Here is a 57,671-nt window from a genome sequence, read left to right as displayed (position 1 = left end):
TAGTGCTGGCAGACGGCATAGGCCACACTTTCGGCCTGCACCTCGCGGGTGCGGCTGTCGGGGCGGTCGGCCTGCTCTATGGCCGGGGCTTCCGGGTCGATGGCGTGGAGCTTGGAATGGGCGATCTCATGGATGGCCGTCTTTAGGGTCTGTAATTCGCTCATGCCCTCCTGAATGGCGATCCGCTTTTCCGTCAGGTGGTAGTAGCCGTGGGAACCGCCCGGAATGTCCTCAAAACCAATGGGAACCGGGGAGGTCTGTTCCAGCGCCTTGAAAAATTCCCCGTAGCGTTCCACGCTGCCGGTCAGTTCTTCCACGCCGATAGAGGGCAGCGGTTCCCCCTCGGTCTGGCTCACATCAAAGACGGAAACGATCTTAAAGGCCGGAACCTGTATTTCCTGTACTTCGGTAACAGGCTTTCCGTCCTTTCCCATCACCGGCCTGCCCTGTGCGTCCAGCTTTTGCACTTCCTTTTTTGCCTTGAACGGGGCCGGGGCCAGTATCTTGATGGCCTTTTCGCCTTTCTTTACATTACGGTGAAAATCGTCCCGCCACTTGTTGTAGCCCGCCACAAGCTGTCCGCCCTGCATGGCGATCAGGAGGGTGTTGTTGAAGCTGTAACTGTGGAACTTCGCCATAGAGGTGAGATAGGCTTTGTAGCGTTCACTCTCGAAAAGCTCCTGTATGCCGGTTTCCAGCCGGTCGGTGATCTCTTTCATGCGCTCGGCGCTGTTCTGGCCGTTTAAGAGAATGGGGGTGACAGGCTGCGGGGCCTTTGTAGGCGCTGCCGCCTCCGGCTGTACCTTGCTTTCCTCCCGCAGAATTTCCGGCGCAGGATAGGCCATCACCCGGTATTGTTCCGGCACCGGCTGGCCCTCATGGACGCGCTGCCATTCGTCGCTGGTTCGCAGGATATAGCCGTAATCGGTAAAGGTTCCCTGTTCCTCGCTGGCGATAAAGCTCCCCAGCCGTTCCGTGTCAATGGCCGGTTTCCACGGGTCGGGAACGACAAACAGCCCGGAATCATTCAGATAATATTCCCCCAGACTGCGGCTGTCCTTGGCGTTGATTAAGACAAAACAATCGGTGTTTTCAGCGTAGTCTAAAAGCTGCCCGATGGTTTGCATTTTTGCCGGGGACTGCATGGCGGCGTTCAGCTCCGCCAGCTCCACGGCGTCCAGCCTTTGAAGCTGGACGGCAAGGAAGTTCAGTTCGTCCACGCTGGCGGCCTTTATCAAATCCTCCGGCAGTTCCAGCGGTTTTCCCTCCGGGGCAGAAAAGCCGCCAATGAACAAGTCCTGCTGGTTGTCGGCGGTGATGTGGATTTCCTTTAGGGCTTCCTGTACCTGTTCGGCGGTAGTCGGCAGGGAAAGCCAGTAGCCATGCGGCCCGCCGGTCTGCGCCTCGGCGCGGTTATCAAGAAAAATAGAAAATACTTCGTTCACGGGTTCCCTCCTTTCCGGGGTGGCTACGGTCTGCTGCGGCTGTGCGGTTTCTTCCTGCGCGGGAAGCTCTGCGGCTTTTGCCGGTTCCTCCCCCTCAATGGTGTAGCCGGGGAGCAGGCAGCCGTTGACCTTAAAGCAGTCGGCGTATTCCTTGGGGATGGCCGGGGAAATTTCGGTAAAGTAATGGTCGTGGGCTTTGATCCGGCCATTCAGGTACTTGTCCAGTTCTTCCCGGCTGGAAAAGACTTTTCGTTCCTGTCCGGTGATCTTTTCCGTCGGGTTGCCGTGGGGTGCGTTGGTATAAAGGCCCCAGCGGAGCGTCCACGAGTAGGGAACGGATTTTTGGGCGGCGCTGTCATACCGGGTATTCTCGGAAATGGAATAATCCATCTGGTAAACCATGTTGCTGCGGATATGGCGGTATTCGTCCGGGACCTCCCACTGGTTTGCAGTGTGGGTGACGGGAAGCGTCCGGGCATATTCAAGGGCTTTGTCCAGAAGCAGGGTTCTTCCGGCCTGTTCCTCCCATGCGGCGGCCTGTTCTTTCAGGCGGTCAAACACTTCCTGTTCTGCGGCGGCGCTTTCCGCCCGCAGGGAAAGAAGCTCCGCAAGGGGCAGCTTTACCGCTTCGGAAAGATCGGCCTTGCCGCTTTCAAAGTAAATCCGGCGCTCGATCCGCATGGTGCTGGCCGGTTCTAAATCGTCGTGGTCGTAGGAGCTGTAAGACATTTTGGGTTCACATCCTTTCTGAAAAATGGCATAAGAAAAGCAGGAAACCTTTGAAAAATTTCCTGCTGGGTGGGCCGATAATAAGCGGCTGATATTCAATTTTGAAAGTTTGGGTTAGATTGATTGAAGCTGGGGACAGTCTAACAAATTAAAGCTTTCTACTTCTTCAACATCAATAACTTTGATGCCTCGTTCTTTTAATGCCTTTGCAAACAATCCCATTCCAGAAATCAATTTTCCGGTAAAGCTACCATCATATATTTGATTTACTCCGCAGGTAGGACTTCTGGATTGTAGTATAGCTAACTCAATATCTTCATGTTGAATTTTGGATAATGCCATTGATACTGCTCGTTTATATTCCAAATCAACATCATTTCCATTTTCGTCTGTTACTACACCATTCACAATCTCTGCACAAGGTCTGGGAGTAGCCATACCTGCTAATTGCTCTGGACAAATGCAAATAATTTCTTTATCTTTTAAGTAGTTGATAGCTGCCAGATTTTTGTTATTTTTTCCATTGTATTTACAATCCACTCCCATAATACAAGCACTAACTAATATTTTCACACTTATCACCTCAAATGGATATTATCGTTGGCTTTATTATACTATGACATGGTGTATCTTGGAATAGATGAATTGTAAATTTGCTGGATACAAGGGGTTTGGGGCTTCCCCAAAGAGAAAATCCCCGGCCCGGCAGGTGCGCCGGGTCAGGGATTTTGCCGGGAGTGTGGCTACACTCCCTATGCTTGCTGTTTTTAGTTCTTGCCCCTCTGTTCCACGCGGTAGTTCACATACTTGCCGCCAGTATCAGCCAAAAGCACCGTCCCGTCATAGGTTTTGCCGGTTTTCATGGAGCGCAGGCCCTTTACCTTTGCTTTTCCGTCTTTAAGGAGCGCGGCGGCGATCTTCGGGGTGAACGCCTTGCCCCGTTCCTCAAAAAATCGGTCATTCTTCCACATGACAAACTGGCAGCTTCGGTTTCCGCAGTAGTAGTTCTTTTTGCCCTCGTAGACGCTTTCCCCGCAGCGCGGACATTTGCCGATAACCACACGCTCGGTTTGAAACAACTTCTGCGCGTCCTCGCTGATCTGGGAGTAGTTTGCAATTAGGCCCCTTGTCATTTCTGCAATGCCAGCCATGAAGCCCTCCGGGTCGGCCTGTCCCTTGGCAATGGCCGTCAGCTCCGTTTCCCACTGTGCCGTAAGCTGGGGAGAGGTCAGCACCTCCGGCAGCACGCAGGCAAGGTTGTGGCCGTCCTTGGTGGGAAGTAGCTGTTTGCCCCTGCGCTCTACAAAGCCCATCTGCACCAGCTTTTCTAAGATGGAGGCGCGGGTGGCCGGGGTTCCCAATCCCTGCCGCTCGGCGTCCTCCGGCAGATCGTCCGCACCGGCGCGCTCCATAGCGGAAAGCAGGGTATCTTCCGTGTAGGATTTTGGCGGTGCGGTGAAATGCTCGGTGACGGCGGCAGTTACCTTGTCAAAGGTCTGTCCCTCGGTAATTTGGGGAAGTTCCCGCGCAGGCTCCGGGGCGGTGTCGTCGGCGTCTGTTTTGAACGACGCCTTAAAGCGGCGGTCAAGCTCTTTCCAGCCGGGGGTCAGGATGGTCTTTCCCTTGGCGGTAAAGGTGTTCCCGGCACAGGTGAATGTAGCGGTGACAGCTTCGTACACATGGGGCGCGGCCACGGCGCACAGCAGCTTGCAGCACACAAGGGACAGCAGTTTCTTTTCCCCCTCGGTCAGCCCGTCAAAGCCTCTCTGCACAAATTCCATTGTCGGGACAATGGCGTGGTGGTCGCTCACCTTTTTGCTGTTCAGCACTCGGCCAAACTGCGGGGACAGGTCAAGCCCCGCCGCAAAGGGAAGCATAGGCCACAGGCCGGACACAAGGCTTTCCGCCGTTGGCAGCATATCATCGGTCAAATACTGGCTGTCAGTGCGGGGATAGGTCAGCAGCTTCTTTTCATAAAGCTGCTGGGCATAGTCAAGGGTCTGCTTGGCGGTAAATCCAAACAGGCGGTTTGCCTCCCGCTGCAAGGTGGTGAGGTCATAGAGGCGGGGCGGCTGCTCCGTCTTTTTCTCCCGTGTTACCGACACACAAACGGTCTGCGCCGTTTCACAGGCGGCTTTCAGGGCCTTGGCGTCGTCTGCGTTTCCCATGCGTTCACTGGCCGCCTCCATGCCGCCCGCCGCGATCTGGACGATGTGGTATTTCTCTTTCTGGAAGCTGCTGATCTTGGCCTCCCGGTCAACCAGCATTTTGAGGGTCGGCGTCTGGACACGGCCCACGGTCAGGGTCTTGTGGTAGAGGATAGAGAACAGCCGGGTCGCGTTGATCCCCACCAGCCAATCCGCCTGCGCCCGGCAAAGGGCCGACTGATACAGGTTATCATAATCGGTTCCCGGTTTCAGATGGGCGAAGCCGTCTTGAATGGCCGCGTCCTCCATGCTGGAAATCCAAAGGCGCTGAAACGGTTTCTTGCAGCCCGCCATCTGGTAGACGAAACGGAAAATCAATTCCCCCTCGCGCCCGGCGTCGGTGGCGCACACAAGGCCGGTGACATCGGGGCGCTCCATCAAAGAACGCAGGGTGTCAAACTGCTTTTTCTTATCGTCGGGAATGATGTACTGCCATTCCTGCGGCAGAATCGGCAGGTCGTCATAGCGCCATTTTTTGAAACGCTCGTCATAAGTTCCGGCGTCGGCAAGGGAAACAAGGTGGCCGATACACCAGCTCACCAGATAGCCGTTCCCCTCCATGTAGCCGTCCTGTTTCTTGTCCGCGCCGATCACGCCCGCAATGCTGCGGGCTACGCTTGGTTTCTCTGCAATTACTAACTGATAGCTCATACTTCGTCCTCCTTATTTCCATCTTCACTTGTCATATCCTCGTCCGGCTCCGGGGCTTCGTCCTCGTCGTCCTCGTCCTCGCCAAAGTCATACTCGGCCAGATCGTCATTGCCTGTGGTGTCGGCTTTTTCCTTTTTGAATTTCAGGAAGTAGAGGGCTGCGCCGCCGCCCAGCAGCACCACCACAAAGAACACCACAAGGCCGCCCATGCCGCTTGGCTTTTCCTCCTGCGGCTGTTCTTCCTCCGGCTGGGGCTTCGGCTCCGGCCCGTTGCAGGCGGTCAGGTTGTTTTTACAGACCGGGCAGGCCGTATTGACGGCCCCAGCTTGACATTTGGCCGTACAGGTGCAGACCTCCGGCTCTTTTTTTCCATCCTCCAACAAGGCTTGCAGGTCGGCGTCGTCCACTTGGTTGAGGAAATGCACCGCTGTTTCCTTGTCCTCGTTGGCCCGGTCGATCAGGATGTAAAAATAATTCCCGGCCTTGGTAGTGACAGTGATAAGCTGTTTATCCCCGAAAAAATCATCCACCAGCGCAGCGTTGCCCTGCGGGGTAACAGGTACGCCCTCCGGCTCCATGCCGCCGGTGGTGGGTTCTTCGGTTTCCTCCGGCACCTCTGCGGGGGCTTCGGTGGTTTCCGGCAGCGGCACAGGGTCAGGGTCAGCGCCTCCGGCATAGGCGGTAACGGTCGTGGTCGCCATGCAGAGCGCAGCGGCCACAGCCAGCGTCAAGGTGCGGAACAGTTTAGATTTCTTCATGGGCGCTGTCCTCCTGTTCAAAGTCCGGGATCGGGGCCGGGGCCGCCTGCAATGCGCCGCCGCGCACAAAGGCGGCGAACTCCTGCGGGGTCATGTTGAGGCCGCGCACAAGCTGGACGATCTGCAAGTTTTCCTGTTCGGTCTTGGCCGCTTCCAGCTCCCGAAGCTGCTTTTGCAGCTCCGCGATCTTGCCCTTGGTTTTCTCAATATCCTTTTCAATGCGTTCCAATTTGTTCATTGCCATAGTGATTTACTCCTTTCTGGCGTTTAAGGCAAACGCCCGTAACAATAAAAATGCTGCTGCCAGTAGCTTGAATTGAGGTTCGTGTAAGAAATGGGGTCGCCGCAGTGCAGCATGACCGAATTTCCCACATACAGCCCCACATGGGACATCCCGGCAGTGTCATAAGTACCGACGAAAAATACAAGGTCGCCGGGCTTGGCATGCTCCGGGGAAACGGGAGTGCAGATGTTGTAAAGCCCCTGAGCCGTCTGGCGTCCCACATTCCAGCCGGAATGATTGATAACCCAGCTAATGAAGCCGGAACAATCAAAGCTGGTGCTTGGGGAGCTGCCGCCCCACACATAGGGATAGCCCACATACTTTTCCGCCTCCGCGATCATGGCGGCAAAGGCTTCGTCCTTTAGCGCCTCCGGGGGGATTTCATAGTAGGTTGGCTCTTTCGGGGTGGAGGCGTGGGGATAGCTGCCGTTGGGGAACAGGTCTGGCCGGTTGCCCAAAGTCTGCATATAGGCAGCATAAAAGCCCATCTGTTCCTCGGTGAGAATGTAGATGGGCAGGTGGGACAGGTCGAAGTTTTCCAGCTTCACATTGCAGATGTAGTAGGTGTAGGGGACTTCCGCGGTGTAGGTGTTTCCCTCGCTGTCCGTCCTCGTTTCAGTGCGGTAGCGGGTTTCCGTTTCGATGGTCTGGGTCAGGATGTACTGCTTTTCAAAGAGCATGGCAAGGTCGCCCTGTACCTCCCCCAAAGTGAACACGCCGTTATGCAGCGCGGAGAGGATGGAGGTCAGCACATAGGGGTCATGCTTGATCTCGTCCAGATCGAAACGGTATTCGTCATAGCCGGGGTGCAGGCTTTCGTAGTTGTCAAGTTCGTGCTGCAAGTCTGCTTCCAGCGCGGCATAGGCGGCTTCGGCTCCCAGCATATCGCTGTCCTCGGAGAGATAGGAGGTGGCGGCAAGTCCCGTCCCGGTGCTGCCAAACATGGCGGTGCAGGATTGCAGGCCGCCCATCACCAGCAGGAGCATGAGGCCCACGCCGCCGACGATCAGCGCCCCTTTCCAGTGCCGGGCGGCAAAGGACGCGGCCTGTCTGCTTTTCTCTGCGGCTTTCTTGGCTGCGGCAGCCGTGGTCTTGGCGGTGCTTGCCGCCCCCTGTGCGGTCTGGCCCGCCGCCCTTGCTGCCTTGGCATATTCCCGCTTAATGTGCTGTTTCTGCCAGAAGCGGGAAACGGGATTTTTGGCCGCCTGCGCCAGCTCCGGGTTGTCCCGCAGGGATTTTTGATACGCAAACTCGGCGTTGGCGGCAATGGACTTTCGCTCGGCCTTGGCTGCGGCCCGGTAGGGTTTGAGCTTATGGCGGTGGACGCCGCTGCGGATCATGCGGCTCGCCTGCCGTTCCGCCAGTTCCTCCCCCTTGTGGCCGCCCTCCACGCCCACATTTTCGTGTTCTACCTCATGGATTTTTCCGTGGAGGTAAAGCCCGGCTTCCTGTATGGGGCGGCTGGCCGGGTTTGGTTTGAGCTGGGGAGGGGCTTTCTCCACCTTGTCAAAATACAGCCTGCTTTTGGCCTTGCCCTTGGCTTCGTCATAGACGGTTTCCTTGGTGACGACGCGCTTTTTCGGCAGGGCTTCTTTGGCCGCTTCCAGCTTATCCGCCCGCTTTTCCGCTTTTTTGATATACGGGGCAAGCTCCGGGGAAGCCCGTTCCTCGGCGGTAAACTGCAACCGGGAAACAGGGCTGGTGGCCTGCGCCACGGTTTCCCCGGCGTCCTTGGCCGCTTTCTTTGCCTTGTGGCGGTCGTGCAGTTCATCCGCCCGTTCCAGTATTTTTTCCGCCGCGCCCTCTGGCTGGGCGGTGTATTCCTGCTCGGCCTCCCGGCTGGACACATTGACGCTTTCGCCGGTGGTCTGGTTATCCAGCGTCAGGCCGTCGCGGGTCATGTGCTGCGTTACCTTGTCGCGGGGTTTTAAGGGTTCCATGACTTCACCTCCTTGTGCCTCATACCGTCGCCCCCTCGCCTAACCGGGTCGTCATGATCTGGTAGAGCTGGGTGTTTTTCGGGATGGGGTTCTTAAAGGGCAGGATCACATTTTCGTAAATGAGAAGCCCCTCGCCGGGTTCGGAATTGTCCACATACCGTAATTGCTGGGGCGAAATGTTCAGCCGTTCCGCAAGGATTTTGCGGTCGCCGCTGGCCTGATTGAGCAGGCAGATAAAGTCGCTGTTTTCCAAAATGTTCTCAATTTCCGGGGAGGAAAGCAGGTCTTTCACATTCTGTGTCGCACCTGTGGGAATCCCGCCCCACTTACGAAAACGCTTCCAAATCTCACAGGAAAAGGCCGCCGTCTGTTCCTCACGCAAAAGCAGGTGGAACTCATCACAGAAATACCATGTCGCCTTGCCCTTGCTGCGGTTTTGGGTGACGCGCCCCCAAATCTGGTCTTGGACAATGAGCATACCGATTTTCTTTAGCTGCTTGCCCAGCTCCTTGATGTCAAAGGCCACAATGCGGTTTTGAATGTCGATGTTGGTTCTGTGGTTGAACACATTTAGGCTGCCGGACACATACAGGTCAAGGGCCTGCGCCACCCGGTCGGCCTCCGGGATATGCTGGTCTAAAAGGGCTTTGTGCAGGTCTGCAAGGATGGGCATATTTTCCGGCTTGGGGTCTGCCAGATAAGGCCGGTAGATCACCTGTACCGCCCGGTCGATCACCGTCTTTTCAATGGCTTCCAGCCCGTTCTTGCCGCCCATGACAAGCTCACAGAACGACAGCACAAAGTCGGATTTCAAGGCCAGCGGGTTTTCATCCTCGGAGTAGTTCAGGTTGATGTCCAGCGGGTTCACATAGTTTTTGCTGGTAGGCGACAGCTTCACCACCTGCCCACGCAACCGCTTCACAAGGGGGTAATACTCGGCCTCTGGATCACAGATATACACATCGTCCGGGGTGCAGAGGAACACGCTCAAAATTTCTGATTTACAGCTCATACTTTTGCCGCTTCCCGGTGTCCCCAGCTTTAGCCCGTTGGGACACCTCGCCCGTTTGCGGTCGAGCATAATCATGTTGCCGGTCTTGGCGTTGATCCCGTAATACATGGCGTCGCCGCCCTGAAAAAGCTCCTGCGTCACAAAAGGGACGAACACGGCCACGCTGGAAGTCGTCAGGGAGCGTTCAATCTGGATGTGGCTGGCCCCCAGCGGCAGGCTGCTCATAAGCCCCTGTTCCTGCTGGTAGTCCAGCCGCACAAGGGAACAGTTGTATTTCTGGGCGATCCCGGCAGCCCAGAACACATCGTTTTCCAGCTTTTGCCGGGTGTCTGCGGTGTTCAGCACCAAAAAGGTAAGCTGGAACATCCGTTCATTCCGGCTCTGCAAGGTCTTTAGCAGCTCCTTGGCGTCCTGCCCGTAGGTGGCAAGGTCGCTGGGAAGTATATCCATGTCGTAGCCGCTGCGGACAGCCCGTTTCTGTTCCTGAATCTTCATGGCGTCAAGGTCGGTGATCTTGCGCTTGACCGTCTTAATAGCGTCGCTCTGGTCAATGGCCTGCACATGGAGGTTCACCACAATACCGTTTTCCGTGTTGAGGAAGTCGGCCAGCATTTCATCCGACAGCTCCGGGGAGAGGATTTGCAGAAAGCTCACCGCCCCGTATTTGCCGCCCAGCCCGAACATCCGGGCATTGCCAAAGCGGAACGAGGACGGGGCGATAAAGTCCTTGGTAGAAAGCCCCGATGGAGCAAGCCACTTCCAGTCAAAGGAGAACGGTTCCCCGTCCGGGTGGAAAATGCTGTGCATGACTTCCAGCCGTTCCTTTGCGTCCAGTCCCCACGCGGAGGCCCCCATGCTCTTGAAATAGCCCAAAAGATCGGTTTCGATCCGGCGCAGTCTGGCGCGGGCCATTTTCAGGCTGTCTGCCTCGATGGTATAGGTCATAAATTTCCGCTTCATCAGGCCGTTGTTCCCGTTCACAAGCTGGTTTTGCAAAATGTCGGAATACTCGCTGCGGATGTCGTCAAAGTCGTCCCCCTGCGCCCGGATTTCAAAGCTCTTGGCGTACTGCTTGGGGTCGATCTTGCGGTTGATAAAGGAAAACTGCACATGAATGGAAGCGTCCAGATAGTTGTAGAGGTCGCACAGGTTTTCAAAGATGGCTGTCTTGGTGTCCGCCTGCGCCAGTTGGTAGCTGATGTCCGTAAACTCAATGCACTTGGAAAAGGTGCGGGGCGTTACCCGGCATACGCCGTCCTGATACATGGCCTCATAGGGAATACTGGCCTGCGCCGAATGGGGCTTGCCGTCGCCTTTATACTTTCGGATGACGGCCTGAATCTCTTTCTTTTCGGCGCGGGTGAGCTTGACCGGCGCTTTTGCGCTCGTTTCGTTCTTTTGCTTTTTGGACAATGGCGTTGACCTCCTTTTCCATTTGGGATTGCCGCACAAGGGCGGTATAAGCGTTATTGGTCTGGTAGGGCCGTTCCTTGGGCTGGATGAAGCAGCACGCTACGATCTGGCGTACCACCACTTCAAGGGGCTGGCCGTGTTTTTCGTAAAGCGCCAGCAGAAAGCCCGGCAGCATGGCGAACACCATAATGAGCGCCGCCGCGCTGGTCGGGACGCGGCCCCGGATCAAAAAGAAAAGCGGGACGCCTACCAGCAGCGCACCGCCAAAACAAATGAGCTGGCGTTTCGTTAGCCCGAATACTACCTTGGATTTGACCTTGGTTAAATCCTTGGGGACAGTTACATAAGCCATAAAAAGTCACCTCGTTTCTTTAGTGGGCGGTAAATACGGCCTTGCTGATACTTCCCGTCTTGAACAGACAGAAGCAAAGCAAAACGGTATAGCCCATACAGCCCCAGATTGCGCCGGATATGTCGTCAGCGGTTCCGATCTGCTGGATCAGCACCGCATAAATCCCGACAACCACCATGATTAAAAAGGCTTGGAAGCCCAGCGCAAGCAGGGATTTCAAGTAGTTCTGGCCCATGCCGCGCCACTCTGCATTGCCCAGCGTGGCAAGGGGGATCGGCCCCAATGCGGTCACGGCGTAAATTTCAATCATTCTTCCATAGGTCACAAGGAAAATGCAGATGGAAAGAATGTTCATCGTCAGCCCTACAACAAGGGTCTGGAACCACAGGCCCAGCAGCGGTCCAATGTCCATTGCTTCAAGGCGGCTTTCCAGATCGGGGAGCAGCGTGTCAAAATCAATGCTGGTATCTCCGATAATCACCCCGGCGCTCTGGTTGACGACTTGCTGGGTGGCGTCAAATACGCCCATAACGATATTCCATGTGTTCGTCACAATGAGGATGGCAAAGGCGCTTTTGAAAATCCAGCGAAAGAACATGGAGCTGTCGAAGTCGTGCATATTGTTCTTTTCTACAATCATGTCGATCAGCTCATAGCACATCACAAGGGCGAGAATGGCCGCCGCAATGGGGACGATCACCGTTTCAGACAGGTTTTGCAGCATGGAAAAAATGCCGCCGTTCCAGTCCTGCGGGGTACTGCCCACATCCGACGCGATTTCCCCGACTTTGGTATTGACTGTGTTAAACAGGCCGGACAGGTTGCCCATGATACCGTCGATCAGGATTCCTTTGATCCATTCCCCGATTAAATCACCGATCATGTGGGGACACCTCCTTTCCCGCGCCCTCCCAGATCAGAGAGGGCGCGGAGAGTTTTCTAACACACATGGGGTTATCCCAGCAGCCCGGACAGCAGCGGAACAAGGGTCATGCCGATCAGGGCAACGCCACCTCCGGCGACAAGCTGCTTGATTCCCTGTGACTTTGCTGATGTGTGATAAAGAAGTAGTAGAAGTGTAAAAAATTTTGCCGTTCCTATCCGGCGTTTGCGCATTGCGCCGGATAGGTCGGGCGGTCATTCGGGCAGGTCTACCTTGCCAACGAAAGAGTAATAAATATCAATGTCCTGTCTGCGTGTGCCGTTCTCGTCATAGCTGCACTCATGCACAACGATTTTCTCCACAAACTCACGCAAAAGGGTAGGGGTAAGTTCTTCAAAGCTGGTGTACTTGCGGACAACATTCATAAACTTTTCTGCGTTTACCGTGGCTTCCTGCGCTTTGGAAAGCTCTGCCCGGATAGCGGCGGCTCTCTCTTTCAGTTCTTTCTGCTCGGCTTCATAGTCTGCCGACAGCTCCGTGAAACGCTCGTCTGAAATGCGCCCGGTCACGCTGTCCTCATACAGCCGCTTGAAGATAGCGGATAACTCGCTGATACGCTTCTCGGCGGCTTCCAGCTCCTTTTTCCTTGCGGCGTTCCTGCGCTTGCCCCCGTCCTCGTTCTGCTCGATCAGCAGCTTCATAAACCGGGCTTCGTGCTTCGCTGCATAGCTGGTGACTTTCCGCAGATTGTCGGTCACTCCGGCGGTCAACAGGTCGGTGCGGATAAAGTGCGCCGTACAGTCACGGGTACGCTTCTTGTAGCTCCCGCAGATATAACAATCCTGCTTGCGGGTGGCGTTCTGGTAACGCTGCTGGTAAAGGACGCTGCCGCAGTCGGCACAAAAGAGTATGCCGGAGAATAAGCCCACTTCATCATAGCGGTTCGGGCGTTTGCGCTGCTTGCGTAACTCCTGCACACGCTCCCACATCTGGGTGTCAATGATAGGCTCATGGTGGTTCTCGAAAATCGCCTGTTTCTCAATGGGGTTCTCTACGCTGTGCTTGGTCTTGTAGGACGGCTTCTCCGTCTTGAAGTTTACCAGACAGCCCGTGTACTCCCTGTTTTCAAGGATATGTACCACGGTATTGGTCGCCCACTTGCACTCATAGCCGGGGTGGTAGCGGCGGGTGCTTCCCGTCCGACGGTATTCCAGCGTTCCCGGCGTGGGGATCTCCTGCTCTGTGAGCATACGGGCTATCTTGGTCGGCCCGTTCCCGGCAAGGCACAAGCTGTAAATCTGCCGCACAACAGGGGCGGCTTCCCCGTCAATGATAAAATTTTCGTCCTCGTCCATAAAGTAGCCGTATACGGGTTTGCTCGTGACGGGCTTCCCGCTCATACCCTTAGACCGTTTTACTGCTTTGATTTTCTTGCTCGTATCTCTCACCAGCCATTCGTTAAAAATGTTCCGCAGAGGGGCAAAATCATTGTCGCCCTGTGCGCTGTCCACTCCGTCATTGATAGCGATAAAGCGGACGCCTTTCTGTGGGAAAATCATTTCCGTATACATTCCCACTTGCAGATAGTTTCGCCCTAACCGTGACATATCCTTGACGATAACGGTGCCGACTTTTCCGGCTTCAATGTCCGCAAGCATGGCTTGAAAACCGGGTCTTTGGAAGTTCGCCCCAGAATAACCGTCATCTGTGTACCATTGCAGATTGGAAAAGCCGTTCTGCTTCGCATAGGTTTCAAGAATACGCTTCTGGTTTGAAATAGAATTGCTCTCACCTTGCAGCTCGTCCTCGTGGGATAATCTCGGATAAAGGGCGGTAATAAGGTTTCGGGTGGTCTGTCTTAACATAGTGTCCTCCATTTCCGACAGCCAGCCCCACTATTCCGTATGACTATCATACCACACGCCGGGGCTGGCTGTACAGTCCTTTCTGCTTCTTTACGTCCCGTCAAATTGCCGATTTTTGTGTAGCAGCTTCCGCTTCCAGCACTTTCAGCATTTTATCGGCGGCGGTGGCGGTGGTGTCCTGCTTGAAATAGCCGGAAACGACAAGGACAGAATTACCTATGCGGATTTCCGTCACGCAATCCGGGCGGCGGGTGCTGCGGTCATTCTTTGGGGTGTTGGTCATAGGCGGCTCTCCTTTCTGTTCATCAGCTTTTTCAGTTGTCCCATTTTCTCCTGCGCCGTGGCTTTTCGGAAGTTGCTCCCGGTAAAGCGGACAGGAGAACACATTTCAATCAGACGGTCATAAATGCGGGCGTGGGCGGTGTCCTCCGGGTGCTGCAAGTCCTCCAGCGTGAGATTAGTCGTGACGATCAGCGGCCTGCCGCTGCGGTAACGGCTGTCAATCACGTTGTAGACCTGCTCTAAGCCGTATTCCGTTCCCCGTTCCATTCCAAAATCGTCAAGGATAAGCAGCGGGAAGCTGCAAAGTCGGGAGATATATTCATTCCTGCCCTCAAAGCTGGCGGCAAGGTCACCCAATATCAATGCAAAGTTTGTCATGCACACGGGGATTTCACGCTCCATAAGGGCATTTGCGATACAGCCCGCAAAATAGCTCTTGCCTGTGCCAACGCCGCCCCATAGCAGATAGCCAATGTTGCGCTCTTTCATGGTTTCCCAGTTCTCCACATAGAAATGGGCGTGTTCCATTTGCGGGCACTTGCCGTTGTCGTTCTCAAACGTCCAGCCCTGCATAGCCGGGTCTGTAAAGCCCCGCCGCTTCAACCGCTCGACAGTTTCAAGGTGACTGCGCTGTTTCTCTGCGGCTTCCCGTTCCTCACGCTCTGCCCGCTGGCAGTCACATTCTGCCGGGTGGCGGTCACGCCCCAGCCATGCGGCGGTTTCTTTGGGGAAATAGCCCTCTTTGGGCTTGTGGCACTTCCCGCAGTATAAAAGCCCGTCCTCGCCGGTGTAGTCCTCCGGCTCCGGCGTGGTGTCGGTCATATTCAAAATCATTTCATCAAATCCATTCGTCATAAGCTCTCGCCCTCCTTACAGGTATAATCGGGTATGCCCTTTTTCGGGGCTTTCTTGGCTGCGTCCTCCTGCGCCCACTTGAAAATCGTGGCTGCATGGCTCTTGTATTTCCTCCCGCTGGAAGCGATATGGCAGGATAGGCGGTCAATGTAATACTCCCACTTGCCGGGAAGCTCTGTTTTCAGCCCGTCAAGCTCCGTATCGGAAAGAATGACATTGTGGTATCTGCCATAGGCGGCGGGGGCGGGGTGTCCCGTTTCTAACTCTCTCTCTTTTTCTATTTCTATATCTATCTCTTTCTCTATCTCTATCTCTGGTGGACAAATGTCCGCTCGATATGGTGGACATTTGTCCGCCCCTGTCTGCGGCAGGGCTTTTTGTTCCTGCAAAGCCAGCCGCGCCCTGCGCTTGCGCTCCCCCTCGGTAGAGGACTGGCCGATTAAAAGCTCAATGTTGCTCATGTAGAGTGCGCCGCTTGGCAAAGGCTCCACAAGCCCCAGCTTCATAAAGATTTTCAAAGCTCTCTCTACGGTACCTACCTGCTGGCGGGTAATGGTCGCAATCATCTGGGCGGTGTAGGGGATATTCTCGTCAAGCTGCAATTTCCCGCCGTTTTTCAGCGATTTCAAGTACAGCTTCAAGAGAATGTTGGAATAGATAACGCCGTCCTGCATACTTTCCAGCAGAACGATTGCATCATCGTCAAAATAGCTCTCTTTCAGCTTGAGGTAGTAATATTTGCGGTTATCTGCCATAGGCTGCGTCCTCCTTTTTCCAGCGTTTGGAATAATAGCGAGGGCATAGTATGATAACCGCCCGGAAGCTCTGTTTGCAGTCACGGGTGCAGCCCCGGCATAGGTCGTTGTAAGTGATACGGTTGCGGTGGTTGAGGAAGAAAGACCATTCCAGCCGCCGCTTCTTGCTCATTCTCGGCAATGGTAAGCTCCTTTCTGCCGTTCCTATCGGTGTAGCGGGATAGGGGGCATTTTCTGTATGTTCTCGGTATCATTTTCGGGCTTTTTCTGCCCTGTAAGCCCCGTTTGGAAGTCGGGGAGTATTGCGGTAAGGGTTCATATCATACCTGTATTTTTGTAGGGTTTCGGTATCATTTCGGGGCGGTCTTTAACGCTCCTGTTCACGCTTTTTCTGCTGGCTCGGTGCGCCCCTTAAAATCTGGTCGATATTGCGTCTGACTGTCTGAAGCTCCTGCGCCCGCTGGCGTTTCTCCCGGTAGTCGTTATATCCGGCGTTCTTCTGGACGGTAAGCTGCTCAATCTCCCTTTGCAGGGCTTTGCTGGCTGGCAGCTTGGTTATTCCATGCTCCCGGAAATAACGGGCGGCTGTGTCCGCTATGATAAAATCGCTTTCGTGCTGTTCCCGGTAGGCTCTCCGGGCTTTCTCCGATTTCTGCGCTTTCAGACCGTCACGGGCGGGCTTCGTGCCGATATAGCCCAAAAGGTTGCGCTGCAATTCCTTTTTCTCCCGGATAGCGGCTTCCAGCCCTTTCAGTCCGGCAAGGCTCTCCTGCGTGGCGGTGTTGGCTGCGGAAATGGCAGCGTCCAGCTCGTCCGGGGAAGAAAAGCCATACTGCTGGTAGAGCATGAGGGTAGCCGACATCTGTTTGAGGTTGTGCATGGTCGCCCACTTCTCATAGCCCCGTCCTTTCCCCTCGGCTCGCTTGGCGGCTATGTCTACCATGCGCTGTACAGCGTCATTGTTCGGGGCGTTTTTCGCTTCTTTTTTCGTCCGTAAGCGGTCTTTGATACTGCCGGGGTATTCCGCTATGGCTGCGGGTTTTTCGGCGGCTCTGGCGGCGTTCTGCTCCAAAACGGAGAGGACAGCAGCCCGGTCAAAATCGTCCCCCAGCTTCCGGGCGGTAATTGGCTTCGTCCTGTCCGGCGTGAGGTAACTTAGCCGCCCCCGGCTCTCCTTGACGGTCACACCATGCCGGAGAAGCAGGGCGGCAAACTCATCAAAGCCGGAAGCAGCGGCAAGGGCTTCCCGGATAGTCCGGCGCAGCTTCGCCTTATCCGTTTCAAACTTGGTCTGCCGGGGCGCGATACCGTCCGCAGCAATAGGGGCGTTGGCTCTGTCAAGGGCAGCCTGTCCTTTCTTCTGCGCCCAATACTCACGCTCGGTAATGCGTTCTTTGCTGCCGTTCAAAAGGTCTATCTGGTAAAGCCCCTCGCTGTGGCACATCTCCATGACTTCGGCTTTCAGATAGTTCATAGCTGCGTCCGTACAGCGGTGCTTGCAGCCTGCTTTCCTGTCCGCTGGCCTGTCCATGTGGGGCAGCATGGGAACCTCCGCAATCCGCAGACTGTTAATGACGATATGCACATGGATATTTTCGGTGTGGCTGTGTCCGTCCGGGTGGGTGCAGACAAGGGCCTGGTGTCCGGGGAAATGCTCGGCGCAGAACTTCTCGCCCAGCTCCTGCGCCCGATCAACGGTCAAGCCGTTGTCCGGGCCGTCCCGTGGGTCAAAGCTGATGATGTAGTGGTGGCTCTTTACGTCCTCCCGTTTCTGGTTCTTGCCGTAGCGGAGATTGGAGCGCATACAGGCAACGGCAAAATCCTCCCCGCCACAATTCAGAGAGGATATGCGGTAGTCTACCCTCGGTATGAGCCGCCCGTCTGCGTCAAGGGTGGGCTTCATGGTAAACTCGTCATGCTCGAATGTGAGGTATTTTTCAGCGTCCCCGTAGTTGGCATTTTTAGAGCTGATATGTTTGAGTATCGCCAACGGCTTCACCTACTTTCTGCAAGACTTCAAACTTCAAGGCGGCAAGGTCGGCGGCGGCTCCCCGCACTTCCTTTTCCAGCCCCCGGTAGGGGCTTCCGTATTCGTTCAGGCTCCGGGCAATCTGGTTTAAGTTGCCGCCGATTTTCCCGTACTCTGCCGTGAGCTTGGAGAGGGCGGCAAGCAGCCCGTCATTGACCGGGGAAACGGTGACAATGGGGCGTATGGTCGCTTTCCGTATGGCTTGCCGGATAAACTCGGACTGGCTGATTTCATAAGCCGCCAGCCGCCCGGTGAAGTCGGCGTATTCTTCATCGGTCATGCGGGTCTTTACCACATGACGGCGGTGGGGCGTATTGTATTTCTTTCGCATGGTCTGTGACCTCCTTTCTCGCCCGACAGGGCGCATAGCAGGGTTTGGGGAAGGCACTCCCCAACAAGATTCCCGCAGGGGCAAAAATAAGCGGAGAGCGAATTTTGGCACCTCGGTAGAATCTTGCTCTGAAAAACTCCGGCGTTCCCCGGCTCCCGTCCTTTCCGCTAACAAAACGTTTCAAAAGGGCTTTGCTACCCGCTATTCCGGCTTATCTTGAAAATTTTCCTTTCACTACCTACAACACCACGCAAAGCAAAATGGACGGAGATTTTTAGAATTTCCCCTCTATTCCCTACAACACCACGCAAGCCGGAATAGGCGGACAATGGCAGTATTTTTTTCTTTGATACCCTCTACGGATAAGTAAGGGATTTTGCCAACTGCGGCGGCTATTTTCCCTTTTGTTTTTTCATACTGGGGATTTTCAAAAATGCCAAACAGGAACGAAAAAAAGCAGCAAATCTGTTGAATAGATTTACTGCTTTCTGGTTGCCGGCGAAGCGGCGGTTATTCAGTTGTAGGCGGTAGGGCTATCTCCCAAAGCGGAACTTGAAAATAGCTGTGAGAAGCGTCTGGGTGATGTAGTCCTCTGTATCTTGGTCTACCCGTCCATTCACACGGGCGGCACATTGTATGCGGCGGCGGTAATACTGCAATACAGTTCCCACCGCTTCCGGCTCCCCGCTGGCGGCTTGGACGATTGTTTCATAGGGGAGAAGCCTATTATTTCTCATATGCCATTCCCTCCATTTCCGCTTGGAGCTGCCGTAGGGCTTTTCGGATATGGTAGCCCGCTGTGCTGCGGCTGCGCCCGTACTGTCTGCCAATTTCGTGCTGTGGAATACGCTTGAAAAAGGACAGGTAAATCATTTCCCGCTCCCGTTCGTCCAGCCGTGACAGGGCTTCCGCAAGTAAACCGCTGCTGAAAATGACCGTATCGCCGCAAAGGGTAAGTATGTATTCCTCGTCCGGCTCCGGGGCTTGGAAATATTCATCTGTCGTGCCTAAAGGGTAGTGCTTTTCGTCTGTGAGGTATTCAAGGGATATTTCTCTTTTGTGCTTCCTGCTCCGTGTCCTCGCTGCGTTGATCGTTGCATTTCGGATAACGACTTTGCAAAAGGCATGGAAAGTGTACTCGATATGTTCCCGATATTCTTCTGTACAGGTCATGGAAAATCCCCCTTTCCTCCCAAAAGGGCTGTGGCTGGTTAGTAGTTGCTTTTTATGATAGTAAGGGGCGGCAGCACTTTAGGCTGTCGCTCCTTGACTGCCTAACTGCAAAACCGGGCGGGGCTGTCAACGGCGGGCGAAGCCCGTTCATCTTGACCGTTGACTGGCTCGGCCGGGTTTGCTATTTATCCGGCAAACTTGAATTTATTTTAAGCTATCACGTTTTACCTTTTTAAGCCTTACTATCATTACCATAGGAATTTCTTTATTGTTTTTGAAACATTCTTCATAAAATCCATCAATGACAAATCCAGCTCTGAAACAAAGGTTAAAAATATCTTGTATGGAACGATGATAATAAATCTGCTCCTCCGGCTGCCCTTCGATCGCTATATCATAGTAACTGTGCGGTGTCATATATTTTTCAGTCAATGTGATAAAACAAGGGTGCTGCGTTGCAAAGACAAAAATCCCGTTTTCCTCCAATAGTTCATAAACAGCCATAAAAAGCGGTTCAATATCCGTAATATCCATAATTGCCATATTAGAAACTGCTTTCGTAAAGGCTCGATTTCTTTTTAATCCTAATAAGCTTTCTCTATTGGTCGCATCCGCTACGCAAAACTCAATTTGTTTTGCATATTGTGATCGCCGTCTTTTAGCCAATTCTATCATTTTTTTGCTGTAATCAAAAGCGACGACCGAAGCGCCTCTCTGTGCAAGATACGAAGAATAATTTCCATTGCCGCACGCAATATCCAAAATGTAATCCGAAGGATCAGGAGAGAGAAGTTCCGTTACTTTGGGACGTACTACCTCTCTGTGAAATTCATTGGATTCGTCACCCATTGCATCATCCCAAAATTGTGCGTTTTTCTCCCAGATCTTTTTGCTTTCCTCTGTTCCCATGTTCTCTCCCACTCCCAAAATTTGCCTTTTTGCTTCCATTAAATCTTCCTTACTATATTCCATTGTTACCCTCCATAACTTCTGATTGTTGCCGTCTTGACTATTATGTATCTTTTCTTTCCAAAATGGTATAGGCTTTTATTTTTATAATGCTGCAAAACTTTTCTTCTGTAAGGTATTCAAAGGATATTTCCCTTTGCCGCCGCTATTGGAAAGCCAAAAGCAGCGGCTTTTTTACGCGATATGACCGAAAAGACTAGAAAGCAGGATATGTCATCATTTGTCATTTCTTCTCAATGTAATAACTGCATGGCATATCAAGCCAAATACAAGAGAAAAACAGCCACCGCCAAATAGTGATGCTCCCCACCCTGCACCCGACATTGTCATAAAACCGCCAACAAAGAAAATACCAATGCCAAGAAATATCCCGACACCATAAAAAAGTCCAATTGCCATATCATACTTATTAAATTGTCGTTTCTCTTTTTTTCACATGTTTCCATTTTTGTTATTACCTCCTTCGCAAAATCGTCCATGTGGACTCCAAAAAGAAAACAAATTTTTTTCAACGTATTTAAATCGGGTTCATTAACATCTCTCTCCCAATTCGATAGCGCCTGCCGGGTAACATTCAATTTCCCAGCCAGTTCTTCCTGTGTCATTCCCGATTGTGTTCGCAGATGACGTATTTGCTTTCCTGTTGTAATATCCGTCTGTTTCTGGTTCAAAATGGTTCCTCCTCTCTGATGCTGATTTTATCAATGATATTTCGCAATAGCCAGCAATGAACGTTTGCATTGCGCAAGATGTTACATTATCTTCTGAAACATATGCCGGATCTTGTCTAAACGGCTGTTCGGGCGGCGTGGCTGAAACACAGGCTCGCCGGAAGTTTCCTGATACCCTTTTAATTCTGTAATGCAGACACTTCTTCCATTTGTATAAAAATTCAAATCATTTCTATATTCACCAATACAACGGGCAGGGATTTCCCCCTTAAAAATAACTTCATCTTTTTCAAGTCTGGTTGATTCAATGATTGCGCAATACTTTGGTGCGTCATTATAAGCCCGTGAAAGATATTCCTGCGGTGCAAAAAGGGTAAAGGAAAGGTATGGTTCCAACAGTTGTGTTCCTGCTTTTTTCAATGCCTGCTCCAACACGACAGGCGCAAGAAAACGAAAATCAGCGGGGGTGCTGACCGGGCTGTAATAAACTCCATAATCAAAACAAATTTGGCAGTCTGTCACTCCCCAGCCATATAAGCCCTGCTCCATTCCATAACGCACACCCTCCATGACGGCATTTTGAAAACTTTGGTTTAAATAGCCGAGAGATACCTCGCTTTTATATTGTGTTCCGCTTCCAACAGGAAGCGGTGTTACAGTCAAACCAATAGATGCCCAAAACGGATTCGGCGGCACTTCAATATGAATCGTGTAGCTCGCTTTTTTTTGCGGTCTTTCCAGATAAATAACCGAAGGCTCTTTCATAGCCACGCCCACATGATATTTTTCTTCTAATAGCGAACAAATAACTTCTAACTGTACTTTTCCCAAAAAAGATAATATAATCTCATGTGTAACAGTATCAATGTCAAAATGCAAAAGAGGGTCTGTATCAGCAATCTCTGTGAGGGCATTTAACAGGGCTTCCCTTTGCTCCGGCTTTTGCGGCTCTACCGTTGTCCGAAGTAATGGCATGGGATTATCAATCCGTGTTTTGTGAGGCAGGAGTTTTTCATTTCCCAGAATGTCGTTCAGTTTCAAAGTATCATCAGCTAAAATAACAATTTCTCCCGGACAGGCATGGTCAACCGGGACGATTTCACCATTTGACGGAATACACATTTCTGTAATCTTTATTTTTTCCTTTTTTGACAGCAGCAGGGTATCCCGTAAATGGAGCGTCCCATGATACAGGCGTAAATAAGAAAGCCGTTTTTTCCGCTCTGTATACTCAACCTTAAAAACATATCCACATAATTCAGACTGAATATCGTCTGTTTCTGTAATGAAAGTTTCTGTAATCGCTTCAATCAGTTTTTCTGTTCCTAAATTGTCTTTTGCACTCCCATGATAAACAGGAAACAAAGAGCAGCATCTGGTTCTTTTGCACTTTTCATATTGTAATTCCTGTATATCCAAAGAATCCTCTGCAACATATCGTTCTAATAGTTCATCGCTTCCGGAAATAATCATATCCCATTTGTCCAAATCAGAAATATCGGTCATGGTTATCTTTGGCGACAGGGAAACCTCCTGCATGACAATCATATCACTGGTAAGTTTATCTTTAATGCTTTGGTAAACACGCCGCAGGTCGATCCCATTTTGGTCTATCTTATTTATAAAGATAATTGTCGGAATGTCCATTTTCTGAAGCGCATGGAATAATATACGGGTTTGTGCCTGTACGCCGTCTTTTGCCGAAATGACTAAAACAGCTCCGTCAAGGACAGATAAAGAGCGGTATGCTTCGGTTAAAAAATCCATATGACCGGGAGTGTCCACGATATTGATTTTATAATCATTCCAGCAAAAAGAAGTAACCGCTGTCTGAATGGTAATTCCGCGCTGCCGTTCCAAAATCATAGTGTCTGTTCTTGTAGTTCCTTTATCCACGTTTCCTTGTTCCGCAATCGCTCCACTGGTGTACAGCAGGCTTTCCGTCAATGTTGTTTTTCCTGCGTCTACATGGGCGAGAATTCCAATATTGATTATTTTCATGTGATTGTCCTCCTTTTACAGCCCCAAAAGGGCATAAAAATCCCCAGCAGTAAAATACTTTTACCACTGGGGATTATAATTTGCGGACATACACATATACAGCATACACCTGTTTGTGATTGCTGTTTTTCGGATATGTCAAAATTGATAAGGCAAAAGTATTCTTAAATTGGGTACAAAAAACCAAGCCCCCACAAAAGGGACTATCATAATCCTTTGTTCCCACTATTTGATTATAGTTTTATTTAAGAATACCTTGCCGCATATTTTTTACTCCTTTTTTGGAATGATGCTATTATATCACATTAGTTTTAGGAAAGAAAGTACCTAAAAGAAATTTTTCTTCCCCTTATATGTAACAATCATACCGACTTTCTGGCGTTCAGAATGGTTTCTGCTGTCTGCTGTGGTGTTTGGTTGGAATTGTCCAGCCAAAAGCCGATCCGTGGTGTTGTCTGCATAAATGTATCGTATAAGGTTTCAACCGTAAAGCCGGAATAGCCTGTTTTCTCCCTGTATCGTTCCCTTCCTTTTATTGTTTCCACATCTGGACAAAGAACGACAACCTCAACAGGGTATTTATGCGGCACAAAAAATATGTACATGTAACTAATTCAACACATTTATAATTTGAATAGGGACATTATAGCATTTACTAAATACAAATTCAATGTATACGGAAATAAAGATATAAGGAGTGGGAAGGATTCCGCCGTAGTCGGCATTGTAGGAAAATCCAAAAGTTTAGATTTTCCCACAATGCTTATCTTTTGGTCTTTGGTTCGGAATAGTGTAGTGCTGGCGGTCTATCTCTTGTTTTCGGTTGCTTGCTTCCTTACCGTACATGAGCATTGCTTGCCGGGTTGTCCGCCCCGTATCCCTCCAAAAGATTGACGCCGCCCCATACGCAAAGCGCCCCGCCGAGGCCCACAACGATGGTCTGCAAAGTATCAACTGCACTATTGAAAAATTCCATAAATATACCTCCATAAATTCAGATTGTGATGGTGTTTGGGTGCAAAAAAAGCCGCCGTTCACAGCGGCAGCCTCACAATCCGCAGACAGCCCGGAGTTACTGGCCGTCCCGCCATTCCAGCACAGCCAGCGAAAAAATCTCGCCCCATGCTTCACACAGTCTGCGGTCTATTTCCCTTGCAAGTTCTTCGGCTTCCCCGTCCGTGGGCGGGGTATCATGTTCCGCGATCCACTGGCACAGCACCGCAGCGGAAATGATCGCCCGGTAGATTTCTTTCTCATACTTGAAATAATCCGCAAATGTCCATTCGTCCGAGTGTCCCATCGGTCACGCTCCTTTCTTTGTGGCCGCTTTATTCCGCGGCAAAATCTTCCTCCGACAGCTCAATGTCGTAGAGGTCAAAGGGTTCGTCCTCCGTTATCACGCGCCGCTTTTTCCGGCGCAGGGACGACAGGTAGCTGTCCACATCAAAGGTATTCTTTTTGTCAGCGTCCGAGAGGTATTGATAGCGGGGGTGGCGGGTGATGTCGTATTTCTCACTGAAAAACGGCCTCACGCCGCGCACCTGCAAAATACACTTACCTCCATCCATCGTTGCAATTTCGTCTTGGCTCATCAGCTCCTTTCCGAGTTTCTGGTAGTTCAGTCCGTGGGAGGTCTGCGCGCCCCGGTTCTCGCTCTGGTTATAGCTGTCAATGGTTTCCTTGCCCAGCACCTCCGCGATCTCCTTGGCGTTCTTGCCCCTGCCACTAAGGAACAGCGTACAGTCGCAGTTGTCGGAAATGATTTCCGCCGCGTCCTTGTAAATGGCCTTTAGCTGCGACTGGCTCTGCAAAATAATAGAAGCCGAGATTTCCCGGCTTCGGATGGTGGCGATCAGCTTGTCAAAGTTTGGAATCTGGCCGATGTTGGCGAACTCGTCCAGAATCAGCCGCACATGGACGGGCAGCCGCCCGCCATATTTGTCATCGGCCCGGTCACACAAAAGGTTGATAAGCTGGCTTTGCACCATTGCCAGAATGAAATTAAAGGTCGTGTCCGTGTCCGACATAATCAGGAACAGGGCTGTTTTTTTATCCCCGATGGTATCAAGTTCCAGTTCGTCGTCCTCCATCAGCTCCCGCACCTCCCGGATGTCAAAGGGCGCTAATCTGGCTCCGCAGCTTATCAAAATGGAGCTGCGGGTCTTGCCTGCCGACAGCAGGAATTTACGGTACTGGCGCACCGCAAAGTGTTCCGGGTCTTTTTCTTCCAGCCGTTCAAACATCTGGTCTACCGGGGATTGAAATTCCGGGTCGTCCTCGCGGGCTTCGCTGGCGTTTATCATTTCAAGAAGCGTGGTGAAATTCATTTCATCGTCCGGCGCTTCGTACCAGATATAGCCAATGAGGGCCGAATACAGCAGGCGTTCCGATTTGATCCAAAAATCCTCGGCGCTCTTTTCGCCCTCGCCCTTGGTGTTGCAGATCAGCGTGTTTACCAGCTTCAAAATGTCCTTTTCCGAATGGATGTAGCGAAACGGGTTGTAGCGCATACTCTTGGAAAAGTTAATGGTATTCAGCACCTTTACCCGGTAGCCGCACCGCACAAGGAGCTGGCCCACCTCGCCGATCAGACTTCCTTTCGGGTCAGTAATCACGAATGAGGTCGGGTAGTCTTTGGACACGCACTGCATGAGGTTGGGCTTCACAAAGAACCGGGTCTTGCCGCTGCCGGAACCGCCGATCACCAGCACATTTTTATTCCGGGCGGTCTTGGGGTCTTTGGGCCGGTTGTTCATGGTGAGGCGTTCCGTCTGGGTCAGGAGGATGTTGTTGTCAAACACCGGGTCGATGTACGGGGCTATATCTTTCGGCCCGCCCCAACGGGCGCTGCCGTACTCGACGCCCCGGCGGTATTTCTTGGCGTTCTTGCTCTTGCAGTACACCATCAGCCGCAGTGCCACCGCACCGGCCACACCCACCGCCAGATCGAACAGGTGGAAGCTGGGGGCGGCGCTTTCAAAGGCAAGGGAAAAGCCGTCCGCAAGGTGCAGCAGTTTCTCCGACAAGTCCGCCCCAGCCGCCAGCCGGTAGGTCTGTCTCAGCTTGCCGAACAGGTAAACGAACAGCAGGTAGGGCAGGTTGGCGATTATCAGCTTTTTCATTTCCGGCTTCATCGTGACAGCCCCCTTTCCTTGATTTTCTCCTTGGCCTGCTGGCTGCTTCTGGCCGCTGCCTTTTCTTTCAGGACGGCAAGGGTTTTTCGGATGGAGGGGCGTTCCTGCTGTTGGAGCTTCTTGGCCGTAAACTCCTTAAACGCCTGTTCCAGATTGTCCGCCTGCTTGGATTTGAAGATCACGATATACCGGGGCGGATGGGTGGTGCGGTCTTTCCGCAGGGTAAAATCAATGTCGTATTTCTTGGCGCAGGGCTTAAATAAGCCAATGTTGGCGTCGGTGATCTCAATGTTGGACAGGGCGGAACCGTCCTTTTTGAGCTGCCGTAAGCTCTGCTGGCCGTGATGGGCCTTGCCCGTCCCTTTCTGCCGGGCGGCCAGATATTTTCGGATGGCCGCTTGCAGCACTTGGGCGGTGAGCTTGCCCGTCTTAACCGCTAACGCTATGGTTTTCTGGTCTACTTCTTCCTGCAACTGCTATCCCTCCTTTGGAAAGTCAGCAGGCAGGCGGATGGCTTAAATCCGCACCCGCAGGCCGGAGAGATCGTCGGCATGGATTCCCACCAGATACCAGTTCTCGGCCATTTCAATGCGGGTCGGCCTCCATCTGCCGCCCACCATCACATCAAAAGTTTCTCCGCAGTGCAGGCCGCCGTAATAGTCCGCAAGGTCAAAGCGGATGTCGTAGCGGTCTGTCTGCTCGTCAAAAATCAAAGCACCCTGTTTCATAGGGCCGTCCTCCTTTCTCGTCGTCACAAGCTCCATATCGCTTGTTTCCACGCAAGCGTGAAAAGCTCGCTCATTTCGCTGTTTCTCCTCTCCCCACAAAATCACCGATTTTGCGGGGTTCCCCAACTGCCTGTGTTCATGTCATGGGCCACCAGCGCCGTGTAATAGCCGTTGATGGTACTTGGGGCGTTGAACAGAACCGCCAGCAGGTATTTTTTGATGTTCCGTATTTCCGTGGTGTTTTTGCTGATACAGTCAAAGACAAACTCAATGTGAGAACTGTTCAGCTTCATCAGCTTGGATTTCACCAGCTCGGCGGGGTAATCGTCCCCGGCAATGCGGATGGTCTTTCGGGCGCTGCATACGGTTTCCACCAGCAAGTCCACGATCTCGTCCAGCATATCCCGGTCAATCCCCTTGGCGTACTGGCAAAGGTGTTCATACTCGATGTTGTCCTTGATGATCTCCCGATAAATCTCTACGGCGCTCTGTGATTTCGCTCCCGTTCCTTTCCGTTCCGGCGGCGCAGCCGCTTCTTCCCCCAAAGGAGAGGGAGGGGAAAGGATAGGAATGGAATCGGTATTTGATCCATCTGTAATTGATTTCTCTTTACTTGATCTATCTTTATTTAATTGCGTTGGTTTTTCCTGCGTAGGCTTTTCCTGCGTTGGATTATCCAATGTTGGATTTTCCAATGTAGGTGAATCCGGCACAGGCTGGGGCTGTTCGTAAATGATGTAATCCGCCCCGCGCAGGCGGCCTTGGCTGTCACGCTCACGGGAACGCACGATATAGCCCGCCTGTTCCAGCTCTCGGACAGCCGCCCGGATCGCGTCGATCTGCTCCCGGTTGATAAGGGACAAGCCTTTCAGCGTAAAGTCCCAATCCTCCGGCAAGGACAGCATTTGCGACAGCAGCCCCTTGGCTTTCAGGGACAAGTCCTTGTTCCGCAGGTGGTGGTTGGACATCACCGTGTAGCCCCGGTTTTTCTCCACTCGAAAAACTGCCATCTCGTCGTCCACTCCTTTCACTTGAAATTTCACCGCGCCGTCAAGGGCGGTGAGCTTGCCCGGCTGGTAGGGACATTCCTCATACACACAAAACTGGTACTTCCAGTGCGGGCGGTAGAAACGGCAGGTGCCGCAGTCCTCCGGCGCTCCGGCCTCGCCGCTGTCAAAATGATCTGCGCCCGGCCTCGTCTGCATGAGCTGTTCAAAGGCCCGGTCGCTGCCGGAAGTAAAGTACATAGGCGGTCGCCTCCTTTCTGGTTTTGGGCGCAAAAAAAGCGGCGTCCTGATCTCCCCAAAGGGGAAAAGAGAACGCCGCCGTCTGCGGTGTCGTATTCGATTTTCGATGTGTCACTATTTGGGCGGTGGGCTTCACGGGAGGCAGAAGCGTGTCAAAGCTCAATCCGAAAGTAGTAAATCGGTAGTAAATTCAGTTCTTATATCCCGTGAAATGCCCGTATTTCCGGGCTTTTTGGAGATAATCAGAGTTGTTATTTAATAAAGATAAAAGAATCCACGGTTCTTGTCAAATTTTGTTCTTCTATCTTTACAACTTGTTCACTTGCTTTAGTATTCATAAAAAGCCGCCATTCATTTGGCAGCTCTTTATGATTTGTTGCAAGACAATCGCTCACGTTCGGAGGGACATGGCATAAAACATTACCGATTGCCTATCTTCTTTTATCAGTCTTCAAAGGCTCCTGCCGGATACAGTGGGAACTTCGCAATCAGAGCCTCTGCCTGTGCTTTGCAGGCCGCAAGATTTTCCTGATCTTCCGGCGCGTCTGCAACTTTATTCATGATTGCCGCGATCTCTTTGATCTCTGGCTCTTTTAATCCTCTCTGTGTAACTGCTGTCAATCCAATACGGACACCGCTGGTCACAAATGGTTTCTCTGGGTCAAACGGAATCATATTCTTATTTACAGTGATTCCCACAGCGTCCAGCGCGTTCTGGAATGCTTTTCCTGTGATGTGTTTTCCTCTCAGATCAGCCACCAGAAGATGATTGTCTGTTCCGCCACTCACAATTCGGAATCCATAGTTTGTCAGCTCTTCTGCCAAGCATTTCGCATTTTTCACTACCTGCTCCATAATCGCTTTAAATTCATCAGACGCAGCATATTGAAAGGACCATGCTTTAGCCGCCATGGTATGTAACTGAATGGAACCCAGAGCTCCCGGAAAGGTTCCTTTATCCAGAAGCTTTGCATGCTCCGCTTTACAGAATACCATACCACTTCTCGCACTACAGAAAGTCTTTGTGGTAGAAGAAGTCACAAAATCAGCATACGGAATCGGACTTGGAATTACTTTTGCTGCCACCAGTCCAGCCACATGAGCCATATCTACCATGAAATAAGCCCCTACCTCTTTTGCTACTTTCGCGATTCTCTCATAGTCGATCAGTCTGGAATAAGAACTAGCCCCTGCGATAATTAATTTCGGGCGGTATTCTTTTGCTTTCTCCTCCAGTGCGTCGTAATCAATCAACTCTGTCTCCGAGTTCATCGCATAGAATTCAAAGTGATAAATCTTACTTACCCAGTTAGCAGGTGAACCATGAGTCAAATGGCCTCCCTGGTCTAGTCTCATACTCAACACTTTGTCTCCTGGCTCCAGAATAGATGCAAACACACTGTAGTTTGCGGTGGAACCGGAATAAGACTGAATGTTCACATGGTCTGCTCCAAACAGCTCTCTCGCTCTCTCGCAGGCCAATTCTTCCACTTTATCCGCAATATGAGAGCCTGCCTGGAATCTCTTTCCCGGATAGCCTTCCAGTGTTTTATTGGTAAACACGCTTCCGGTCAGCTCCATAACTGCCAACGGCGCCGTACTCTCAGAAGCGATCATTTCAATATTATGTTCCTGACGTTTTAATTCCTCGTCCACTAATCCCGCCAAAACTGGATCTGTAGCTCTTGTTACCTTTAACATGTTAAAAATCTCCTTTCAAATTTCTCACTATATATGTAATTTAATTACGTTTTTCTTCGATCGCCCAGATTCCTTCCGGATCGTCAATTCCAAATTGCTCTGGATGAAAGACAGGATCTTTTCCCTGTTTTTTCTGTTCCTCATAATCTTTAAATATCGCAAAAGCCTGCTTCGACATCAGCGCAACTGCGATAATATTCAGCCAGGTCATAATACCTGCTCCTGTATCTCCCATCGTCCAGATAATATCTGCGTTGACCAAAACACCTGAGAAAGTGGACAGAATAAAGATTGTACGAATTACCCAGACTGCTGTCTTTTTCCCTTTAAACAGGTAATTCACATTGCTCTCAGCCTGGTATTCATACCCAATCAGGCTCGTGAACACAAACAATACAATGATAATCGCAAACAGCTTACCGCCCAAAAGAGAACCATAGGTGGCTTCCAGAATATCCTGTGACCAACCTACACCATACTGACTCCCTGGCAGATACTCAACAATCATTTTCCCCGTCGTTTCATTGATGACATTATAGGAATTGCTCAAGAGCAAAATAATAGCTGTGGAAGTACAAACAATAAAAGAAACAATATATACGGACAACGCCTGTACCAGTCCCTGTTTTGCCGGATGCGTCACCTCAGCGGCCGCAGATACAATCGCACCAGAACCTTGGCCTGCCTCTGTGGAGTACACACCCCTTTTTACTCCCCACGCAATCGCGGAACCTACGATTCCTCCAAACACCGCATCCACCCCGAACGCGGAACCGAAGATCTGGCCGATTACACCCGGAATATTTTTGAAATAAATCACAACAATTCCGATCGCCATCAACATGTAGACCAAACACATGATCGGAGCTGCCTTCTCAGCAAACTTACCGATTCTTTTCACGCCACCGAATACTACAATAGCCAGAAACACACATAAGATCACGCCTCCTGTAATCATTCCTGTGCCAAAAGATCTCTGGAATGTGCTCGCCACAGAATTGGCGTGCAGCCCCGGCATTAAAATTCCAGGTCCTAATATTGTAGCCAATGCAAACAAAACCGCATATGGCTTAATCTTCAGTCCTCTCTCTATAAACAGCGCAGGACCTCCAATATACTCTCCATTAATTTTAGTCTTATAAGCCTGTGCAAGTGTGGACTCCATGAGTGCTGTAGCCGCTCCTAATAGTCCCAAAACCCACATCCAAAATACCGCACCTGGCCCTCCAAAGTAGATCCCTGTGGCAACTCCGGCCACACTTCCCATTCCCACACGAGAACCAACTGTCGTGGCAAATGCCTGGAATGGTGTAATTCCGCTTTTGCTGTCAGGGTCTGCTTTCACCAGCAAATGTATCATATCCTTGAACAGTCGAATCTGCGGAAACTTCAGTCTGATAGAAAAATATACCCCCGCCACCAGACAAATCACAACCAGTACGTTACTCCAGACAATGGAATTTACCTGTGTTATCGCATTGTTGAAAAATTCCATTTTTTTCTCCTTCTTGGTTATTTCTTATATTCTTGATTATTCATTGTGCACAACTTTTATGAATGTATTATCCCAAATCTGTTGCTTATTTACTATTACTGATCTTGACTCTCTTTTTATCAATTTTGATTTTTCTCTGTATGAGGAAACACGCTTTATCATAATTACTTTTTATCCAGACATGACAAACCTCAAAATCCAAAATCTTCTATAAATGAAAATTACGAACACCGACAACATTTTGGTATAATAAACGAAGATTTTTATAATAACCAGGAGGAACCGTAAAATGAAGTTTAAAAAATTTATATGCATATCCACAATCATATGCACGGTCAGTTTAAGCTTTTTGGGATGTAAAGACACAGACAGCTCATCAGCAGACACACCCGAAGTAAAATCGGAGTCCCAAACCAGCGCGTCTGCGAACACTGAAATTTCTGAGACTCCAACACCCGATGACGGACAATCAGAAGAAAAATCCTCTGATGAAGTGCAGTCTATTAAGGCAGAAAACTCACAGACCGATAGCCAGGTGCTAGAACAGTATAAGATCATTCTCAGTCAGGCGGATTCTTATCCATATGATTCCACAGGAAGCAACATCCCCACGGGAAATTACAAATATGCCCTTGTACAGATGCAAAGCGACAATCCAATTCCTGCACTTCTCTTATCTCAGGAAACCCAAAATGGACTGTATTTCATACGTGTGTTTCAGTACAACCCTGACGACCAGACTATGTCCCAGCCCTCAGAAACCATTACGGAAGGCACTGCTGGAGTGGGCGGTTTCCGCGGCAGCTTAGGCATCATGAGAGATGGTAATGGATTATCACTCACTGAAGTTTCCAGCGGAACCGGAGACATGTCAGTTTCCCGCGTCACATTAGAAGGCGGTTCTATCAGTACATCGCCAGAATGGAATGGCCGTCTCGGAGATTCAGTTCCCGAAGCTTTAAACAGCGAAACGATCAACTGGAACGACGTCAGCAATACCGATGCCCTTGACAACTGGACGGCCGTTACCTCCAATTCAACCGAAGCCTCCAATAATACTGAAAACAGCTCAGAGGGAACTGCGTTGGAAAGCAGTGAAGCGCCAGAAGAAGCTGCCCTTCCCGAAGACAGCGGAAGAATTGTCTTTCAAGGTACTATTGACAACTACAGCTACGACCAGGTGATTGCTCTACAGGGAACGCCGGACCCCAACGGCGGCTCATCCACAGGTATGAGCTACCATCTGATTGTGCTAGATACGCCGCAGGTTATGGACCTGAGATCTGGCGGCGACCCGGGAACACGGAGCTGAGAAGTTTCCATGATCCGTATTTTCAACAGCGAAGGTCTAAGTCAATACAACGGACAGCACTTGACATTCAGCATTGATCCAAACCAAACCTACTGGCCCAGCGATACTTCACTGCCGGTAGGGCAGCCAGGTACCAGCGATATAAAAGTTCTAAACTGAAATCCGAAATATACACCGCCATAATGAGATCTTTTCTATTGAACAAAGTGGGCAGACCCACTTCAGTACCCCATCCCCTCAGTCTTTAAGGGGCACATCCCACTTTGCGCGCCGCCTTGCGGCGTGCGTATCCTTAGCGGAGCGTTTATGTAATAGGAAAAGGCTTTCCTATTACATAAAAAAATGAGATATTCCACGCATGGCACGGAATATCTCATTTTTTATAAACTAAACTCAAAATAAAATCCCAATATGATAAATCAAAAACGATGCAATCCACGCTACCGCACACTGTCCAAACACCATAGCGGCCGCCCACTTGCCTCCAAGTTCTCTTCGCACAGATGCAATTGCCGCCACACACGGAGTATACAACAGACAGAAGACCAACAGTGAAACAGCGCCCGGCACAGCCAAGCTATTCTGAAGCAATCCGGTACTTCCATACAGCACAGTCAAGGATGATACAACACTCTCCTTCGCCAAAAATCCAGAGATCAGAGAAGTTACAATCCTCCAATCTCCAAAGCCGACGGGAATAAAAATCGGTGCAAGAATACCCGCTGCAACAGCCAGAATACTGTTCTGAGAATCTGAAACCATATTCAGACTCATATCGAAATTCTGTAGGAACCAGATGACAATCGTCGCTATAAAAATGACGGTGAACGCCCTCTGTAAGAAATCTTTCGCTTTATCCCAAAGCAAATGCCCCACATTTTTTGCCCCAGGCATTCTGTAGTTGGGAAGCTCCATGACAAAAGGAACCGCCTTTCCTTTGAACTTCGTTTTCTTGAAAATCAGAGCCATTAATATTCCAGAAGCTATTCCAAACAAATAGAGTCCAATCATCACAATCGCCGCGTAATTCGGAAAGAATGCCGCAGTAAAAAACGCATAAATCGGCAGCTTTGCAGTGCAGCTCATAAACGGGGTCAGCAAAATGGTCATCTTTCTGTCCCTCTCTGAAGGAAGAGTTCTGCTTGCCATCACTCCGGGCACCGTACAACCAAATCCAATCAGCATCGGAACAATGCTCCTGCCGGAAAGCCCCAATTTTCTCAGCAGCTTGTCCATGATGAAAGCGACCCGGGCCATGTAACCGCTGTCCTCCAGAAGCGAGAGAAAGAAAAACAAAGTCACAATAATCGGTAAAAAGCTCAGGACACTTCCTACTCCGTTAAAAATTCCATCTATCACCAGGGAGTGAAGAGCATGATTCACATGGGCTGTTTCCATCGCAGCGTCCACAGCCTCCGTCAGCCAAGTAACTCCCAGCTCCAATATACCCTGTAAAGTACTTCCGATTACATTAAAGGTCAGCCAGAACACAAGCCCCATAATTCCGATAAACGCGGGAATCCCCGTATATTTTCCTGTTAAAAACCGGTCAATTCTTCTGCTCCGAACCCGTTCCTTGCTTTCCTTGGGCTTTACTACCGTCGCCTGGCAGACACTCTCGATATACCGGAAACGCATTTGCGCGATAGCCGCTGCTCGGTCCAGCCCTGTCTCTTCCTCCGTCTGCTTTGCGATATGCTCCAAAGTTTCCTGTTCGTTTTCCGTAAGCTGAAGCTGCTCTAAAATCTTTTTATCTCCCTCTAAGATCTTGCTGGCAGCAAAACGAATGGGAATCCCATTTCTCTTGGCATGATCTTCAATCAGATGCATCACCGCATGTATTCCTCTATGAATCCCTTCTTCTTTTTCACAAAAATCAATGGACATCGGCGCTTCTTGATATTTCGCTATATGTATCGCATGCTGAATCAACTCCTCGATGCCCTCTCCCTTCGCCGCAGATATTGGAATCACAGGGACACCAAGGGCAGCTTCCATATCGTTTACTAAAACAGACCCCCCATTCTCTCTGAGTTCATCCATCATATTCAACGCGATCACCATGGGAAATCCCAGCTCCATAAGCTGCATAGTCAGATACATATTTCGCTCGATGTTGGTCGCGTCTACGATATTTATAATCCCTCTTGGCTTCTCCCTCAGAATGAATTCCCGGGTCACAATCTCTTCATTACTGTATGGAGACATGGAATAGATACCCGGCAAATCTGTAATCAGAGTGTTTTTATGTCCTCTGATTACACCGTCTTTCCGGTCCACCGTCACGCCGGGAAAGTTTCCCACATGCTGTTTTGCCCCTGTCAGCCGGTTAAATAGCGTCGTCTTTCCACAGTTTTGATTTCCCACCAATGCAAAAGTGAGTACTTCATCCTCTGGCAAAGGATTCTCGTTCTTCCGGTTATGATATTTTCCCCCTTCTCCATATCCTGGATGCGGTGTCTCTGAGCTGCGGACATCCATTCCAGAGGAAACCGGCGGATGTGCTTCGCTGATTTCTATATTTTTCGCGTCCTCCAGCCGGATAGTCAACTCATACCCATGGATTCTCAATTCAATGGGGTCTCCCATGGGAGCATATTTCATCACTGTGACCTCTGTCCCCTGAATCAAGCCCATATCTAAAAAATGCTGCCGCAAAGCCCCGCTTCCCCCCACGGAAAGAATCGTGGCTGTCTTCCCTATCTGAAGCTCACTTAGTCTCATAACCTCTTCCCTTTCTCTTTCGTTATCCAAGCTTTTCATTCTGCAAAAGCTTCCCGTTCCGCCAGGACAGCTCTGTTTCCAAAATATGCTCCAATTATATCATCTGAGAGAGGTTTATTCAATGCAGAAGAACTTCCTGCCAGGCTTATCGAACAAAATACAAAGCGGATAACTTTTTTCTTCATAGTTATCCGCTCTGTATCTTATTCTAAACTGCCTCAGGCCATCTGACGGCTTGCTAATTGATAAAACACCCCTTTCTTCTGCATGAGTTCCTCATAATTTCCCTGTTCTACAATCACTCCTTGATCCATAACAAAAATCCTGTCACAATCCATAACTGTACTGAGACGATGCGCAATGACCATGCGCGTCGCTTTCAAGCCCGCAAGGCTCTCACAGACCATGGATTGTGTCACATTGTCCAGCGCTGATGTCGCTTCGTCAAAAAATAAAATCTTCGGTTTTCCTACAATCGCCCTTGCAATCAGAATTCTCTGTTGCTGTCCGCCCGAGATTGTCCCGCTGTTCTCAGATAGCACCGTATGAAGTCCCATCGGCATATCTTTAATATCTTTTTCCAGTCCTACTTCCTGAATAACCTGCTGTACTCTCTTCATTGTCGTATGGGGAGCTGTAATTGTAATATTCTCATAGATGCTTCCCGAGATCAAATTACCGTCCTGAAGCACCACGCCGAATTTTTTTCTCAATTCCCTCTTATCCATACTGTCAATATCTTTTCCGTCATAAAAAACTTTTCCTTTTTGCGGACGCTCAAACCCCAGAAGAATCTTCATCAGAGTAGACTTTCCGCAGCCGGACGCTCCCACGACGCCAATATACTCTCCTGGTTTAATATGAAAAGAAACGTCTTTCAGCACAGGGCCTGACTCTTTATCATACGCAAATGTTACGTTGGAGACCTCCACATCTCCAGTAAGAATCCCTGGCAGTACTGTGTTCTCCTCATACTCCGGTAGAGCAGACAGAATAGGTCTGCACCGCTGATACGCAGGTACCACTGCATTTACATCCAAAAAAGAGGAAACTACCTGCAGCATAGCCCCGGAGAAAGAACCAAACGCTGTCATAAACGCCATAAAACTTCCGACACTCAGCCCCACATTTTTGCGAATCATAATATAATACAGTACAATAGAAAAAAATACCTGCAGCGCCGCTATCAGACTATCCACTACAATGCCCATTTTCTCTTTTTTCATGTAAATTTTTCTGGATTCCGCATAAGGCTTCAGGTATTCATATAGAGCCCGGTTTTCCACCCCTGCAATTCTGATTTTGGCGATTCCCGATAAAAACTGATACATAATAGAAGACAACTTTCCGTCTATTTCCATTTTCTTACCTTCGTACCGGGTCTGCCGGTATCCGATAAAACCAATCAGGAGCATAGCTGCCAAAATCATGACAATCGACACTTTCGCCAGATTTTTAGAATACTGAAACATTCTCCATAAATATAGCAAAGAAAAAACACCGCTTAGAAGAGTTTTCACCATGACATCTGCCATAACTTGAAAGATCGTCGTGATTCCCATGGCTCTCGAAGCCAAATCTGCGGATTCGTATTCCCGGAAAAAGCTTTCCGGAAGATTGAACAGACGATCGTAGGTAGCGCTTTGTACCGCATATTCCATTGCATTCATGCTTCGAAAGGTTGCTAAATTTTTCACAATTGTAAATGTGAGATTTCCTACCGTACACGCCAAAATCACCATGCAGATCTGCACCAGCCCGCTGCTGTCTGCCATCGGTATGAACTTGTCATATAACTGTTCATTTATCATAGGTAACAGCAGCCCTATCAGCGTTCCGATAAGCGCCATAATGCCGATATTCACAAAATCTCTCACATAGGCACTTTTCAGCCCGAAAGTCAGCAATTCCTTCCATCCGATTTTTTTGTTGGGATACGGCCGGTAAATCATATCTGCTTTGGGCTCTAAGCTGTCCGCAAATTTCTGATCTACACGGTAATTTTTTCCCGTAGTTACGTCATGAGCGGTATAGGCGCCCGGTCCTGCCGGAACACAGGCCACAGGCAGCCTTCCCTTGGCCGTATACGCAATCATCGGCCCTGAATCCTTCTTATACCAATTTTCCTCTAAGACAATTTCTCTGCTGGTAAAATGGGATAATCTCCCGATATCCCAAAGGCTGAATTTCTTTCGGCAGCTTTCTTTGACCTTCTCAAAAGGAGCAATATATACTCCCATGAAATCACAGACAAAGGCCGCGGCGTCATACATCCGGTTTCCGCTTTTCGGTGTATTCTGTCTATGTCTTTTTTTCCGGAACATATCCAAAATAATCTGCAGGCCCTTCTCGTATGTACTTTCCTGTTCCAGTGAAGCTGCGTAGATATATCCTTCTTCTTTGATAATATTGATATTGTACTGTTCTGCTATTTCTTCCTCAAATTCATCCGCTGAGAAAAGGCGAAGCTGTATCAGCTTCGCAAATTCCATTTTCTCCTCGTCCATATTCTCCGGCTTATAAGGATGAATTCTGGCCTCTTCCAAAGCCACCAGGCCGAACCGCCAGATTCCAAGTTGCTCATGTTCCCAGGCAAAAGCCGGTATTTTATCTCCTTCTTCCGCCTCATACAGCAGAAATCTTCTTCCTGGTTTTCCCTCTGCATATGGCACTATGTAAATCAGAACATGTCCCTCGTCAACACGAAAGGCCATTTCCGTCTGATCAGTCAGGAACATTTTTCCGCCTTTTAGATAAACTGATTCCATACAGTCTCCTCCTAAATATTCTGAATTAATCTTTGGTAATGGCCTTCCTGAGTTTTCAGTTCCTCATGTGTCCCTCTCTGCACAATCTTGCCTCTGTCCATGACAATAATTTCATCGCAATCGCGAATCGCTGACAATCTGTGAGCTACAATCACACAGGTACATCCCCTTCTCTTAATATTGTCAACGATCTCTTTCTCAACCAGAGGATCCAGGGCGCTTGTCGCTTCATCCATAATCAAAATCGTCGGATTCGTCACCAAAGCTCTGGCAATTTCCAGGCGCTGCCTTTGTCCTCCTGACAAATTAGAACCGCCTTCCGTCAATTCGTACTCATACGCCCCTGGTTTTTTCGTGATAATATCATGAATACAGGCATCCTTTGCCGCCCGGATCATATCCTCTTCCAGGACACTGCTGCTCCACATGGTTAAATTATCCCGGATCGTTCCGGAAAATAAAGTGATATCCTGACTGACTGTCGATACGCTGCAGCTTAAAATTTCTTTTGGAATCTGTTTCAGAGACATCCCGTCCATAAAAACATTTCCGCTCCAGGGAAGATACAACCCGCTTACAATCTTTGACACAGTAGATTTTCCGCACCCGGAACTCCCCACAAACGCGATGGAGCTCCCACTTTTCAAATGAAAATTAAAATTTTCCACCAGCGGACGTTCCAAAATATTATATCCAAATGAAACATCTCTCAACTCCACCTCACCCGTCAGTTTCGCCGTCATAGGAATTTTTTCTTCCGCCTCCTCAAATTTCCCATCCTGTTCATATCTCATAATGTCTTCCACACGACTCATATCCGCTTTCAAAGTCTGGATTCTCTGAATAAATCCCACCAGCTTATTTACAGGCTCGATAAAAGAAGCAAGAAGGCTCGTGTAAGCCACCAACATACCTGCCGTCATCTCTCCTTTGATAACCAACAGTCCCCCAAACATCAGAACCAGAACATTCGCGATCTCAGTAAACACCTCCGGAACCGCGTTTAAAATCTGCTGCAGCTTTCCCAGCTTTTGCTCCATCAAAATTGTCTTCGCGTAATACCCCAAAACACGGCTGACATACTCATTCTCCGCTCCCGACGCTTTCAGCGTGCTGGTGATATTCAGACCCGCAAATACAGCTCCGATCATCTTCCCCTGATCCTGCTGCATTTTCATCGTGGAATTCGCAATGGCATTGGAACTTACTTTCATCAGTACCACATTAATTCCAATACTGACAATGCCAATCAAAGTCAAAACGGGGCTGTACAACAGCAAGAGCACCAGATAAAACACCGCCACAAAGATATTTAGTACCGTCTCCGCCAGATCTCCGGCCAAAAACACGCTTACGTTATTGTTGTTTTCCACACGCTCTGCCAGATCTCCGGCATATCTCTGGTCAAAAAATCCCATGGGGAGCCGAAACATATGTGACAGAAATTTATGGGCCGAGATCATAGACATTTTGTTTTGAAGGCGCTGAAGCAAAATTCCCCTGTAAAACATAAGCGCCGCCTGAAACAGCATGGTAAATCCCATAATACACAAAAATACAGTTGTCCACTTATCATTTCCGCCCAGCAGAATATCATCTATGAAAATCTGAGAAAATACCGGAATGATCAACCCCGGAAATACCAGCAGCAGCCCAATGCTTACCAGCGCGAGAATAGACAAATACTGCCCTTTCAGCCTCTCTTTGACAAAAGAAAAAAATGTCCGCTCCTTTTTCGTTTTTTGAAAATTTTCCGTTTTCTCAAAAGTCAAAACAATTCCGGTGAATGCCGCGTCCAGTTCCTCGTAGCTTAGCTTTCTCCTTCCCATTCCGGGATCGTTGATATAATAGTATTTCCCTCTATGGCCTTCAAAAACGACGAAGTGATTAAAATTCCAATGTATAATACATGGAGGTTCTACTTCCAATAAACTGTCCAGGGACTTGCGGTAGCCTTTCACCTCCAGGCCAAATTTTTTTCCCGCGCGCATGATGTTCTTTGCATTGCATCCGTCTCTGGACACGCCAGTTTCTATACGCATCTGCTCCAACGGTAAATATTTTCCATAATAAGCTAAAATCATCGCTAGGGACGCTGCTCCGCATTCTGTCGCCTCCATCTGATAAATTGTCGGCGTTTTTGCATAAAGTTTCCCCATGTCACACCTCTTTGCCTGACTCTGCCGCCAAATTTCCTGTGCTACTTCCGTCAGCATCTGAACCTGCCTTAATCGTAAGCTTTTCTTTCAAATAAGGCAAAAGCATCGTAATCGGAGCTTTTTCCTCTGTTACAATATTGGCCGTCAGCATCGTTCCCTCTGTTACTTCAATATCAGCACCTTTCTTGCTGGACCATGCGTATCCGCTGACTGTGCTGTCATCTTCCTGCAAAGTACAAATCACCTCAAGAACCGGACCCGTATTCAAAAATGCCTGAACTAAAGTCTCATCTCCTAATTTTTTCTTCATCTCATTAGAAGAAATCACATAATCTGAGACTGCCCTGACTGTTCCTCTCATATGGCCATATTCCTGTGTATTCACAGTCGTAGGATAAACCATAACTTCCATTCCTGCTTTCACCTTTTTGCCTTCTGAGACAGGAATATAGCAGATGACTTCCTGACTGTCCTCCTTCTGCTTGATTTTGATAATCTCAGAACCGGCACCGACAATACTTCCCATATCCGCGACTAGTTCCTGCACTTCTCCTTCTGTCGAGGAAACAATTTCGTATTTTTTAAGGTTCTCTGTACATTTTTTCAGTTCTGTTTCCAGGCTGTCCAAAACCGACTCTTTGGTGGCTGTGAAAGAATTCTGAAGACTCGCGCTTTTCATATCCATTTCCTTTTTAGCCTGTTTTGTCTGGATCTCCAGATTTTCTACCTCCTGTTTCATCGACTCATACATGGATTTTTCCGTAGAATACTCTGACATAGCCTGAGAATACTCGTTGTTTGCCGCCGTCTGGTCTCTCGTAGCAAACTCCTGAGAAGCTAAAATGTCTGAATACTGTGCTTTTGCCTGTTCGAAGGCCGCTTCCGCATTTTCATATTCCATTCCATATCTCTCGTATGCCGCTTCCGCCGCAGTATAGACACTCTCGGCCGAGCTTAACTCCATCTGAGCCTGTCCATAGGACTCCGCCGCGTCAGCCAATTCCTTCTGAGCGAAATCCGCCTGTTCCTGAATTCCTTCTAGTTCAGTCTCCATCTGATTGATTTCTGTCTGCATCCGGTCGATCTCGCTTTGTTCTGCGCCCGCCTGCACCAATCTGTTCAGTTCTTCCTGCTTTCCCTGAAGCTCGGCCTTTTTCTGATTCAGCCTTGTCTCAATCGCCTGTGTACTGGTCTGAACCATATAATAGTTCTGCTCCGTTAAGCTGTAACTCTGATCGGCAGCGTCTTTTTGCGTCCTTGCCTGCTCATACTGGGAATAGGCGCTTTCATAATATTGTTTCGCGCTGCTTAAGTCTGCCTGCGCCTCGGTGTATTCCAACTGTTCCTGAGCGCCGGCTCCTCCGATCGAGTCATAGTACTGTTCTTTTAATTTGTCTGCCTCCGCTTTTTTCTCTGAAACTTTATTTTTCTGACTCTCTAATTCTTTTTTCTTCTTTTCAAAAGTCTCTTTGCTTTGCTCGTAGGTGGCCTGAAGGGGCGTAAATTCACTTTTTATATCCAGCAGGGATTTGTTGTCCGAGGTAGCTTTATCCCCTTTACTCTTCAAGGTTACGTCTTGAACGGAAGAAATCCTTTTGGAAAGATTCTTCTGCTCCTGGGCCAGTTCTCCTCCGCCAATATACGCGACCACCTGATCTTTCTTTACATAATCTCCATCTTCTACATTCATCTTTGTCACGACACCCGAAACTTCCGAATAAACTCCCCTCGTTCCATCATCGCTCAGATAAATCCCATTCGTCTCCACTTTTACTGGCAATTTTCCAAAAATCCCCCACAGCAGAGCTACAACAACAATCAAGACTCCTCCTGCTAACGCAATCCAGAAGGAAGGCGGGGTAATAACAATCGCCTTATCCAGTTGTTCCGGTGATGACAGTTTCTCAATCGCTGACTTTCTAAATAAATCAGACATTGTTGCCTCCTAATCTTTCGTTTATAATTCTCTTTAATTTATCCAGGGAACGCTTGGCAATTACCCGGACATTTCCCTCCGTGATCTGCATTTCTTCCGCAATTTCTCTTGCCCCCTTTCCCTGATAGTACTTTTTTACAAGAATTTTTCTTTCTCTCTCTGACAGTCTTTGCAACGCCCAGGAGATATCTTCCTTCATCTGTCTTTGAAAAACCTCTTTCTCCACGCTAATCTCACAAGAAGACTCATATATTTCTACAGAATTTGTCAAAATTTCATCTTTTCGATCTCTATAATAATTTTTTAATCTGTTATTTGTAATCGCAAAAATCCATGTTTCCATACTGCTTTTTTCCTTTTCATATGACCCTCTGTTCTTGTATAAATTTAAAAAAATATCTCCCGTCAATTCTTCCGCATCTTCCTGCGATGAAATCCGTTTGCTGATATAAGCAATAATTCTATTTTTATACTGTTTATATAGATTTTCAAACTGGATATCTTCCATCTTATCTACCCTTTTACAGTCTTTCCACCGCCAAAACAGTAATATCGTCCGCCTGCTCCGAATCCTGCGCAAAATTTTCAACCGATACAACAATCTTCCTGACTGTTTCATCTACCGTCTTCTCCGTACAGTCTCCGAGAGCTTCCATAAGGCGTTCTGCTCCATACATATCTTTTTGAGGATTTTCCGCTTCTGTTATCCCATCCGTATATAAAATTAACTTCTCTCGTTTTTCCAGAATTATTTTCTCCGTTTTATATCGTATATTCCGCATTCCCGCCAGAACAAATCCGGATTTTACCGGAATTGGAATGACTTCTCCGCTCTTTTTGCAAAGATAAGGCACATTATGCCCTGCATTGCTGTATTCAAATTCTCCCGTATTCACATTGAGAATACCGAGAAAAGCCGTGATAAACATACCTTCATGATTGTTCTCTTCTAACTGATTGTTAGCATTCTTCAATATCTCTCCAGGCTTCATCTTTAAAAACGCCTGATTGCGTATGACCGCCCGTCCACTCATCATAAACAGTGCGGCCGGAACCCCTTTTCCTGAGACATCTGCTATCAGAACTGCCAGATGTTCCTCATCAATGAAGAAAAAATCATAGAAATCTCCTCCGACTTCTTTTGCCGGAAACATTTCCGCATAAACTTCTATTTCTTTTCTGTCCGGAAAAGCAGGAAATTTATTGGGCAGAGCTGATAACTGAATTTTGCTCGCCACATCCAGCTCTGCTTTTACTTTTGCCGAACTGGCTGATACGGTCACCACCTTGAAGATGGACCAATATATTAAAATGTAAATAAGAATCAGCGCAGTAATGATTGTAACTGCAATCAAAAAATTTCCAGGGTCTACAGCCATTAGTGTAATTCCATAAGTATCCAAAGTCCCTTTCACAACCTCAAATGCTATGTAGGCGAGACAGGAAATCGTAATAATATGTACAATCTGTTCTCTGGCGGTCTCCAAAATATTTTTCAATGAAGTTTCTAGAAATTTTCTATAGATACAGATAATACAAAAAAGCCATCCAAAATCTATCAGACTTCTCACAATAGGCACCGGCTGATTCCGCAAATAACCGTTATCGCCATCGGAAAAGAAAATATAAGTAATTTCTGAAAAAAACTGAAAGGTTACGGCCACCACCAACATAAACAACAGCGATACGAATACCTTTGTACTTCTTTTTCCCCGATAAATAACCAAAACAAAAGCAGTGGCGATCAGGGCCGGCATCATATTTTGAACCACATGGACAAGAGTTACGCCGCTGTAGTACATCTGCACGATGGCTCCGCCTTCACTCTGAAATGCTTTCTGATCTAAAAATGCAATCATCTGCTGCGCCGCATACTGAATTCCCATTCCGAACAAAAAAGCGGACAGCCCCGCTACTCCCCAGTACACAACGGCAGTTCTCTGCGTCTTCTCAAGTTCCAACGTCTTAGAAATCATAAACGCCATAAATATTATAATCTGCAGATACATGATTCCCATATAAAGACATTCCCGGATTACATGCCCATCCATATTTTTTCTCTGTCTCCTTTATTTGAGCCGCCGAAGCGGCTCCTTTTTTAGCGTACAGGCCTGCGATGCTGATAGCGACTCGCTCCACCAGATACTTTTTCCATCTCTTCCGGAGTGATTTCTCTATCTGTCTTCTTTTCTTTCCGAAGCTTTTTCTCAGCGTCTGTCTTCCATTCTTTCTTCATTTTTTCACCACCCTTCCCTTAAAAATCTATCTGCGCCGTCAGACGCGCACACAAAAAGGACACTGCAATGCCCTATTGACATCGCAGTGCCCTTATAAGTGTTTCTATGCCAAAAAGACAGACTTTTAACTATCTGTCTGTCTGTCTGTCTGTCTGTCTGTCTGTCTGTCTGTCTGTCTGTCTGTCTGTCTGTCTGTCTGTCTGTCTGTCGCGAGTATAACGATTTCCAGCCATTTTTGTCAATCCTTTTTTATAACAGTTTTCTGCCCTGAAATTTCATTATTATTATAGCATACCTAATTTTTCCTTACAAGCGTGAAATCAGACTGACAGCACATGACCACAGCAATTCAGGCAGCCGCTAAATGGCGTATACCTGAACTGCTGCGCGTATCCTTTATCAATTCATTTGTTTTATGATTGTAATCTGGTTCTCCCCTCCTACCCTTTCATACTCTATGGAATCTACCAGTTTTTTCATCATAAAAATCCCCAGTCCTCCCGCCTTTCTTTTTTCTGCCGGCAGGGAAACATCCGGCTCTTTTTTCTTCAGCGGATTATAGCTCTTTCCATGATCTGCACAGATCAGTTTCAGACAGACGCCTCCTTCTGTCTTCCAGAACTCATAGGAAATCCTGATTATTCCGTGCTCTTCCCCATAGGCATAATTTACAATATTGACCATCAGCTCTTCCAACGCTATATTCAGCTGTCTTCTCTTTTTTTCTGAACACTCATTTGCTTCCATTTCTCTTTCAAGGCTATGCATTACAGCTGCCACCGCCTCTTTCGTGGCAGGAATTGTCCATTCTCTCATCCTTTGTCCCACACTTTATTCAATCGTTAAAATATCAATAAAGCCTGTCATCTCCAGAACTTCTTCCACCGTCTCATTGATATTGACACAGATCATCTCTTTTCCCTGACTGTTTGCTTTTTTCTGTCCATTCAGCAGCGCGCGCAGGCCTGCACTGGACACATATTCCACATCCTCAAAATCGACTGTCACCACTGACTCCTTTTCCAAAAGCTCTAAGAGCGCCTGCTCAAATGTCTCTGCCGTATAAGTGTCGATTCTTCCTTCCACCTGAAGAACCACTCCCAAATCATTTTTTCTATTTGTTATCTTCATTTCTCCCAATTTCTCTCCTTACATAATCTGTTCTTTCACCCAACTTTTTCAAAAATTCCTCCTCGACCCAAGGAAAAATTTCATTATTCAGATAACCTGAATACCTGGACCTGCATATGTCAACCACTGCTATCTTGATCTTTTCCGTTTCCAGCCAGTCCAGCAAATGGTTAATTCTGTTTTTTATCCTCTCTTTATCCGGCTTCGCATCCGGTTTCACAAACTCCCGATATTCCAGATAATATCTTCCATCCTTTTCTTTCGCCTGCATCAGCCTTTTGGGAAGAATCCGAAACGGATGATAGAGATTTTCCCAATACTCCTCATAAGCTTCTCTTGTAATCTCCATCTGTTTCACACCCGCCGTGCTCAGGGAATCATCCCAACAAAAATAATCTAAATCCAGATCCAAAACCACACTTCTTTCTCGTTCCGTCCAATCATTTAGACCGTTTTCTCTGAGCGTATAAAAACTGTAATCTGGATTTTTCTCTCTTTTATATCCACTGTGAACAAATGGAATATACTTTCCCTGCCTGAGATGGCCTTTTCCCACACGCTGTACAAAAAATTCCATCTCTGTGCACGGTTTGGGAAGCAGATTTTTCATTATATGAACGGTATCAAAAATCCCCTGATATAAGGCAGGCGTAATAAAATCTGCAATCCCCAGTTTTTCATAGGTAAACGTCCTGATCTGTTCGAGAGACTCCCAGGGAATCCGAAAATCCCAGTCATATCCGCCCGCTTCCATATCATCATGATGATCTATATGCAGCAAGTAATTGTGCTTCGGTGGTATCAGTCCGCACTCTATAAAATAATTCCAGTAATAAAAAGCTTCATGATGCTCTTCCATGATATATACAGGTATTTTACTCATAAATTTTCCTACTTATCTTCCCATTCTTCTTGAATTTTTTTGATAACCTTCGGCGCTGCGATTAAAAACCAGGCGCAATATTTTTCAGGATGCATCTGAAGATCTCTGGACAGCTCATCCAATTCCACCCACCTTACTTCGCTGATTTCATCTGGATTTGCCTGTACTTCTCCTCGGTATTTTCCCAAAAATACATGGTCATACTCATATTCTGACAATCCATCGCCATACACTGCACGGTAAACGAAGCTGTCAATTTCCCGAACCTCAGGCTGAATTCCCAGTTCTTCCGACATTCTTCTGTCCACGGCTTCTTCCAGCGTCTCCCGGTCTCTTGGGTGGGAACAGCAGGCATTTGCCCAAAGCCCTCCGGAATGATATTTCTCCGGATTTCTTTGCTGAATCAGCATTTTCCTGCCATCATACAAAAACACCGAAAAAGCGCGATGCAACCTTCCTTCTCTGTGCACTCTCATTTTCTCCCCGGAACCGATTTGATTATCAAAAATGTCTACTAATATCACTCTGTCTTCCATATCAATCCCTCCATAATTCACAGGTATTTTCACCCATATATAAAGCTTTATTCATCTTTAGATTTACTGCCATACACGGAAGGCAGTTTCTGCGAAGACTACAGGCGGAACAGGGTTCTTCCATTCTTTCTTCCACAGTTCTCAGCTTTTGCACCGTTGACGAAGTTTTCCAGTACTCCATTAAGTCTTTTGTATTTTCCTCAATTTCAATATGTCTGCAGGGAGTAATTTCCCCATCCACGGTAATCGAAACGGCATCTCTTCCTGCTCCACAGCCCCGCGTGACTCCCACGTTTTTGTTGAAGAAAAAAGTCTTTCCCACGAGGGCTCGCATCTGGGAAAAGCAGCTCTCTATCTCAATTTTCACAGGGCCTTTATATCTTTTTATCACGGATGACACCGTCTTCATCTGTTCCACAGTGGGCAGACTTTTCCTTTGATTCGCCGCGTCCGGTTTAAATACCATGACCGCGATCGCGCTCACTCGATAATCCTCCGCTAGCTTCAGCATCTCCGAAAAAGTATCCGCATTGCTGTTGTGCATCACCCAGTTGATACACGTCCTGGGAAATCTGCCCTCTTTCAGCACTTCCAATGCCCGAACCGCAAGATCAAACCCATCCCTTGTCAGACTGTTTTTCTCTCTGGACGGAGCATTTAAGGAAACACAGATTTCCCCGATTCCATCCTGAATAAACTGCTCCAACTCCGATTTCGTAAAACGATATCCCGACACCGCAATATTAGGTTCCATTCCCTTCTCTGCAACGCTTCGTACTACTTCATGAATATGCGGGTAACACATGGTCTCACCGCCGCTTAAATTAATGGTCTGCACCTTCGCTTTTTCAGCTTCTCTTATCCAATGTTCTGCCAACTCCAGGGGCAGGTCTTTTCCTCCTTCCAGAGTGCAATAACACTGAGGACATCTGAGTGGACATTTCGTCGTCAGTTCCAGATTCATCAGACACGGAGTCTCATAGACCAGCGGCTCCACATAGGGAATCGTCCCCTGCCGCAAATAGGCCTTCGCATCTGTGACTCTTCCGTCCGCAAAGGGAAGCTTAAAATGTGAGATATCATTTTCTATAAACGGGGTGTGTGAAGGATACCTTTGAATCCATCGCTTGACATCTTCTGCTTTTGATTCCAGACAGAGCTTGTTTTTCACCAAAAAATCAAGAAATTCTGTGACCGTACTTTCTTTTTTATTTCGAGTTCCAAAATTAATCCCTATCTTTTCGGAAATCCCTCTCGAAAACACGTCGAAATCCAAAATAAACTGTTTTCTCTCTGCGTAAGGTTCCAGTTTTGTGAGCCATTTTTCTAATTCTTCAATATTTCCTTCCCATTTCAATTCTCTGAGATATTCTAGAAAATCATTCTTACTCAATTCACTGGTAAACAGACGAACGGATTTTTCCCCTCTTCCCTCCATAATCCCTAGTTGAAACAAACTTTCATTCTTTCCTTTTAAAAGGCCAATGCAGATATCTAACATTGGTCGAATACTCTGAATCTCTTCTTCTGTCAATTTCTTTCGAAACACCCGCTCATAGATCCAGTCATTTTTTTCTCCGGGCACAGCCTTTTGAGCGTCTACAAACCAACAAGGTTCAATAGGCAGCTTTCCACAAGCCGTATCGTCCAGTTCCAGCCAGTATTCTTTCATATGGGGATCTTTTTCCATTTCGACTTTTATGGAGTAATCACAAGTTCTCTCTTTCTGTGCCAAATGTACTTCTTGTATGGTTTCTCTTACATCCAAATCTCCATACTGGTCTTTGATATTCTCCCATCCTTTTTCACATGCTTCACGAAACAGTCCCGTATACTCTTCCGCGCTCAAATATTCTATAAATTCTTTTATCTTTGCCACGCATTTTCTCCTTTAATTCATACAGGTTTCATTAATTAATACACCGCACCAAAAAAAATGTTACATTTTCTCAAATTTTGTAACGTTTTTTGTATTTTCGTGTATTAGAGTACGTAACTTATATAAAAACATCTTTAGTATTATAAGGAGAATAATTATGAACGAAGCATTAATCAAAGAAATTTTTTCCGATGAAGCCTTTCTTAAATCTTTATCCGAAATGGAGACCGCAGAAGAGGTTCAGGCTGCCTTAAAAGAAAAAGGCCTGGATTTATCCATCGACGACATCTTAAAAATTCAGAAAACACTTACCTCACAGGAAAACGGAGAACTATCCGAAGATGAGATGGAAAATGTTGCCGGAGGTTTCGCGATTACAGCCGGAATCGTTTCTGCCATCGCCGGTGTTATCGGTGCGACAGCCAGTGGTGGTACCTTTGTACATACCTTTACAAGAGGAAGGTGGTAATCATGAACGAAGCGTTAATCAAAGATATTTTTTCTGACGAAGTTTTTGTAAATTCACTTTTGGAATGTGAAACTGCTGAAGAAGTAAAAACTGCTTTAAAAGAAAAAAATCTGGATTTATCCATCGATGATATTCTTTGCCTGCAAAAAATGCTTGCTGCAAAAGCATCTGAAGAACTGCAGGAGGATGAATTGGAAAATGTTGCCGGAGGTTTCGCAATCTCCGCAACCGTTATGGCCATACTTGGCGTCTGCGGCGCCACCGCATCCGTTGGCGGATTTGTAAATACTGTCACGAATAGAAGATGGTAAACTAATAAAAACCTTGATTTGCCTGATTTTCAAAGGCATCTCAAGGTTTTTTCATCACAGCCGGGAACTTTCTCGCTCCCGGCTGTCTTATTCTTTTTTCAGAATCAATACAACTTCGCTCCCGCCGGAATCCGGTCATCCACCATCAGCAGGTTCAGCCCTTCTCTTCCTTCCACAAGGTGGGTCGCTGAGATAATCATACCGCAGGAATCAATTCCCATCATCTTCCTCGGCGGTAGGTTCACGATCGCAATCAAGGTCTTCCCAACCAGCTCTTCCGGCTCATAATAGTCGTGAATTCCGCTTAAAATTACGCGGTCCTCTCCGCTGCCGTCATCCAAAACGAATTTCAGAAGCTTCTTGCTCTTTGGCACCGCCTCGCATTCTTTTACCTTCACAGCACGGAAGTCCGACTTGCTGAAGGTATCGAAATCCACCATATCCTCAAACAAAGGCTCCACTTCTACCTTAGAGAAATCATAAGCCTCTTTCACTTCAGCAATTACTTTTTCCACTGTCTTTTCAGCCGGAGCAGACTGTACCGCATTGTTTGCTTCATTCTTTGCAGCGCCCTGTGACTTCATGGTTGGGAATAAAAGTACATCCCTGATTGCAGCACTATTAGTGAGCAACATACACATACGGTCAATTCCAAAACCGATTCCTCCCGTCGGAGGCATTCCGATTTCCAACGCGTTCAGGAAATCTTCGTCTGTGTGGTTTGCCTCTTCATCTCCCTGAGCCAGAAGCTCCTCCTGCGCCAAAAATCTCTCTCTTTGGTCAATCGGGTCATTCAACTCTGAGTAGGCATTCGCCATCTCCCAGCCATTCATAAAGAATTCAAATCTCTCCGTATACTCCGGATTTTCCGGCTTTTTCTTGGTCAGCGGAGAGATCTCGATGGGATGGTCCATAACGAAGGTAGGCTGAATCAAATGTTCCTCCGCAAACTCCTCGAAGAACAGACTGAGAATATCTCCCTTCTTATGCCTCTCCTCATACTCCACATGGTGTTCTTTCGCCACTGCTCTTGCTTCTTTCAGCGTGTGAATCTCGTTAAAGTCCACACCAGAATATTTCTTTACAGCGTCCACCATGGTGATTCTCTCAAATGGCTTACCCAAGTCCATTTCTATTCCATTATAGGTAATCTTGGTGGTTCCCAGAACCTCCTGAGCCACATGACGGTACAAATTCTCCGTCAAGTCCATCATGCCGTGATAATCTGTGTAAGCCTGGTACAGCTCCATCAAGGTAAACTCCGGGTTATGACGGGTATCCAGTCCCTCGTTGCGGAAAACACGGCCGATCTCATAGACTCTCTCCATGCCGCCCACAATCAATCTCTTCAAATATAATTCCAGTGATATGCGAAGCTTAAAGTCCTCATCCAGAGCATTAAAGTGAGTCTCAAAAGGACGGGCAGCCGCACCGCCTGCGTTCGCCACCAGCATCGGAGTCTCCACTTCCATAAAGCCCTGTGCATCCAAATACTTTCGGATACTGCTGATGATTTTAGAGCGTTTGATAAAAGTGTCCTTCACTTCCGGATTCATAATCAAATCTGTATATCTCTGGCGATAACGCAGATCTGTGTTTGTCAGTCCATGATACTTCTCCGGGAGTACCTGAAGACTCTTTGACAACAGAGTAACCTCCGCGGCATGGATAGAAATTTCTCCGGTCTTTGTGCGGAAAACTTCTCCTTTTATGCCAACAATATCGCCCACATCCATCTTCTTAAATTCTTTGTAGGCTTCCTCGCCCAGACTGTCTCTGGCTACATAGGACTGAATCTGTCCTCTCAGGTCCTGAACATGGCAGAAAGAAGCCTTGCCCATGACACGTTTTGACATCATCCTGCCCGCGACAGATACGGTTTTCCCTTCCAGCTCTTGGAACTGTTCACGAATATCTTCGCTGTGATGGGTGACGTCATATTTCATAATTTCAAATGGGTTTTTTCCATTTGCCTGAAGGTCCGCCAACTTTTCTCTACGCACCTTCAACAACTGATTAATATCCTGCTCCTGCTTCTTCTGTCCTGCCACTCTTTTCACTCCTTCTATATTTATCTTAGACGTTTCTCTGAATTTCCAATACTTTATATTCCACCATACCAGCAGGCATCTCAACTTTGACTACGTCGTCCACCTTCGCTCCGATCAAAGCTTTCCCTACAGGAGACTCATTAGAAATCTTTCCCTGCAGGCTGTTTGCTTCTGTGGAACCTACGATCTTGAATTCAATCTCCTCTTCATACTCATAATCGTACAGCTTCACTTTGCAGCCGACGCTAATCTTATCCAAATCTACTTCGTCCTCAACTACAACCTCTGCATTTTTCAGAATTTTTTCAATCTCCTCAATTCGAGCCTCAATATCTCTCTGTTCATCCTTTGCAGCATCGTACTCCGCATTCTCAGACAAATCTCCTTGTTCTCTAGCCTCTTTGATCTTCTGAGCTACTTCTTTTCTTTTTACCACTTTCAAATCATGCAGCTCTTCTTCCAGATTTTTCAGGCCCGCATACGTGAGTAAATTCTTCTTTCCTTCCATTTTTCAGCTAACTCCCTTTCCTTACATTATATCTAAAACACTCGTCAATTTTCTTTCTTTTGTGCTACTCTCATCTTCATCTCTTCTTTATTTCTAAAGATATTTGCAATTCCAGTATTATAGCGAAAACTCCCAGAAATGTCAAGATTTAAGCCATTTTCACACTATAAAAAGGTAACTATTCAGCCATAACAGCTCGAATTGGCTGCTACGCAGCTTATATCTCCGCATATGCGACTAAATCCTCGCTTATGGCTAAACACCATATGCCTGATAAGAACAAAATTCCTCTGCAAGCAAGCTTGCTCCGAATTTTTGTTCTTATCAGTCGCATAGCTGAATAGTTACATAAAAAGGAATCCTCCGCTCACAGTCACAATCAATCCACTAGGGATGTCATCAGTTCCTCCAATTGAGAATAAGCTTCCACCCGATTTACTTCACGGCGAAGTCTGGCGGAGTGGGGCAGACCCTGTGTGTACCAGGCCACATGTTTTCTCATCTCCCGAATTCCTGTGTACTCACCTTTATATTCAATCTGAAGCCTGGCATGCCTCAAAATCATTTCCACAATCTGAGACCGTCCTGGCCTTGGTAAGAATTCCCCTGTCTTCATCCAGTGATTGATTTCCCGGAAAATCCATGGATTTCCCTGAGCCGCACGTCCAATCATAATTCCGTCACATCCCGTCTCTTCCAGAAGTTGAACTGCCTTCTGTGGAGAATCCACATCTCCATTTCCAATTACCGGAATCTGAACTGCCTCCTTTACTCTCCTGATTGCATCCCAATCCGCATGGCCTGAATAATACTGTTCTCTTGTTCTTCCATGCACGGCAATTGCCGCTGCTCCCGAATCTTCAATAATTTTCGCGATCTCCACCACATCCACCGGATAGCCCTCAAAGCCTATCCTCACCTTGACAGTGAGGGGCTTTCGAATCGCACCAGATACCTTTGTCACAATCTCCCGAATCAGTTTTGGATTTTTCAAAAGCGCGGAGCCTTCCCCGTTATTTACCACTTTGGGAACCGGACATCCCATGTTGATGTCCAGAATCTCAAAAGGACGCTCCTCGATCTGAGTGGCAATCTGAGCCATCAAATCCGCATCCGAGCCAAAAAGCTGCAAAGACACCGGATGCTCCGCCGGATGAATTTCCATTAAGCTCTCTGTATTCTTATTCTTATAATAAATGGCCTTGGCACTTACCATCTCCATGCACAGCAGACCCGCGCCCATCTCTTTACATAACAAGCGAAATGGCAGGTCTGTGACTCCTGCCATTGGTGCCAATATGAGGGGATTGTCCAAAACCACTGTTCCTATCCGCAGACTCATTCCACTTCCTCGCTGTCCGCTTCTTCCCCAAGGAAGAAAACTCTATAGTACAATTCCAGAGACTCCAAAAATTCCCTCTTCTCCCGCTGTATCTGTTTAATCTTCAATGCGCTTCCAATCTCATCGAAAAAAGCATCCGCCTCCAAAGCTTCCACCTTGAATTCCAATTCTCCGGTTTCCGTAAATTCCAAAGTCAATATCCCGCCGACATCTTCTGTAAACAAAACGCACATAATCTGCAATTCCTGCCTGATCTGTTCCGGCAGTGCCTGAAAATCCGGGTTAAAATAGAATTTCTGTTCATAAGCGCTGGCCCCGCAAAGCACAACATTTTCCTGATACATGAATTTCTCCTCATCTATACATAGCCATAAAGTCCTCGCACTGAGACCTCTCCAGCCATCACCTTCACTACGGTTCCATCTTCTTTTTTCACTGAAAGGCGTCCACTTCGGTCAATTCCTCCGGATACCCCTGCAAACTCTCCGCTGGGATCTAAGACCTTCACCTGGCGTCCATGGTTAATTAACATTTGATTATACGTTTCTGCCAATTGACTAAGATCATTGGTCTTCGTATAAATTTCATAGTTTTCCTCGAATACCTCTATGACTCTAGCGATAATCTGAGCTCTGGGAAAAACTTCTTTCTTTTCTAGATAGAAAGAAGTCGCAATCTCTTTTAACTCAGGAGGCAAAACACTTAGGTTCACATTAATTCCCGCGCCAATCACCACATAATTCACATAATCCACTTGGGCGCTCATCTCCGTGAGAATTCCACAGATCTTTTTTCCAGAAACCACGACGTCATTGGGCCATTTAATCCAGGCATCCAGTCCCATCTCTCTGCATATCTGGGCTACGGACAGCCCCATAACCAGAGTCAGCATAGGAGCTGCCTCCGGCATAAATTGGGGCCGCAGCAAAAAAGTCGCGGCGATATTGGCTCCCTTAGGATTTTTCCAAGTCCGTCCTCTCCTCCCCTTGCCGGCCGTCTGCTCGTCAGCCAGTACTACAGTACCATTGGGTGCCCCCTCCTCGGCCAGTTTCTTAGCCCAGGTATTCGTGGAATCCACCGACTCCTGATAATAAAGCTCCTTTCCCAGCCATTTGGAGGAAAGCCAGCTTCTCACCTCATCTGTTTTCATCAAATCTGGCAGTTCTATCAAGTGATACCCTCTGTTCTGTACCGCCTCAATCACATAGCCCTCTTCCTGAAGTTTTTTTATCCGCTTCCAGATAGCCGTTCGAGAGACGCCCAGACGATCACACAGTTCCTGCCCTGAGACATAATCGTCTGTCTCCCTTAATATCTTCAGCAATTCAGTTTTCATCCGGTTCTCCCAACGTAGCCAAAATTACAGCCTTAATCGTGTGCATCCGGTTCTCTGCTTCCTGGAAAACTTTCGACTGTTCAGACTCAAAAACTTCATCTGTTACTTCTAACTCTGCCAGTTGGAATCTCTCTCCCATTTCTTTTCCAATCTCTGTTTTTAAATCATGGAAAGCTGGAAGGCAGTGAAGGAAAATCGCTTCCTCTGCTGCGTTTTCCATAACTTTTTTCGTCACTTTATAAGGCGTCAGCTCTTTGATTCTCTTCTCCCACACCTCGTCCGGCTCACCCATAGATACCCAGACATCCGTATAGATCACGTCTGCGTCTTTCGTACCCTCTTCTACATTCTCTGTGAAAGTCAGAGTGGCTCCACTATCCTTCGCATATCCTTCACAAATCTGAATCAGTTCGGAATTTGGAAAATATTCTTTGCTGGTGCAGGCCACAAAATGCATACCCATCTTCGCACAGGCAATCATCAGAGAGTTTCCCATATTATAACGGGCATCTCCCATATACACCAGTTTAATACCCTTCAAACGCCCAAAATTCTCTCGGATTGTCAAAAGATCTGCCAACATCTGTGTCGGATGATACTCATTCGTCAGCCCATTCCACACCGGCACTCCCGCATATTTCGCCAGTTCTTCCACGATTTCCTGGCCAAAGCCACGGTACTCGATTCCTTCGAACATACTTCCCAACACTCTGGCCGTATCCGCAATACTCTCTTTCTTTCCGATCTGAGAGCTTTTCGGGTCCAAATAGGTAGTCCCTATTCCCAGATCATGAGCAGCCACCTCAAAGGAACAACGAGTTCTCGTACTGGTCTTCTCGAAAATCAACGCTATATTTTTTCCTCTATGACAGTCCATAGGAATTCCAGCTTTTTTCTTTGCCTTTAGATTTGCCGCCAAATCCAACAGATAAACAATCTCTTCTGGTGAATAGTCCTTCAATGTCAAAAAATTACGTCCTTTTAAGTTCATGAATCTTCCTCCTTATGTATATTAGCTATTTATAAATTACTGCTCACAGTAACATTGATTACTCTCTGTGCAAAATCTGGAAAACTCTCTGTGTTCTCCAAGGTCTCTACTCTCTTTTTGATCTCCCTTAACAAGTCTTTCACTGTATAAACGCGATACTTTGGAACTCTGCAAAGCTTCGCTGTAGCCTCTAAAACAGACAGGCAGAGCTCTCTGTAATCCCAGTCTGTCAGCCTCAGTTCTGAAGCTATCTTAGGGAGTTCCTTCTCAATAAATTTTCTAAGTGATTCCTTCTCGTTCCTCAGACTTGCCAGATACATCAAATAATCCGTCTCTTCTTCCTGCTCATCAAGATAATAAATCCGTCCTCCAAGTCCGTAGACCGCTCTGAGACCGTCAAAATATCCGATCACCATATTGCGTTTGCTTTTCTCAGAGTCAAAATCAATAATATTTCCCAGATCAACCCTAGGTTCAATCGTCGTTACGGTTGTTCCATCCGGTATTTTAACCGGTTTATATCTACCAATTCCAAAAATGCGAATCAACAAAATATCCTTATATTCTCTTTTAACCAGACAGTCCAATGGCACATTATCAATAATGCCGCCGTCCATATAGGTTTTTCCGTGAAGTTTCTCATTTTTGAACACTGGAAAGATGTAAGCGCTGGCCAACAGCATATCCGGTATCAGAGCAGGGTCCAGCTGTCTTACATCCACGTCCAGTTCCTTCATCTCATCCAAACTAAATGTCTTTAAATAAAATTCCACCGGCGAATGTGAAATCTCGTTCACATCAATAGAATCTTCTATAAGCTTTTTCAGAGGAGTAATATCCATGCCGCCCTCTTTTACCTTTTGAAAAAATAAGTTTACGGTTTCCCGAAGCGTCAATATTCCATCAAAAAATTCTTTCATCAGGGTATCGTCCACATCCATGATCTTCGAATAAGAAATATTTTCCCAAATGTGTTCGGCCTTTTTCAGATCTCCCATGCACATCAATGCGCCATTAATCGCCCCCACACTGGTTCCAGAAATTCCTTTTATTTTCACTCCGGCCTCCCGAAGCGCTTTCCATACACCGATCTGGTAGGCTCCTTTAGCGCCTCCACCTTCCAAGACCACTCCGTATTCCCTCTCCAAATCTAAGACAGGCTTCACTCTACATCCTCTCCTCTAATTTGCCGCTTGATCGTCACTCTTCATCACTTCTTTCAGAGAAGTCGCAAGTCCAGCGAGTCCCTGTATCTCTGAAGGAATAATAATTTTTGTAGATCTTCCATCAGCCACCTTTTCAAAAGTCTCCAAACTCTTCAAGGTCAGCACCGCTTCATCTGCTCCCGCCTGACGTATCATGCGTAGTCCATCCGCTGTCGCCTGCTGCACCTTTAAGATCGCTTCAGCCTGGCCTTCTGCCTCCCGTATCATTTTTTCCTTTTCAGCCTCTGCCCTCAGAATCGCCGCCTGTTTCTCAGCCTCCGCATCCAAGATCGCTGACTGTTTCTTTCCCTCGGCAACTAAGATTGTGGAATGCTTCTCGCCCTCTGCAATCAGAATCGCCTCTCTTCTTTCTCGTTCCGCCTTCATCTGTTTTTCCATAGCGTCCTGTATTGCCGCCGGCGGCATGATATTCTTGAGCTCCACGCGATTGACTTTAATTCCCCACGGGTCTGTAGCCACATCCAAGGAAGCTCTCATCTTCGTGTTGATCGTCTCCCTGGAAGTCAAAGTTTCATCCAACTCCATGTCACCGATAATATTACGCAGCGTCGTGGCAGAGAGGTTCTCTATCGCCATGATTGGATTTTCCACCCCATAAGCAAAGAGCTTAGGATCTGTAATCTGAAAGAAAACCACCGTGTCAATCTGCATCGTAACATTATCTTTCGTAATCACAGGCTGAGGTGGGAAATCCACTACCTGTTCTTTCAGGTTTACTTTCTTGGCAATTCTCTCGATAAAAGGTATTTTAAAATGAATCCCTACTCCCCAAGTAGATTGGTAAGCACCCAAGCGTTCCAAAATCACTGCATGTGCCTGGGGTACAATTTTGACGCAGGATGCCGCCACTACCAAGACCAAAACAATGAAAATCAGTAACAAAATCATAAAATCTCCTCCTTTCGGCGCTTTACAATCAACTTCACGCCTTGTACCTTCACAATAGTTACCACTTCACCCTTC

At 48.1% G+C, this 57,671-nt stretch carries 54 protein-coding genes and 1 pseudogene (2 of these 55 cut by a window edge); 3 read left to right on the top strand and 52 right to left on the bottom strand.

What is annotated here, in order from left to right; translation table 11 throughout:
• The 30 genes and pseudogenes from BLHYD_RS00560 to BLHYD_RS00410 all read right to left on the bottom strand — a co-directional run.
• A protein-coding gene (locus BLHYD_RS00560) for an LPD25 domain-containing protein (protein ID WP_005947011.1) crosses the window boundary here: on the bottom strand, window positions 1–2,174 show its beginning. It extends 2,491 nt beyond the left edge of the window; 2,174 of the gene's 4,665 nt are visible here — the first part of the coding sequence; its start codon is at window positions 2,172–2,174; its stop codon lies off the left edge, out of view.
• A 114-nt stretch (window positions 2,175–2,288) separates the two neighbouring features.
• Entirely contained in the window at window positions 2,289–2,747 is a 459-nt protein-coding gene (locus BLHYD_RS00555; RefSeq protein WP_040350430.1) for a 2-thiouracil desulfurase family protein, read from the bottom strand.
• A 194-nt stretch (window positions 2,748–2,941) separates the two neighbouring features.
• Window positions 2,942–5,032: a DNA topoisomerase 3 gene (locus BLHYD_RS00550; protein ID WP_005947007.1), complete on the bottom strand. Its 2,091-nt coding sequence runs from the start codon at window positions 5,030–5,032 to the stop codon at window positions 2,942–2,944.
• Entirely contained in the window at window positions 5,029–5,790 is a 762-nt protein-coding gene (locus BLHYD_RS00545; protein ID WP_196905149.1) for a DUF4366 domain-containing protein, read from the bottom strand. The genes BLHYD_RS00550 and BLHYD_RS00545 overlap by 4 nt, the downstream gene beginning before the upstream one ends.
• Window positions 5,777–6,034 carry a DUF4315 family protein gene (locus tag BLHYD_RS00540; protein ID WP_003509287.1) on the bottom strand — a complete coding sequence of 86 codons (258 nt, stop codon included), beginning with the start codon at window positions 6,032–6,034 and terminating at the stop codon, window positions 5,777–5,779. The genes BLHYD_RS00545 and BLHYD_RS00540 overlap by 14 nt, the downstream gene beginning before the upstream one ends.
• Before the next feature lie 23 nt (window positions 6,035–6,057).
• Window positions 6,058–8,013: a C40 family peptidase gene (locus BLHYD_RS00535; protein ID WP_005946762.1), complete on the bottom strand. Its 1,956-nt coding sequence runs from the start codon at window positions 8,011–8,013 to the stop codon at window positions 6,058–6,060.
• Between the two features lie 19 nt (window positions 8,014–8,032).
• Window positions 8,033–10,438 (bottom strand): VirB4-like conjugal transfer ATPase, CD1110 family, encoded by a 2,406-nt coding sequence (locus BLHYD_RS00530; protein ID WP_005946760.1) that lies wholly within the window; start codon window positions 10,436–10,438, stop codon window positions 8,033–8,035.
• Window positions 10,341–10,790, bottom strand: a complete 450-nt coding sequence (locus tag BLHYD_RS00525) for a PrgI family protein (RefSeq protein WP_005946758.1) — start codon at window positions 10,788–10,790, stop codon at window positions 10,341–10,343. The genes BLHYD_RS00530 and BLHYD_RS00525 overlap by 98 nt, the downstream gene beginning before the upstream one ends.
• A gap of 19 nt (window positions 10,791–10,809) precedes the next feature.
• Window positions 10,810–11,673, bottom strand: coding sequence for a VirB6/TrbL-like conjugal transfer protein, CD1112 family (locus BLHYD_RS00520; RefSeq protein WP_005946756.1), 864 nt, complete (start codon window positions 11,671–11,673; stop codon window positions 10,810–10,812).
• Window positions 11,674–11,744: 71 nt separating this feature from the next.
• Window positions 11,745–11,906: a Maff2 family mobile element protein gene (locus BLHYD_RS17480; RefSeq protein ID WP_005946754.1), complete on the bottom strand. Its 162-nt coding sequence runs from the start codon at window positions 11,904–11,906 to the stop codon at window positions 11,745–11,747.
• A 21-nt stretch (window positions 11,907–11,927) separates the two neighbouring features.
• The gene (locus BLHYD_RS00510) at window positions 11,928–13,538 is read right to left on the bottom strand and encodes a recombinase family protein (RefSeq protein WP_002605633.1); all 1,611 of its coding nucleotides are present in this window, start codon (window positions 13,536–13,538) and stop codon (window positions 11,928–11,930) included.
• Between the two features lie 100 nt (window positions 13,539–13,638).
• Window positions 13,639–13,821, bottom strand: coding sequence for a transposon-encoded TnpW family protein (locus BLHYD_RS00505; RefSeq protein WP_002605634.1), 183 nt, complete (start codon window positions 13,819–13,821; stop codon window positions 13,639–13,641).
• Entirely contained in the window at window positions 13,818–14,675 is an 858-nt protein-coding gene (locus BLHYD_RS00500; protein WP_002605635.1) for an ATP-binding protein, read from the bottom strand. Before BLHYD_RS00500 ends, BLHYD_RS00505 begins: the two co-directional genes overlap by 4 nt.
• Complete coding sequence (locus BLHYD_RS00495) at window positions 14,672–15,430, bottom strand: phage replisome organizer N-terminal domain-containing protein (protein WP_002605636.1); 759 nt, start codon at window positions 15,428–15,430, stop codon at window positions 14,672–14,674. Before BLHYD_RS00495 ends, BLHYD_RS00500 begins: the two co-directional genes overlap by 4 nt.
• The gene (locus tag BLHYD_RS00490; protein ID WP_006058351.1) at window positions 15,420–15,611 is read right to left on the bottom strand and encodes a hypothetical protein; all 192 of its coding nucleotides are present in this window, start codon (window positions 15,609–15,611) and stop codon (window positions 15,420–15,422) included. The genes BLHYD_RS00495 and BLHYD_RS00490 overlap by 11 nt, the downstream gene beginning before the upstream one ends.
• A gap of 186 nt (window positions 15,612–15,797) precedes the next feature.
• Window positions 15,798–17,420 (bottom strand): relaxase/mobilization nuclease domain-containing protein, encoded by a 1,623-nt coding sequence (locus BLHYD_RS00485; RefSeq protein WP_002602093.1) that lies wholly within the window; start codon window positions 17,418–17,420, stop codon window positions 15,798–15,800.
• Window positions 17,392–17,790 (bottom strand): plasmid mobilization protein, encoded by a 399-nt coding sequence (locus BLHYD_RS00480; protein ID WP_002602094.1) that lies wholly within the window; start codon window positions 17,788–17,790, stop codon window positions 17,392–17,394. The genes BLHYD_RS00485 and BLHYD_RS00480 overlap by 29 nt, the downstream gene beginning before the upstream one ends.
• A gap of 533 nt (window positions 17,791–18,323) precedes the next feature.
• Window positions 18,324–18,527: a helix-turn-helix domain-containing protein gene (locus tag BLHYD_RS00475; protein ID WP_002602095.1), complete on the bottom strand. Its 204-nt coding sequence runs from the start codon at window positions 18,525–18,527 to the stop codon at window positions 18,324–18,326.
• Window positions 18,517–18,963 (bottom strand): RNA polymerase sigma factor, encoded by a 447-nt coding sequence (locus BLHYD_RS00470; RefSeq protein WP_002602096.1) that lies wholly within the window; start codon window positions 18,961–18,963, stop codon window positions 18,517–18,519. The genes BLHYD_RS00475 and BLHYD_RS00470 overlap by 11 nt, the downstream gene beginning before the upstream one ends.
• A 204-nt stretch (window positions 18,964–19,167) precedes the next feature.
• Window positions 19,168–19,935 carry a class I SAM-dependent methyltransferase gene (locus BLHYD_RS00465; RefSeq protein ID WP_002602097.1) on the bottom strand — a complete coding sequence of 256 codons (768 nt, stop codon included), beginning with the start codon at window positions 19,933–19,935 and terminating at the stop codon, window positions 19,168–19,170.
• A gap of 213 nt (window positions 19,936–20,148) precedes the next feature.
• Window positions 20,149–20,603 (bottom strand): annotated as a pseudogene (locus tag BLHYD_RS00460) (helix-turn-helix domain-containing protein).
• A gap of 81 nt (window positions 20,604–20,684) precedes the next feature.
• Complete coding sequence (tet(32), locus tag BLHYD_RS00455) at window positions 20,685–22,604, bottom strand: tetracycline resistance ribosomal protection protein Tet(32) (RefSeq protein WP_002602099.1); 1,920 nt, start codon at window positions 22,602–22,604, stop codon at window positions 20,685–20,687.
• An 835-nt stretch (window positions 22,605–23,439) separates the two neighbouring features.
• A complete protein-coding gene (locus tag BLHYD_RS00445; protein ID WP_003819033.1) occupies window positions 23,440–23,580 on the bottom strand; it encodes a Maff2 family mobile element protein in 141 nt (46 codons plus the stop codon).
• A gap of 96 nt (window positions 23,581–23,676) precedes the next feature.
• Entirely contained in the window at window positions 23,677–23,904 is a 228-nt protein-coding gene (locus BLHYD_RS00440; RefSeq protein ID WP_005946702.1) for a hypothetical protein, read from the bottom strand.
• Between the two features lie 28 nt (window positions 23,905–23,932).
• Window positions 23,933–25,738: a VirD4-like conjugal transfer protein, CD1115 family gene (locus tag BLHYD_RS00435; protein WP_005946701.1), complete on the bottom strand. Its 1,806-nt coding sequence runs from the start codon at window positions 25,736–25,738 to the stop codon at window positions 23,933–23,935.
• The gene (locus BLHYD_RS00430) at window positions 25,735–26,211 is read right to left on the bottom strand and encodes a PcfB family protein (RefSeq protein ID WP_003819038.1); all 477 of its coding nucleotides are present in this window, start codon (window positions 26,209–26,211) and stop codon (window positions 25,735–25,737) included. Before BLHYD_RS00430 ends, BLHYD_RS00435 begins: the two co-directional genes overlap by 4 nt.
• A gap of 42 nt (window positions 26,212–26,253) precedes the next feature.
• Window positions 26,254–26,466: a DUF5348 domain-containing protein gene (locus BLHYD_RS00425; RefSeq protein ID WP_003819042.1), complete on the bottom strand. Its 213-nt coding sequence runs from the start codon at window positions 26,464–26,466 to the stop codon at window positions 26,254–26,256.
• A gap of 101 nt (window positions 26,467–26,567) precedes the next feature.
• The gene (locus tag BLHYD_RS00420) at window positions 26,568–27,476 is read right to left on the bottom strand and encodes a DUF6017 domain-containing protein (protein ID WP_196905155.1); all 909 of its coding nucleotides are present in this window, start codon (window positions 27,474–27,476) and stop codon (window positions 26,568–26,570) included.
• A gap of 681 nt (window positions 27,477–28,157) precedes the next feature.
• The gene (locus BLHYD_RS00415) at window positions 28,158–29,414 is read right to left on the bottom strand and encodes a serine hydroxymethyltransferase (RefSeq protein WP_005946694.1); all 1,257 of its coding nucleotides are present in this window, start codon (window positions 29,412–29,414) and stop codon (window positions 28,158–28,160) included.
• Between the two features lie 40 nt (window positions 29,415–29,454).
• Window positions 29,455–30,909, bottom strand: a complete 1,455-nt coding sequence (locus BLHYD_RS00410; protein WP_005946693.1) for an alanine/glycine:cation symporter family protein — start codon at window positions 30,907–30,909, stop codon at window positions 29,455–29,457.
• A gap of 289 nt (window positions 30,910–31,198) precedes the next feature.
• On the opposite strand from BLHYD_RS00410, the gene BLHYD_RS00405 reads away from it, so the two are divergent.
• Entirely contained in the window at window positions 31,199–32,221 is a 1,023-nt protein-coding gene (locus tag BLHYD_RS00405) for a hypothetical protein (RefSeq protein WP_005946690.1), read from the top strand.
• Between the two features lie 393 nt (window positions 32,222–32,614).
• Here BLHYD_RS00405 and feoB read toward each other — a convergent pair whose 3' ends face one another.
• The 13 genes from feoB to BLHYD_RS00340 form a co-directional block, all read right to left on the bottom strand.
• Entirely contained in the window at window positions 32,615–34,945 is a 2,331-nt protein-coding gene (gene feoB, locus BLHYD_RS00400; protein ID WP_040350487.1) for a ferrous iron transport protein B, read from the bottom strand.
• Window positions 34,946–34,980: 35 nt separating this feature from the next.
• Window positions 34,981–35,130, bottom strand: coding sequence for a hypothetical protein (locus BLHYD_RS00395; RefSeq protein ID WP_005946687.1), 150 nt, complete (start codon window positions 35,128–35,130; stop codon window positions 34,981–34,983).
• 33 nt (window positions 35,131–35,163) lie between these two features.
• Window positions 35,164–37,713 carry an NHLP bacteriocin export ABC transporter permease/ATPase subunit gene (locus BLHYD_RS00390; RefSeq protein ID WP_005946686.1) on the bottom strand — a complete coding sequence of 850 codons (2,550 nt, stop codon included), beginning with the start codon at window positions 37,711–37,713 and terminating at the stop codon, window positions 35,164–35,166.
• 11 nt (window positions 37,714–37,724) lie between these two features.
• Complete coding sequence (locus BLHYD_RS00385; protein ID WP_005946685.1) at window positions 37,725–39,872, bottom strand: NHLP family bacteriocin export ABC transporter peptidase/permease/ATPase subunit; 2,148 nt, start codon at window positions 39,870–39,872, stop codon at window positions 37,725–37,727.
• 1 nt (window position 39,873) lies between these two features.
• The gene (locus BLHYD_RS00380) at window positions 39,874–41,808 is read right to left on the bottom strand and encodes an NHLP bacteriocin system secretion protein (protein ID WP_005946684.1); all 1,935 of its coding nucleotides are present in this window, start codon (window positions 41,806–41,808) and stop codon (window positions 39,874–39,876) included.
• A complete protein-coding gene (locus tag BLHYD_RS00375) occupies window positions 41,801–42,316 on the bottom strand; it encodes an RNA polymerase sigma factor (protein ID WP_005946683.1) in 516 nt (171 codons plus the stop codon). Before BLHYD_RS00375 ends, BLHYD_RS00380 begins: the two co-directional genes overlap by 8 nt.
• Window positions 42,317–42,329: 13 nt before the next feature.
• Entirely contained in the window at window positions 42,330–43,859 is a 1,530-nt protein-coding gene (locus BLHYD_RS00370; protein WP_005946682.1) for a PP2C family protein-serine/threonine phosphatase, read from the bottom strand.
• A gap of 47 nt (window positions 43,860–43,906) precedes the next feature.
• On the bottom strand, window positions 43,907–44,044 hold the full coding sequence (locus tag BLHYD_RS00365; RefSeq protein ID WP_005946681.1) for a hypothetical protein: 138 nt from the start codon (window positions 44,042–44,044) through the stop codon (window positions 43,907–43,909).
• Window positions 44,045–44,444: 400 nt separating this feature from the next.
• Window positions 44,445–44,861, bottom strand: a complete 417-nt coding sequence (locus tag BLHYD_RS00360) for an ATP-binding protein (RefSeq protein WP_005946679.1) — start codon at window positions 44,859–44,861, stop codon at window positions 44,445–44,447.
• Window positions 44,862–44,876: 15 nt separating this feature from the next.
• Window positions 44,877–45,176 carry an STAS domain-containing protein gene (locus BLHYD_RS00355; RefSeq protein WP_005946678.1) on the bottom strand — a complete coding sequence of 100 codons (300 nt, stop codon included), beginning with the start codon at window positions 45,174–45,176 and terminating at the stop codon, window positions 44,877–44,879.
• Complete coding sequence (locus tag BLHYD_RS00350) at window positions 45,160–46,059, bottom strand: peptide arginase family protein (protein ID WP_005946677.1); 900 nt, start codon at window positions 46,057–46,059, stop codon at window positions 45,160–45,162. Before BLHYD_RS00350 ends, BLHYD_RS00355 begins: the two co-directional genes overlap by 17 nt.
• 8 nt (window positions 46,060–46,067) lie before the next feature.
• Entirely contained in the window at window positions 46,068–46,595 is a 528-nt protein-coding gene (gene idi, locus BLHYD_RS00345; protein WP_005946676.1) for an isopentenyl-diphosphate Delta-isomerase, read from the bottom strand.
• Window position 46,596: 1 nt separating this feature from the next.
• Window positions 46,597–48,474: a radical SAM/SPASM domain-containing protein gene (locus BLHYD_RS00340; protein WP_005946675.1), complete on the bottom strand. Its 1,878-nt coding sequence runs from the start codon at window positions 48,472–48,474 to the stop codon at window positions 46,597–46,599.
• 157 nt (window positions 48,475–48,631) lie between these two features.
• Between BLHYD_RS00340 and BLHYD_RS00335 the strand changes: the two genes are divergently transcribed.
• Both BLHYD_RS00335 and BLHYD_RS00330 read left to right on the top strand, forming a co-directional pair.
• On the top strand, window positions 48,632–48,943 hold the full coding sequence (locus BLHYD_RS00335; RefSeq protein ID WP_005946674.1) for a Nif11-like leader peptide family RiPP precursor: 312 nt from the start codon (window positions 48,632–48,634) through the stop codon (window positions 48,941–48,943).
• Between the two features lie 2 nt (window positions 48,944–48,945).
• Window positions 48,946–49,254: a hypothetical protein gene (locus tag BLHYD_RS00330; RefSeq protein ID WP_005946673.1), complete on the top strand. Its 309-nt coding sequence runs from the start codon at window positions 48,946–48,948 to the stop codon at window positions 49,252–49,254.
• A 104-nt stretch (window positions 49,255–49,358) separates the two neighbouring features.
• On the opposite strand, the gene lysS is transcribed toward BLHYD_RS00330, so the two are convergent.
• The 9 genes from lysS to BLHYD_RS00285 form a co-directional block, all read right to left on the bottom strand.
• Window positions 49,359–51,305 (bottom strand): lysine--tRNA ligase, encoded by a 1,947-nt coding sequence (lysS, locus tag BLHYD_RS00325; RefSeq protein ID WP_021845459.1) that lies wholly within the window; start codon window positions 51,303–51,305, stop codon window positions 49,359–49,361.
• A 25-nt stretch (window positions 51,306–51,330) separates the two neighbouring features.
• Window positions 51,331–51,813 carry a transcription elongation factor GreA gene (gene greA, locus BLHYD_RS00320; RefSeq protein ID WP_005946671.1) on the bottom strand — a complete coding sequence of 161 codons (483 nt, stop codon included), beginning with the start codon at window positions 51,811–51,813 and terminating at the stop codon, window positions 51,331–51,333.
• Between the two features lie 379 nt (window positions 51,814–52,192).
• Window positions 52,193–53,155, bottom strand: a complete 963-nt coding sequence (dusB, locus tag BLHYD_RS00315) for a tRNA dihydrouridine synthase DusB (protein ID WP_005946670.1) — start codon at window positions 53,153–53,155, stop codon at window positions 52,193–52,195.
• Window positions 53,152–53,499: a DUF6145 family protein gene (locus BLHYD_RS00310; protein WP_005946668.1), complete on the bottom strand. Its 348-nt coding sequence runs from the start codon at window positions 53,497–53,499 to the stop codon at window positions 53,152–53,154. Before BLHYD_RS00310 ends, dusB begins: the two co-directional genes overlap by 4 nt.
• 14 nt (window positions 53,500–53,513) lie before the next feature.
• On the bottom strand, window positions 53,514–54,491 hold the full coding sequence (locus BLHYD_RS00305) for a biotin--[acetyl-CoA-carboxylase] ligase (RefSeq protein ID WP_005946666.1): 978 nt from the start codon (window positions 54,489–54,491) through the stop codon (window positions 53,514–53,516).
• Window positions 54,481–55,482 (bottom strand): ornithine carbamoyltransferase, encoded by a 1,002-nt coding sequence (gene argF, locus BLHYD_RS00300; protein ID WP_005946664.1) that lies wholly within the window; start codon window positions 55,480–55,482, stop codon window positions 54,481–54,483. Before argF ends, BLHYD_RS00305 begins: the two co-directional genes overlap by 11 nt.
• Window positions 55,483–55,511: 29 nt before the next feature.
• On the bottom strand, window positions 55,512–56,648 hold the full coding sequence (locus BLHYD_RS00295) for a patatin-like phospholipase family protein (RefSeq protein ID WP_005946662.1): 1,137 nt from the start codon (window positions 56,646–56,648) through the stop codon (window positions 55,512–55,514).
• 15 nt (window positions 56,649–56,663) lie between these two features.
• Window positions 56,664–57,596 (bottom strand): SPFH domain-containing protein, encoded by a 933-nt coding sequence (locus tag BLHYD_RS00290; protein ID WP_005946661.1) that lies wholly within the window; start codon window positions 57,594–57,596, stop codon window positions 56,664–56,666.
• Window positions 57,593–57,671: the 3' end of an NfeD family protein gene (locus BLHYD_RS00285; protein WP_005946659.1), read on the bottom strand. The gene runs 365 nt beyond the window's last position; only the last 79 of its 444 coding nucleotides appear in the window; its start codon lies off the right edge, out of view; its stop codon occupies window positions 57,593–57,595. Before BLHYD_RS00285 ends, BLHYD_RS00290 begins: the two co-directional genes overlap by 4 nt.

The sequence above is a fragment of the Blautia hydrogenotrophica DSM 10507 genome (assembly GCF_034356035.1).
GTDB lineage: Bacteria > Bacillota > Clostridia > Lachnospirales > Lachnospiraceae > Blautia_A > Blautia_A hydrogenotrophica.
The sequence above is the reverse complement of the archived record's forward strand: the minus strand, read 5'-3'. Positions and strand labels throughout refer to the sequence as shown.

Bases quoted from the DNA above. Each gene is read 5' to 3' on its own strand.
- BLHYD_RS00330 (WP_005946673.1), top strand. From the start codon at position 48,946: ATGAACGAAGCGTTAATCAAAGATATTTTTTCTGACGAAGTTTTTGTA.
- BLHYD_RS00495 (WP_002605636.1), bottom strand. From the start codon at position 15,430: ATGGCAGATAACCGCAAATATTACTACCTCAAGCTGAAAGAGAGCTAT.
- greA (WP_005946671.1), bottom strand. From the start codon at position 51,813: ATGGAAGGAAAGAAGAATTTACTCACGTATGCGGGCCTGAAAAATCTG.
- BLHYD_RS00395 (WP_005946687.1), bottom strand. From the start codon at position 35,130: ATGAAGAAAAAAGTTATCCGCTTTGTATTTTGTTCGATAAGCCTGGCA.
- BLHYD_RS00420 (WP_196905155.1), bottom strand. From the start codon at position 27,476: ATGGCAGTTTTTCGAGTGGAGAAAAACCGGGGCTACACGGTGATGTCC.
- BLHYD_RS00520 (WP_005946756.1), bottom strand. From the start codon at position 11,673: ATGATCGGTGATTTAATCGGGGAATGGATCAAAGGAATCCTGATCGAC.
- BLHYD_RS00375 (WP_005946683.1), bottom strand. From the start codon at position 42,316: ATGGAAGATATCCAGTTTGAAAATCTATATAAACAGTATAAAAATAGA.
- BLHYD_RS00500 (WP_002605635.1), bottom strand. From the start codon at position 14,675: ATGACGAATGGATTTGATGAAATGATTTTGAATATGACCGACACCACG.
- BLHYD_RS00505 (WP_002605634.1), bottom strand. From the start codon at position 13,821: ATGACCAACACCCCAAAGAATGACCGCAGCACCCGCCGCCCGGATTGC.
- BLHYD_RS00335 (WP_005946674.1), top strand. From the start codon at position 48,632: ATGAACGAAGCATTAATCAAAGAAATTTTTTCCGATGAAGCCTTTCTT.
- BLHYD_RS00360 (WP_005946679.1), bottom strand. From the start codon at position 44,861: ATGAGAGAATGGACAATTCCTGCCACGAAAGAGGCGGTGGCAGCTGTA.
- BLHYD_RS00385 (WP_005946685.1), bottom strand. From the start codon at position 39,872: ATGGGGAAACTTTATGCAAAAACGCCGACAATTTATCAGATGGAGGCG.
- BLHYD_RS17480 (WP_005946754.1), bottom strand. From the start codon at position 11,906: ATGCGCAAACGCCGGATAGGAACGGCAAAATTTTTTACACTTCTACTA.
- BLHYD_RS00545 (WP_196905149.1), bottom strand. From the start codon at position 5,790: ATGAAGAAATCTAAACTGTTCCGCACCTTGACGCTGGCTGTGGCCGCT.
- BLHYD_RS00410 (WP_005946693.1), bottom strand. From the start codon at position 30,909: ATGGAATTTTTCAACAATGCGATAACACAGGTAAATTCCATTGTCTGG.
- BLHYD_RS00355 (WP_005946678.1), bottom strand. From the start codon at position 45,176: ATGAAGATAACAAATAGAAAAAATGATTTGGGAGTGGTTCTTCAGGTG.
- BLHYD_RS00390 (WP_005946686.1), bottom strand. From the start codon at position 37,713: ATGGAATCAGTTTATCTAAAAGGCGGAAAAATGTTCCTGACTGATCAG.
- BLHYD_RS00380 (WP_005946684.1), bottom strand. From the start codon at position 41,808: ATGTCTGATTTATTTAGAAAGTCAGCGATTGAGAAACTGTCATCACCG.
- BLHYD_RS00305 (WP_005946666.1), bottom strand. From the start codon at position 54,491: ATGAAAACTGAATTGCTGAAGATATTAAGGGAGACAGACGATTATGTC.
- dusB (WP_005946670.1), bottom strand. From the start codon at position 53,155: ATGAGTCTGCGGATAGGAACAGTGGTTTTGGACAATCCCCTCATATTG.
- BLHYD_RS00510 (WP_002605633.1), bottom strand. From the start codon at position 13,538: ATGTTAAGACAGACCACCCGAAACCTTATTACCGCCCTTTATCCGAGA.
- BLHYD_RS00535 (WP_005946762.1), bottom strand. From the start codon at position 8,013: ATGGAACCCTTAAAACCCCGCGACAAGGTAACGCAGCACATGACCCGC.
- BLHYD_RS00540 (WP_003509287.1), bottom strand. From the start codon at position 6,034: ATGGCAATGAACAAATTGGAACGCATTGAAAAGGATATTGAGAAAACC.
- argF (WP_005946664.1), bottom strand. From the start codon at position 55,482: ATGAACTTAAAAGGACGTAATTTTTTGACATTGAAGGACTATTCACCA.
- BLHYD_RS00425 (WP_003819042.1), bottom strand. From the start codon at position 26,466: ATGAAACAGGGTGCTTTGATTTTTGACGAGCAGACAGACCGCTACGAC.
- BLHYD_RS00365 (WP_005946681.1), bottom strand. From the start codon at position 44,044: ATGAAGAAAGAATGGAAGACAGACGCTGAGAAAAAGCTTCGGAAAGAA.
- BLHYD_RS00550 (WP_005947007.1), bottom strand. From the start codon at position 5,032: ATGAGCTATCAGTTAGTAATTGCAGAGAAACCAAGCGTAGCCCGCAGC.
- BLHYD_RS00435 (WP_005946701.1), bottom strand. From the start codon at position 25,738: ATGAAGCCGGAAATGAAAAAGCTGATAATCGCCAACCTGCCCTACCTG.
- BLHYD_RS00525 (WP_005946758.1), bottom strand. From the start codon at position 10,790: ATGGCTTATGTAACTGTCCCCAAGGATTTAACCAAGGTCAAATCCAAG.
- BLHYD_RS00415 (WP_005946694.1), bottom strand. From the start codon at position 29,414: ATGTTAAAGGTAACAAGAGCTACAGATCCAGTTTTGGCGGGATTAGTG.
- BLHYD_RS00480 (WP_002602094.1), bottom strand. From the start codon at position 17,790: ATGCGAAAGAAATACAATACGCCCCACCGCCGTCATGTGGTAAAGACC.
- BLHYD_RS00445 (WP_003819033.1), bottom strand. From the start codon at position 23,580: ATGGAATTTTTCAATAGTGCAGTTGATACTTTGCAGACCATCGTTGTG.
- BLHYD_RS00440 (WP_005946702.1), bottom strand. From the start codon at position 23,904: ATGGGACACTCGGACGAATGGACATTTGCGGATTATTTCAAGTATGAG.
- feoB (WP_040350487.1), bottom strand. From the start codon at position 34,945: ATGAGACTAAGTGAGCTTCAGATAGGGAAGACAGCCACGATTCTTTCC.
- BLHYD_RS00475 (WP_002602095.1), bottom strand. From the start codon at position 18,527: ATGAGAAATAATAGGCTTCTCCCCTATGAAACAATCGTCCAAGCCGCC.
- BLHYD_RS00470 (WP_002602096.1), bottom strand. From the start codon at position 18,963: ATGACCTGTACAGAAGAATATCGGGAACATATCGAGTACACTTTCCAT.
- BLHYD_RS00290 (WP_005946661.1), bottom strand. From the start codon at position 57,596: ATGATTTTGTTACTGATTTTCATTGTTTTGGTCTTGGTAGTGGCGGCA.
- BLHYD_RS00405 (WP_005946690.1), top strand. From the start codon at position 31,199: ATGAAGTTTAAAAAATTTATATGCATATCCACAATCATATGCACGGTC.
- BLHYD_RS00350 (WP_005946677.1), bottom strand. From the start codon at position 46,059: ATGAGTAAAATACCTGTATATATCATGGAAGAGCATCATGAAGCTTTT.
- idi (WP_005946676.1), bottom strand. From the start codon at position 46,595: ATGGAAGACAGAGTGATATTAGTAGACATTTTTGATAATCAAATCGGT.
- BLHYD_RS00370 (WP_005946682.1), bottom strand. From the start codon at position 43,859: ATGGATGGGCATGTAATCCGGGAATGTCTTTATATGGGAATCATGTAT.
- BLHYD_RS00465 (WP_002602097.1), bottom strand. From the start codon at position 19,935: ATGGAATATAGTAAGGAAGATTTAATGGAAGCAAAAAGGCAAATTTTG.
- BLHYD_RS00310 (WP_005946668.1), bottom strand. From the start codon at position 53,499: ATGTATCAGGAAAATGTTGTGCTTTGCGGGGCCAGCGCTTATGAACAG.